The 57,671-nt window shown below is 38.8% G+C and carries 59 protein-coding genes (1 of these 59 only partly in view); 39 read left to right on the forward strand and 20 right to left on the reverse strand.

Features of this window, described 5'->3' with window-relative positions:
- Nucleotides 1-673: 673 nt before the first annotated feature.
- Nucleotides 674-1,732, reverse strand: a complete 1,059-nt coding sequence (locus NU887_RS07300; RefSeq protein WP_258422717.1) for an acyltransferase family protein — start codon at nucleotides 1,730-1,732, stop codon at nucleotides 674-676.
- Between the two features lie 381 nt (nucleotides 1,733-2,113).
- On the opposite strand from NU887_RS07300, the gene NU887_RS07305 reads away from it, so the two are divergent.
- The 15 genes from NU887_RS07305 (at nucleotide 2,114) to NU887_RS07375 (ending at nucleotide 17,478) form a co-directional block, all read left to right on the forward strand.
- A complete protein-coding gene (locus tag NU887_RS07305; RefSeq protein WP_258422718.1) occupies nucleotides 2,114-2,932 on the forward strand; it encodes an FkbM family methyltransferase in 819 nt (272 codons plus the stop codon).
- 99 nt (nucleotides 2,933-3,031) lie between these two features.
- Nucleotides 3,032-4,111: a DegT/DnrJ/EryC1/StrS family aminotransferase gene (locus NU887_RS07310; protein ID WP_258422719.1), complete on the forward strand. Its 1,080-nt coding sequence runs from the start codon at nucleotides 3,032-3,034 to the stop codon at nucleotides 4,109-4,111.
- Nucleotides 4,112-4,726, forward strand: a complete 615-nt coding sequence (locus NU887_RS07315; protein WP_258422720.1) for an acetyltransferase — start codon at nucleotides 4,112-4,114, stop codon at nucleotides 4,724-4,726. It abuts the gene before it with no gap.
- Nucleotides 4,727-4,811: 85 nt separating this feature from the next.
- A complete protein-coding gene (locus NU887_RS07320; protein WP_258422721.1) occupies nucleotides 4,812-5,465 on the forward strand; it encodes an acetyltransferase in 654 nt (217 codons plus the stop codon).
- 53 nt (nucleotides 5,466-5,518) lie between these two features.
- Nucleotides 5,519-7,306 (forward strand): ABC transporter ATP-binding protein, encoded by a 1,788-nt coding sequence (locus NU887_RS07325; RefSeq protein WP_258422722.1) that lies wholly within the window; start codon nucleotides 5,519-5,521, stop codon nucleotides 7,304-7,306.
- A 2-nt stretch (nucleotides 7,307-7,308) separates the two neighbouring features.
- Entirely contained in the window at nucleotides 7,309-8,067 is a 759-nt protein-coding gene (locus NU887_RS07330; protein WP_258422723.1) for a DUF616 domain-containing protein, read from the forward strand.
- A gap of 99 nt (nucleotides 8,068-8,166) precedes the next feature.
- The gene (locus tag NU887_RS07335) at nucleotides 8,167-9,273 is read left to right on the forward strand and encodes a TDP-N-acetylfucosamine:lipid II N-acetylfucosaminyltransferase family protein (protein WP_258422724.1); all 1,107 of its coding nucleotides are present in this window, start codon (nucleotides 8,167-8,169) and stop codon (nucleotides 9,271-9,273) included.
- Between the two features lie 7 nt (nucleotides 9,274-9,280).
- Entirely contained in the window at nucleotides 9,281-10,384 is a 1,104-nt protein-coding gene (locus tag NU887_RS07340; protein WP_258422725.1) for a TDP-N-acetylfucosamine:lipid II N-acetylfucosaminyltransferase family protein, read from the forward strand.
- Nucleotides 10,385-10,391: 7 nt separating this feature from the next.
- A complete protein-coding gene (locus NU887_RS07345; protein ID WP_258422726.1) occupies nucleotides 10,392-11,258 on the forward strand; it encodes a glycosyltransferase family 2 protein in 867 nt (288 codons plus the stop codon).
- Nucleotide 11,259: 1 nt separating this feature from the next.
- Entirely contained in the window at nucleotides 11,260-12,108 is an 849-nt protein-coding gene (locus NU887_RS07350) for a putative rhamnosyl transferase (protein WP_258422727.1), read from the forward strand.
- Nucleotides 12,101-12,985: a glycosyltransferase family 2 protein gene (locus NU887_RS07355; protein ID WP_258422728.1), complete on the forward strand. Its 885-nt coding sequence runs from the start codon at nucleotides 12,101-12,103 to the stop codon at nucleotides 12,983-12,985. Before NU887_RS07350 ends, NU887_RS07355 begins: the two co-directional genes overlap by 8 nt.
- Before the next feature lies 1 nt (nucleotide 12,986).
- Entirely contained in the window at nucleotides 12,987-13,880 is an 894-nt protein-coding gene (locus tag NU887_RS07360; RefSeq protein WP_258422729.1) for a glycosyltransferase family 2 protein, read from the forward strand.
- A complete protein-coding gene (locus NU887_RS07365) occupies nucleotides 13,877-14,992 on the forward strand; it encodes a glycosyltransferase (RefSeq protein WP_258422730.1) in 1,116 nt (371 codons plus the stop codon). The genes NU887_RS07360 and NU887_RS07365 overlap by 4 nt, the downstream gene beginning before the upstream one ends.
- A complete protein-coding gene (locus NU887_RS07370; RefSeq protein WP_258422731.1) occupies nucleotides 14,967-16,115 on the forward strand; it encodes a glycosyltransferase in 1,149 nt (382 codons plus the stop codon). The genes NU887_RS07365 and NU887_RS07370 overlap by 26 nt, the downstream gene beginning before the upstream one ends.
- A 190-nt stretch (nucleotides 16,116-16,305) precedes the next feature.
- Complete coding sequence (locus NU887_RS07375) at nucleotides 16,306-17,478, forward strand: hypothetical protein (RefSeq protein ID WP_258422732.1); 1,173 nt, start codon at nucleotides 16,306-16,308, stop codon at nucleotides 17,476-17,478.
- A gap of 121 nt (nucleotides 17,479-17,599) precedes the next feature.
- On the opposite strand, the gene NU887_RS07380 is transcribed toward NU887_RS07375, so the two are convergent.
- Nucleotides 17,600-17,824 (reverse strand): endonuclease domain-containing protein, encoded by a 225-nt coding sequence (locus NU887_RS07380; protein ID WP_258422805.1) that lies wholly within the window; start codon nucleotides 17,822-17,824, stop codon nucleotides 17,600-17,602.
- 364 nt (nucleotides 17,825-18,188) lie between these two features.
- Between NU887_RS07380 and NU887_RS07385 the strand changes: the two genes are divergently transcribed.
- From NU887_RS07385 to NU887_RS07410, 6 genes are all read left to right on the forward strand, one after another.
- The gene (locus NU887_RS07385) at nucleotides 18,189-19,256 is read left to right on the forward strand and encodes a glycosyltransferase family 4 protein (protein WP_258422733.1); all 1,068 of its coding nucleotides are present in this window, start codon (nucleotides 18,189-18,191) and stop codon (nucleotides 19,254-19,256) included.
- Between the two features lie 684 nt (nucleotides 19,257-19,940).
- Nucleotides 19,941-21,032 carry a glycosyltransferase family protein gene (locus NU887_RS07390; protein WP_258422734.1) on the forward strand — a complete coding sequence of 364 codons (1,092 nt, stop codon included), beginning with the start codon at nucleotides 19,941-19,943 and terminating at the stop codon, nucleotides 21,030-21,032.
- A gap of 171 nt (nucleotides 21,033-21,203) precedes the next feature.
- The gene (locus tag NU887_RS07395; RefSeq protein WP_258422735.1) at nucleotides 21,204-22,400 is read left to right on the forward strand and encodes a hypothetical protein; all 1,197 of its coding nucleotides are present in this window, start codon (nucleotides 21,204-21,206) and stop codon (nucleotides 22,398-22,400) included.
- A 33-nt stretch (nucleotides 22,401-22,433) separates the two neighbouring features.
- Nucleotides 22,434-23,402, forward strand: a complete 969-nt coding sequence (locus NU887_RS07400) for a polysaccharide deacetylase family protein (protein WP_258422736.1) — start codon at nucleotides 22,434-22,436, stop codon at nucleotides 23,400-23,402.
- A 1,277-nt stretch (nucleotides 23,403-24,679) separates the two neighbouring features.
- Nucleotides 24,680-25,495 (forward strand): polysaccharide biosynthesis/export family protein, encoded by an 816-nt coding sequence (locus tag NU887_RS07405; RefSeq protein WP_258422737.1) that lies wholly within the window; start codon nucleotides 24,680-24,682, stop codon nucleotides 25,493-25,495.
- On the forward strand, nucleotides 25,492-27,948 hold the full coding sequence (locus NU887_RS07410; protein WP_258422738.1) for a GumC family protein: 2,457 nt from the start codon (nucleotides 25,492-25,494) through the stop codon (nucleotides 27,946-27,948). Before NU887_RS07405 ends, NU887_RS07410 begins: the two co-directional genes overlap by 4 nt.
- A 531-nt stretch (nucleotides 27,949-28,479) precedes the next feature.
- Here NU887_RS07410 and NU887_RS07415 read toward each other — a convergent pair.
- Both NU887_RS07415 and NU887_RS07420 read right to left on the reverse strand, forming a co-directional pair.
- The gene (locus NU887_RS07415; protein WP_258422739.1) at nucleotides 28,480-28,872 is read right to left on the reverse strand and encodes a DUF302 domain-containing protein; all 393 of its coding nucleotides are present in this window, start codon (nucleotides 28,870-28,872) and stop codon (nucleotides 28,480-28,482) included.
- A gap of 103 nt (nucleotides 28,873-28,975) precedes the next feature.
- Nucleotides 28,976-29,161: a hypothetical protein gene (locus NU887_RS07420; RefSeq protein ID WP_258422740.1), complete on the reverse strand. Its 186-nt coding sequence runs from the start codon at nucleotides 29,159-29,161 to the stop codon at nucleotides 28,976-28,978.
- 321 nt (nucleotides 29,162-29,482) lie between these two features.
- Between NU887_RS07420 and NU887_RS07425 the strand changes: the two genes are divergently transcribed.
- The 7 genes from NU887_RS07425 to NU887_RS07455 all read left to right on the forward strand — a co-directional run bounded on the left by NU887_RS07425 (nucleotide 29,483) and on the right by NU887_RS07455 (nucleotide 34,649).
- Entirely contained in the window at nucleotides 29,483-30,025 is a 543-nt protein-coding gene (locus tag NU887_RS07425) for an RNA polymerase sigma factor (protein ID WP_258422741.1), read from the forward strand.
- Entirely contained in the window at nucleotides 30,012-30,683 is a 672-nt protein-coding gene (locus tag NU887_RS07430; protein WP_258422742.1) for a hypothetical protein, read from the forward strand. Before NU887_RS07425 ends, NU887_RS07430 begins: the two co-directional genes overlap by 14 nt.
- Before the next feature lie 17 nt (nucleotides 30,684-30,700).
- Nucleotides 30,701-31,675 (forward strand): hypothetical protein, encoded by a 975-nt coding sequence (locus tag NU887_RS07435; protein ID WP_258422743.1) that lies wholly within the window; start codon nucleotides 30,701-30,703, stop codon nucleotides 31,673-31,675.
- A gap of 141 nt (nucleotides 31,676-31,816) precedes the next feature.
- Nucleotides 31,817-32,323: an RNA polymerase sigma factor gene (locus tag NU887_RS07440; RefSeq protein ID WP_258422744.1), complete on the forward strand. Its 507-nt coding sequence runs from the start codon at nucleotides 31,817-31,819 to the stop codon at nucleotides 32,321-32,323.
- The gene (locus NU887_RS07445) at nucleotides 32,310-32,510 is read left to right on the forward strand and encodes a hypothetical protein (RefSeq protein ID WP_258422745.1); all 201 of its coding nucleotides are present in this window, start codon (nucleotides 32,310-32,312) and stop codon (nucleotides 32,508-32,510) included. The genes NU887_RS07440 and NU887_RS07445 overlap by 14 nt, the downstream gene beginning before the upstream one ends.
- 10 nt (nucleotides 32,511-32,520) lie before the next feature.
- Nucleotides 32,521-33,324, forward strand: a complete 804-nt coding sequence (gene lgt / locus NU887_RS07450; protein WP_258422746.1) for a prolipoprotein diacylglyceryl transferase — start codon at nucleotides 32,521-32,523, stop codon at nucleotides 33,322-33,324.
- A 128-nt stretch (nucleotides 33,325-33,452) separates the two neighbouring features.
- The gene (locus NU887_RS07455) at nucleotides 33,453-34,649 is read left to right on the forward strand and encodes an esterase (protein WP_258422747.1); all 1,197 of its coding nucleotides are present in this window, start codon (nucleotides 33,453-33,455) and stop codon (nucleotides 34,647-34,649) included.
- A 164-nt stretch (nucleotides 34,650-34,813) separates the two neighbouring features.
- Here NU887_RS07455 and NU887_RS07460 read toward each other — a convergent pair whose 3' ends face one another.
- From NU887_RS07460 to NU887_RS07490, 7 genes are all read right to left on the reverse strand, one after another.
- On the reverse strand, nucleotides 34,814-35,206 hold the full coding sequence (locus NU887_RS07460; RefSeq protein ID WP_258422748.1) for a DUF1801 domain-containing protein: 393 nt from the start codon (nucleotides 35,204-35,206) through the stop codon (nucleotides 34,814-34,816).
- Nucleotides 35,203-35,571: a nuclear transport factor 2 family protein gene (locus tag NU887_RS07465; protein WP_258422749.1), complete on the reverse strand. Its 369-nt coding sequence runs from the start codon at nucleotides 35,569-35,571 to the stop codon at nucleotides 35,203-35,205. The genes NU887_RS07460 and NU887_RS07465 overlap by 4 nt, the downstream gene beginning before the upstream one ends.
- A 17-nt stretch (nucleotides 35,572-35,588) precedes the next feature.
- Nucleotides 35,589-35,834, reverse strand: a complete 246-nt coding sequence (locus NU887_RS07470) for a hypothetical protein (RefSeq protein WP_258422750.1) — start codon at nucleotides 35,832-35,834, stop codon at nucleotides 35,589-35,591.
- Between the two features lie 7 nt (nucleotides 35,835-35,841).
- Nucleotides 35,842-36,294 carry an SRPBCC domain-containing protein gene (locus NU887_RS07475; RefSeq protein ID WP_258422751.1) on the reverse strand — a complete coding sequence of 151 codons (453 nt, stop codon included), beginning with the start codon at nucleotides 36,292-36,294 and terminating at the stop codon, nucleotides 35,842-35,844.
- Nucleotides 36,295-36,308: 14 nt separating this feature from the next.
- Nucleotides 36,309-36,584 (reverse strand): helix-hairpin-helix domain-containing protein, encoded by a 276-nt coding sequence (locus NU887_RS07480; protein ID WP_258422752.1) that lies wholly within the window; start codon nucleotides 36,582-36,584, stop codon nucleotides 36,309-36,311.
- A 71-nt stretch (nucleotides 36,585-36,655) separates the two neighbouring features.
- Entirely contained in the window at nucleotides 36,656-37,096 is a 441-nt protein-coding gene (locus NU887_RS07485; RefSeq protein WP_258422753.1) for a VOC family protein, read from the reverse strand.
- Nucleotides 37,097-37,119: 23 nt separating this feature from the next.
- The gene (locus NU887_RS07490; protein ID WP_258422754.1) at nucleotides 37,120-37,998 is read right to left on the reverse strand and encodes an SRPBCC domain-containing protein; all 879 of its coding nucleotides are present in this window, start codon (nucleotides 37,996-37,998) and stop codon (nucleotides 37,120-37,122) included.
- 123 nt (nucleotides 37,999-38,121) lie between these two features.
- On the opposite strand from NU887_RS07490, the gene NU887_RS07495 reads away from it, so the two are divergent.
- The gene (locus NU887_RS07495) at nucleotides 38,122-39,099 is read left to right on the forward strand and encodes a GlxA family transcriptional regulator (protein WP_258422755.1); all 978 of its coding nucleotides are present in this window, start codon (nucleotides 38,122-38,124) and stop codon (nucleotides 39,097-39,099) included.
- Nucleotides 39,100-39,184: 85 nt separating this feature from the next.
- On the opposite strand, the gene NU887_RS07500 is transcribed toward NU887_RS07495, so the two are convergent.
- Nucleotides 39,185-40,162: a peptidoglycan DD-metalloendopeptidase family protein gene (locus NU887_RS07500; protein ID WP_258422756.1), complete on the reverse strand. Its 978-nt coding sequence runs from the start codon at nucleotides 40,160-40,162 to the stop codon at nucleotides 39,185-39,187.
- A 118-nt stretch (nucleotides 40,163-40,280) separates the two neighbouring features.
- Between NU887_RS07500 and alaS the strand changes: the two genes are divergently transcribed.
- The 7 genes from alaS (at nucleotide 40,281) to NU887_RS07535 (ending at nucleotide 50,190) form a co-directional block, all read left to right on the forward strand.
- Nucleotides 40,281-42,911: an alanine--tRNA ligase gene (gene alaS / locus NU887_RS07505; protein WP_258422757.1), complete on the forward strand. Its 2,631-nt coding sequence runs from the start codon at nucleotides 40,281-40,283 to the stop codon at nucleotides 42,909-42,911.
- An 84-nt stretch (nucleotides 42,912-42,995) separates the two neighbouring features.
- Nucleotides 42,996-44,456, forward strand: a complete 1,461-nt coding sequence (gatB, locus tag NU887_RS07510) for an Asp-tRNA(Asn)/Glu-tRNA(Gln) amidotransferase subunit GatB (RefSeq protein ID WP_258422758.1) — start codon at nucleotides 42,996-42,998, stop codon at nucleotides 44,454-44,456.
- 1 nt (nucleotide 44,457) lies between these two features.
- Complete coding sequence (locus NU887_RS07515) at nucleotides 44,458-45,576, forward strand: peroxiredoxin family protein (RefSeq protein WP_258422759.1); 1,119 nt, start codon at nucleotides 44,458-44,460, stop codon at nucleotides 45,574-45,576.
- A 261-nt stretch (nucleotides 45,577-45,837) separates the two neighbouring features.
- Nucleotides 45,838-46,311, forward strand: coding sequence for a nucleoid-structuring protein H-NS (locus NU887_RS07520; protein WP_258422760.1), 474 nt, complete (start codon nucleotides 45,838-45,840; stop codon nucleotides 46,309-46,311).
- Between the two features lie 24 nt (nucleotides 46,312-46,335).
- Nucleotides 46,336-46,914 (forward strand): hypothetical protein, encoded by a 579-nt coding sequence (locus NU887_RS07525; protein WP_258422761.1) that lies wholly within the window; start codon nucleotides 46,336-46,338, stop codon nucleotides 46,912-46,914.
- The gene (locus NU887_RS07530) at nucleotides 46,911-47,750 is read left to right on the forward strand and encodes a hypothetical protein (RefSeq protein ID WP_258422762.1); all 840 of its coding nucleotides are present in this window, start codon (nucleotides 46,911-46,913) and stop codon (nucleotides 47,748-47,750) included. Before NU887_RS07525 ends, NU887_RS07530 begins: the two co-directional genes overlap by 4 nt.
- Nucleotides 47,737-50,190: a leucine-rich repeat domain-containing protein gene (locus NU887_RS07535; protein ID WP_258422763.1), complete on the forward strand. Its 2,454-nt coding sequence runs from the start codon at nucleotides 47,737-47,739 to the stop codon at nucleotides 50,188-50,190. Before NU887_RS07530 ends, NU887_RS07535 begins: the two co-directional genes overlap by 14 nt.
- Before the next feature lie 128 nt (nucleotides 50,191-50,318).
- Here NU887_RS07535 and NU887_RS07540 read toward each other — a convergent pair whose 3' ends face one another.
- From NU887_RS07540 to NU887_RS07560, 5 genes are all read right to left on the reverse strand, one after another.
- Nucleotides 50,319-51,341 (reverse strand): hypothetical protein, encoded by a 1,023-nt coding sequence (locus tag NU887_RS07540; protein ID WP_258422806.1) that lies wholly within the window; start codon nucleotides 51,339-51,341, stop codon nucleotides 50,319-50,321.
- Between the two features lie 11 nt (nucleotides 51,342-51,352).
- Nucleotides 51,353-51,676 carry a DUF3817 domain-containing protein gene (locus NU887_RS07545; protein WP_258422764.1) on the reverse strand — a complete coding sequence of 108 codons (324 nt, stop codon included), beginning with the start codon at nucleotides 51,674-51,676 and terminating at the stop codon, nucleotides 51,353-51,355.
- Nucleotides 51,677-51,678: 2 nt separating this feature from the next.
- On the reverse strand, nucleotides 51,679-52,218 hold the full coding sequence (locus tag NU887_RS07550; protein ID WP_258422765.1) for a hypothetical protein: 540 nt from the start codon (nucleotides 52,216-52,218) through the stop codon (nucleotides 51,679-51,681).
- Nucleotides 52,219-52,413: 195 nt separating this feature from the next.
- Nucleotides 52,414-52,944 carry an acyl-CoA thioesterase gene (locus tag NU887_RS07555; protein ID WP_258422766.1) on the reverse strand — a complete coding sequence of 177 codons (531 nt, stop codon included), beginning with the start codon at nucleotides 52,942-52,944 and terminating at the stop codon, nucleotides 52,414-52,416.
- 81 nt (nucleotides 52,945-53,025) lie between these two features.
- A complete protein-coding gene (locus NU887_RS07560) occupies nucleotides 53,026-53,682 on the reverse strand; it encodes a protein-L-isoaspartate(D-aspartate) O-methyltransferase (RefSeq protein WP_258422767.1) in 657 nt (218 codons plus the stop codon).
- A 123-nt stretch (nucleotides 53,683-53,805) separates the two neighbouring features.
- Here NU887_RS07560 and NU887_RS07565 point away from each other — a divergent pair, with 123 nt between their 5' ends.
- On the forward strand, nucleotides 53,806-54,399 hold the full coding sequence (locus NU887_RS07565; RefSeq protein WP_258422768.1) for a riboflavin synthase: 594 nt from the start codon (nucleotides 53,806-53,808) through the stop codon (nucleotides 54,397-54,399).
- Between the two features lies 1 nt (nucleotide 54,400).
- Here NU887_RS07565 and NU887_RS07570 read toward each other — a convergent pair whose 3' ends face one another.
- From NU887_RS07570 to NU887_RS07580, 3 genes are read right to left on the reverse strand one after another with little or no spacing between them, the layout of a single operon-like run.
- Entirely contained in the window at nucleotides 54,401-54,994 is a 594-nt protein-coding gene (locus tag NU887_RS07570) for a phosphatase PAP2 family protein (RefSeq protein WP_258422769.1), read from the reverse strand.
- Nucleotides 54,995-55,021: 27 nt separating this feature from the next.
- Nucleotides 55,022-55,921: an oxygen-dependent coproporphyrinogen oxidase gene (gene hemF, locus NU887_RS07575; RefSeq protein ID WP_258422770.1), complete on the reverse strand. Its 900-nt coding sequence runs from the start codon at nucleotides 55,919-55,921 to the stop codon at nucleotides 55,022-55,024.
- Between the two features lie 20 nt (nucleotides 55,922-55,941).
- Nucleotides 55,942-56,568: a beta/alpha barrel domain-containing protein gene (locus NU887_RS07580; protein ID WP_258422771.1), complete on the reverse strand. Its 627-nt coding sequence runs from the start codon at nucleotides 56,566-56,568 to the stop codon at nucleotides 55,942-55,944.
- Between the two features lie 82 nt (nucleotides 56,569-56,650).
- Here NU887_RS07580 and NU887_RS07585 point away from each other — a divergent pair, with 82 nt between their 5' ends.
- Together NU887_RS07585 and NU887_RS07590 are read left to right on the forward strand one after the other, a co-directional pair.
- Nucleotides 56,651-57,337, forward strand: coding sequence for a hypothetical protein (locus tag NU887_RS07585; RefSeq protein ID WP_258422772.1), 687 nt, complete (start codon nucleotides 56,651-56,653; stop codon nucleotides 57,335-57,337).
- Nucleotides 57,324-57,671 carry the start of a S8 family serine peptidase gene (locus NU887_RS07590; protein WP_258422773.1) on the forward strand. 1,299 nt of this gene lie beyond the right edge of the window, so 348 of the gene's 1,647 nt are visible here — the first part of the coding sequence; it begins with the start codon at nucleotides 57,324-57,326; its stop codon lies beyond the right edge, outside the window. The genes NU887_RS07585 and NU887_RS07590 overlap by 14 nt, the downstream gene beginning before the upstream one ends.

Raw genomic sequence — 57,671 nt, forward strand, 5'->3', positions numbered from 1 at the left:
CGACCTGCAAATAGGTTTCGTCTACTTTCCAATAAACAGACATTTCTTAAACGACAGGAAAAATTTTATTTGTATAAAACTTTTCAATTTGATGACCAATTACAGTGCCAAGTAATACTATTTTTTTCACTTTAAATAATGTAAATCAAGGGAAGGGCAGGGTTCAAGAAGAGGTTGAATTTTGGGTTTTATGGTTATTTTTTTTATTTATAATTCATTGAAAAATAATTGTTTATATAATAATTGATAAAAATCAATTTAAAGATTTGAAATGCATTTTAGATTTATCGACCCTCATTTTCTTCAGGACGAAGTTTTTGGAGAAAATTAAGGTTTTCTTTAAGTTTTTTTTCATTGGCGAAAATGTTTTTAGAAGGTTTGCAAATCCCGTCTGCCCGAGTAATTTTGTTACTCATGAGTAATTTTAGTACTCGGTTGGATGTCCCAGATGGGATTGAAGGGGCGAAGCTGTGGGTAAGGGGAATCCGTTTGGGGGTTGTAATTGTTCTAGTGGTTGTAATGGTTGTGGGGTTGTCTGCTTCGCGTTGTAGAGTTGTCTGCTGCGCGTTGTCGGGTTTGGCTTCGTCCTTGGTACATGATACTTGGTTCTAGAAGTTTTAAAGTTAACTAGATCTCCGTTCTCGCTTCTCGGCTCTCTCTTCTCGCATCTATACTAAAACCGACTTCTGAGATAATTCTTAACTGGTTGCTCAAAAAAGTAATAACCCAAGATGGCGAAAAGGTATAACAGCAATAGGTTAGTCAAGATAGAAAGGCCAAGTGATGCCAATGCCAATTGGAATATCCCGATGTGGATCAGGTAAAACACGTAACTGCTGTCTCCCAAGATCCTAAACAGGCGCGAGGAAAGGAGTTTTTTGAATACTGTTTCTTCATGCAACAATCCCCAAAAAAGCGGCAAGATACCAAAAAGGGGTAAAGCAAAATTGTTGACCAAAATACCCAAATGAAAATTGTCACCTGTTTTTTCCCCATTGCCGATCATAGCCAAAGCCACTATTGAAAGCAGTATCCCTGCTGCGCCAAACAGCGTCAGGTGTTTGAGTGGTAAGCGGCGCTGCATATGATAAGCCAATCCCATTCCCAACAGAAATTCAAAGCATCTTCCAAAAAATGTGAAATTGAACAGGAACTGAAGATCTCCAAAAAAGCCGAAGGGAAACAGGTCCTTAAAAAGATTTTGAATCAAAATCCCTGAACTGATAATGGTTAGCGGTAAAAGCAATAAAGGCAAACGCCACTTTTTCCAGGCCAAAGCCAAAAGCGGTGCTGACAGGTAAAAAGTTTCTTCAACAGTCAAAGTCCAAGCTTGGGCAATTCCCGAGAATAGAAATTCCTGAAAATAGCCTTTCAAAAGGAGAAGATTAAGTATAAGAGCAAGGATTTCTTTTTCTCCAAATTGACTGAAATAAATTGCCCTCGCGAGGAAAATCAACATAGTCAGTATAAAGAAAACCGGATAGATTTTGGTGAACCTGTTCCAAAAATAGACGGAAAGCGAAGGTGAGGGGTTAAGAAAGTATTTGTGGGTGATGATAAATCCACTCAGAACAAAAAACAAGGTCACTCCGGTGTGGAATTCTGCAAAGAATCTAAAAGCGAAACCTGATGTACCTGCAAAAGGATTGAAATGATGGAAGTATACCATCAGTACAGCGATCGCCCTGATGCCTGTCAGTGCAGGAAAATATGTTGGTGTTGAGGTGTTCAAGGTGCCAAATGTAATGCTTGGAAATGAAGAATTTTGAATGCTGAATTAGATGTTGGAAAAGTGATACGTTTTCTTGGAAATTGGTCAAAAGGTAACGAATGGGTAAGGAGGGTGTAACGGAAGGGTAAGGGAAGGGTAGGAGAAGGGTAAGGGAACATGCTCGAAAAGTGCCGATTTTGAAGGAAAAAATATGGTTATTTATAAAAAAATATGATTATTTAAATTTTAATAAAATGGTCATCAGTCCACCGTCCACCGTCCACAGCAATAGTGTACCAAACCTTTTACTAATTTGAAAAAAATAGAGGACAATTTATTTTCAAATAAGAAACCACCATTTCGTTTTGTGATTTGAAGTCATTGGTTAATTTTTTTTCGCTCTTGAAGGAGTTTTATTACCCTGCTGTCAGGCATGAATTTTATAACCAAAAAAACAGAAAGGTTCATTTGTTGGTCACTCTAAGCCTTCTTCTTTTCAGGGCAAAGTTCAGGAATGACAGGGATGTCACCGTCAGTCTTTTTGGATTTAGGATAATTGCAAATTCTCCGCAGGTCTTGTTGCGCTTGGTCAAAGAGATTTTTTTGGAGGAGGTATACAAGTTTGATCCGAAAAGCGCTACACCCAAAATCATCGATGGCGGGGCAAATATCGGGATCAGCGTTTTGTATTTTAAATCCTTGTATCCCCAAGCTCAAATCATTGCCATCGAACCCAATCCACAGGCTTTTTACTATCTGGAAAAGAATATTGCAGGCAATGGTTTGTCCCAAGTGGAAGCAATCAATGCCTGCCTGTCTGACCGGATGGGAAAAGAACGTTTTTATGTTTCTCCCACAGGTTCGATCATCAATGGTTCCCTGTTTCCTCAAATCGGAAAATCCTTTCTGAAAGAAATAGATGCTGTCCGCTTGTCGGACTTATTGAAAGAAGCTGAATTTGATCTCGTCAAGCTTGATGTGGAGGGTGCAGAAAGGCAGGTCTTTGAGGACTTGAAGGAAAGTGGAAGCATCAAGCGCTCCAAACAGTACATGCTGGAGTATCATTCAATCCCCGGGTTGGGAGATATCTTTGGCGATTTGGTTGAAGTTTTTGAGGAAAATGGATTCAAAACTCCTTCTATTGTCAATGCGCAGGAATTTTCTACCGGAGGGAACTCCATGATTCACTACATCCAATCCCAAAAGCCAGTTTTTGCTTGAGGATTTGTCATTACAGTTAGATGCTCAATTAATCAATTTTAAATTCCTATAAGAACAATATATTCCAATCATTTTTATTTTAAAAACCTATCTAGCAATTTGATACCTGTAACAAAACCATTTTTGCCTCCCAAAGAGGAATATCACCGCTACCTTGATGGAATCTGGGAGCGTAACTGGCTGACCAACAACGGACCTTTGGTAAATGAGCTTGAACTGAAGCTCAAAAGTCATTTGGATGTCAATCACCTCTTGTTTACAAACAACGGGACCATCGCCATACAAATCGCCATCAAAGCGCTTGGGTTGAGCGGAGAGATCATTACTACGCCTTTTTCCTATGTGGCCACCACTAGCAGTATTGTCTGGGAGGGTTGTACGCCTGTCTTTGTGGATATTGATCCCAAAACGCTGAATCTGGATCCTACCAAAATCGAAGAAGCCATCAGCCCGCAGACTTCAGCCATATTGGCAACTCATGTATATGGAGTTCCCTGTGATGTGGAGGCCATTGAAAAGATTGCCAAAAAGCATCAGCTGAAAGTTATCTATGATGGGGCACATGCCTTCGGTGTCAAAATCAAAGGACGATCCATTTTTGAATATGGGGATATCAGTACCTGTAGTTTTCATGCTACCAAGGTATTCCATACCATTGAAGGTGGAGGGGTATTTACCAAAGATCCCGAGTTGCTGAAAAGAATGTCATACCTCAGAAACTTTGGGCATGATGGTTTTTTGAAATTCAACGGTGTCGGTATCAATGGCAAAAACTCCGAATTCCATGCTGCCATGGGATTGGTCAATATGAACTATTTGGCTGATATCATTGCCGCCCGCAAGTTACAGTTTCACCATTATCTTGATTTGCTCAAAGGGTTAAAAGTGAAATTTTTGGACATTGTAGGGATCGAATCCTACAACTACGCCTATTTCCCCATCATTTTTGAAAATGAAGGACAACTCGAAAAAAGCATGGCGCTGCTTTCGGATCATGAGATCGGGTCAAGGAGGTATTTCTTTCCGGGGCTCAACCACCTGGATTATACTTCGGGTGACACGCCTGTTTCGGATAGCATCAGCAGCCGGGTCTTGTGCCTTCCTTTGTATCATGGGCTGAGCAAAGAGGAACAAAAAATGATTGCTAGGATTTTACTCCGTGTACAAAACAACTTATAGATGGTCATAGGAGGTGCTAGCGGCCATGCTTTGGAGTGTTTGGATATCCTTTCAAATCAACCCAGTCTTGAATTTATAGAATTTTATGATAATGGGATTGAAATGCCATTATTCCTTAATAAATATAAGGTCATCAAAGATCAAATCTGCCTTCAAAACCATTTCAAAGTAGATCCTCAATTTATCCTTGCCGTTGGCAATCCTAAATTTAGAAGCACCTTTTATGACAGATTTATCAAGGCCGGAGGAAAACTGGTTAACCTATTTGGATTTAACAATACTGTAAGTGGGTCGGCTGTTTACACAGGAGCCGATGTTTTCAACCATTGCTTTATCGGGTCAAAAGTTTTCATCGGCAAAGGGACCTTGGTCAATACCGGGGCGCAGGTTCATCATGAGGTGGAAGTGGGGGAATTCTGTGAAATCAGTCCAAGGGCGGTGATCCTTGGGGATGCTAAAATCGGCAACCATACCCGGATTGGGGCCAATGCCACGGTCCTACCTAAAATCAAAATCGGCAAAAATGTCATTATCGGGGCAGGGTCTGTGATTACCAAAGATGTTCCAGATAATGTTACGGTTGTGGGTGTGCCGGGTCGTATTATCAAATCATGAGAAACCTAAGTTTATTTAAAGAATAAATTTCAACACCCTAATAGCCATTGATACTGCATTATATTTAATACAAAAAAACACATTCATGACAAGAGATTTAGTTATTGTTGGAGCAAAAGGATTTGCAAAAGAAGTTTTAGAGATACTTTATCAAATGGAATTTAAAGAGAAAATTTTTTTCTTTGATGATGTCACTCCAGATCTGCCCAATGATTTATTTGGTTACCCTATTTTTAAAGGAATTGATGAGGTAAAAAAGTATTTTTTAGATGAAAGTTTTGATTTTTCAATCGGAATTGGAAATCCACATTTGAGGAAAAAAATATTTGAAAAATTTTCTAGTATTGGAGGAAAGTTTGAGTCCACTATTTCCCCATTTGCCCAAATTGGACATTTTGATAATTTTATTGGTGAAGGATGTAATGTTATGACAGGAACTGTAATTACAAATTCAATAAAACTTGGGAAGGGTTGTTTGATAAATCTCAACTGTACCATCGGACATGATTCTGTTCTGGGAGACTTCGTCGAACTTTCTCCTGGTACACATGTATCAGGAAATTGTGAAATTGGAGAATTAACCCAAATCGGTACCAATGTAACAATTTTACCAAAAATTAAGGTTGGAAAAAATGCAATTATCGGCGCAGGGTCGGTAATTACTAAAGATATACCTGATAATGTTTTGGTGGTTGGGGTTCCAGGAAAAATCATCAAAACTTTTGATTCTGAATTTTAATCTGGACTATAATTGTACCTTCTCAAAAACACTTTATTTCTTTTTGACAATTAATGATCAAATCAATAATTAAAAATTATCTTCAACATTTCACTTATTTCTATTCTTACTTAGGTAATAGAATATTCATTTCATTTGGATTAAGCATAGGAGTTGCCCTATTGGATGGATTAGGATTAGCAATGTTTCTCCCATTATTAGAGATGATGGGTGGGGGAGAGCAATCAATAGAGTCTTTAGGCAACCTAAGATTTTTAATTGATGGGTTTAATTCCTTGAATATTTCCTTGACAATGACCTCCGTATTGGTGGTTATGTTGTTATTTTTTGTTTTGAAGGGAATTGTAAGGTTTATTGAAAGTTATTATAAAGTAATCCTTCAGCGTTATTTTATCCAGAAAATCAGATTTTCTCAAATTGACCTTTTGACAGAATACAATTACAAATCCTTTGTCATGTCTGACTCGGGAAGAATCCAAAACACTGTATCAGGGGAAGTCAATAAAGTATTAGGGGCTTATAATGGTTATTTTTTTGCAATGCAAGGACTAATAATGGTCATGGTGTACACGGGTTTGGCATTCACAGTCAATCCACAGTTTACCATATTGGTCATCATTGGTGGCAGCATGAGTAATCTCTTGTATTCATGGATATTCAAAAAAACCAAAGCTATCTCGAGAAAGCTGACTGACAGCAACCATGATTTTCAGGGCTTATTGATACAAAAAGTAGCATTCTTTAAATATCTTAAAGCTACAGGTCAACTAAAGGACTTTAGCAACAAACTCAAAGAAAAAGTTACTGAAATAGAGAATTACCTTAAAAGAATAGGATTCCTAAATGCGTTTATAAATGGCATAAGAGAACCTTTGGTAATTACGGTGGTTGTTGGTGTTATTATATTGGAAATCAATGCTTTAGACGGTAGTATCAATTTGATTTTATTGAGTCTCCTATTTTTTTACAGGGCATTAACCTACTTGATGAATTTGCAAAATTATTGGAATGCATTTTTGGCCAACCACGGGTCATTGGAAAATATGCAAGAGTTTTTGACTGAACTTGAATTTGGTAAAGAGGAAAATGGAAAGATAGAGTTTGAAGGATTTGAAAAAGAAATTAAATTTCAAGGAGTTGGATTTCAATACAGAGATGAAGTTATTTTAACCGATCTCAATTTTTCCATCAAAAAAAACCAAACTGTAGCCTTGGTTGGAGAGAGTGGGTCAGGTAAAACTACCCTCATGAACCTTCTATCAGGTTTGGTTTTGCCTGACCGAGGAACTATCACTGTTGATGGTAAGTCAATTTTAGATTTAGAAAGAGGTACCTATCAAAAGAAAATAGGCTACATTACTCAAGACCCTGTTATTTTTGATGATACGGTTTTTAACAATGTGACTTTTTGGGCGGAACCCAATGAAGCCAATAAACGAAAATTTTGGAAAGCTTTGGAACAGGCATCAATTGGGGACTTTGTGAAAGGATTGCCAGAATTGGAAAATACCCGTTTGGGGAATAATGGGATCATGGTTTCTGGAGGACAAAAGCAAAGGTTTTCCATTGCAAGAGAATTATTTAAAGATGTTGATTTTTTGATGATGGACGAGGCCACTTCTGCCTTAGATTCTGAAACAGAACAACTGATCAAACAAAATATGGAACTCCTTAAAGGTAAAGTGACAATCATAATGATTGCTCATAGATTATCCACAGTCAAGCATGCAGATCAAATTATTCTATTGAATAAAGGTCAAATTAAGGAAATTGATAATTTTGAAGGGTTGGCTTCAAATTCCGAAAGTTTTAGAAGAATGGTGGAGGCTCAAGAATTTTAGTTGTGAAAATTGCCGTATACACAGCTATTTTTGGAAAAAAAGATAAACTAAGGGAGCCTTTGTTTTATCAAAGAGATACCAAAATCGATTATTATCTGTTTACGGATAATTTAGAAGCAACTTCAAATATTTATCAAGTTTTATATGTCTCGTCAAGATTTAAAGATATTACAAAAAATGCAAGGTTTTATAAAATCTTAGGTGCGCCTGAATTGGATAGTTATGATTTATTGATATGGCATGACGGTAACCTTCAATTAATACATAATTCAATCGCTGAACTAGCGAATTTCATCACTATTGGCTTGATGGCATCATTTCAGCATCCTATAAGGACATGCATTTATGAAGAATCCATTACATGTATTAGAAGGGGGAAAGATCATCCCCGTAAGATATTTAAACAGATTTATGGGTATTTTAAAAATGGAATGCCGGTTCAAAATGGATTGTTTGAAACCTCAATTTTAGTTAAAACCAATAATGGTTCTCTCAAACATTTTTTAAGTTCATGGTGGACCGAAATAGAAAACAAAAGTCGGAGAGATCAAATTTCATTAGCATATCTACTTTGGAAGTTTAACTTACCAATTGAAATAATTCCTGGCAGTAGGGAGGAAAATAACTTCTCAAAATTTCAATCACATTTATACCAAGGATATACAGTCGATGGGCTAATCCAGAGAAAGCATTCAAGATTAAATAAGTTAGCTTTTATTTTTCTAATAAAAATTTTGAAATTTTTTCGACAAATAAATTAAGTCTCTAAATATGGCTTATTGATTTAATTTTTAAAGTAACAATTGTTTTTGTAGTAGTCCGAGATTAAAAAAGACAAGCCCAAAAATTAAACGGTATTTATGAAAAGAAAATTACATATAATAAGGGATCATATATTTTTTGACTCTGTTATCAGAATATTTGAAAGCATAGAACCGGACCTTCACGAATATTATATTTTATCATCAAGAAAAGAACTGAAATATATAAAATCAAAAAAAGTGAAATTCATAAGACCGGCTGTTTTATATTATTCTTTTTTTATTTTAAAATTTAGATTTGATTCAGTTATCATCCATGGTCTTAACAGTAAATTCTTAGGGCATTTTTTAATAAATAAATGTAAAAATATTAAGGTTTTATGGATAGGATGGGGATTTGATTATTATGATCTCATTGGAGAGGACCTGTTGAAGGAAAAAACAAAAAAAATGATTGGTAATGAGCAATATAACTTTGATTTAAAAGTGGAAAACAGATTTTTGAGATTTGTCAATATTCCTGTTGATAAAAAAAAGCTTTTTATGACAGTTGATTATTTCGCTCCTGTACTTGAATCGGAATACTATTTGATTAAGGAAAAAACTTTCTATAAAGACTTACCATTATTTCTTGATTGGAATTACCTAACTCTTGAAGACGACCTTATCAAAGGTTTTGAAGACTTAACAATACAGGGAAACAATATTCTTGTTGGGAATAATGCCAATCCCTTTAACAATCATTTAGATGCATTTACAGATATTCAAGGATTTTCATTCAGTTTTGAAAACGTTATTTGCCCTTTGAGTTATGGTGACAAATCAAAAAATGAAATTATAATTTCTGAAGGGAAAAGAGTTTTTAAGGAAAGGTTTTATCCAATAACTGATTTTTTAAAATATGAAGAATATATTAAAAACATAATAAGTTGTAAATTTGTGTTTATCAACAGTATAAAGCAAAATGCTTTAGGTAATATTGTAGTGATGCTATATTTGGGAGCATATGTAATTTTAGACGAAAGGAATCCTGTTTATGTTTTTTTTAAAAAGTTGGGAATTCAAATTTATTCAATTGAAGAAGCCAAAACTGGGTTATTTGAAGTCATAAATCTTAAGAGAACGCGTTTAGTCCTAAAGGATATTTGGGGGAGAGATAGTATCCAAATAAAAAGTAAAGCATTAATTCAAACTTTAAACAATTAATTGCCGATTGAAAAAGGTACTTCATCTTGTAAGGGATGAAAAATTCTTTGATTCCGCGTATCGGGTCTTTGAGGAAGCTTTTCCTGATAAAAACGAGTTTATCATTTTAGGTAAAAATCATAAACTATTTTACATTAAAACTGCAAAAGTCAGATTTATAAGACCGACGATTTTTTTCTTATTTAGGTCTTATTTTTTCAAAAAGTATAATGGGATTATTATTCATGGAATACACAGTGAGTTTATCAAATTATTGATAACTAAGGTTCCATCAAATATAAAAGTGGTTTGGATAGGATGGGGATTTGATTATTTTAGGTTTTGGGACTTGAAAGATTATAAACCAATCACACAGAAGTTAGTTGGTGATCCAGTGAGAACAATATTAATCAAAAAGAGAAATATTTTTTTAAAAGAACTTGAGATTCCGGTACCAGATGAAAAGTTTTTAAGTAGAGTAGATTATTTCAGTCCTGTATTGGATGTAGAATTCCATATTTTCAAAAAGTTTTTTCCAAATCTGAAATTTGAGTTTTTGGATTGGAATTATTTGACATTAGAGGATGATATAATAAAAGGTTTTGAAGAAAAATTTGTAAATGGAAATAACTTATTGTTTGGAAATAGTGCTCTTCCATTAAATAATCACCTTGATGGGATAGATTTAATCATCAATTTTAACTTAGATTATGACCAAATCCTTTGTCCGCTTAGCTATGGAGATAAGACAAATAGGAAGGAAACAATAATTAAAGGAAATAAAATTTTTGGAAACAATTTTATCCCGATTACTGATTTTTTAGATTATAATGAATATGTAAATAATTTGATTTCCTGTAAATACTTTTTTGTTAACAGTTTACGACAAGTGGCAATGGGAAATATTGTATTAATGTTGTATTTGGGTTCAAAAGTAATATTAGATAAATCAAATCCTGTATATGAGTTTTTTATCACAAGAGGAGTTCAAGTTTTTTCAATTGAAGAAGCAAATACGGGCCAACTTCCTTCTATTGACTTAGAAAACACGAGAAGTAAGTTAAAAGAAATATGGGGAAGAACCGCAATTTTGGAAAAAACGAAAAGCCTATTGGAAGCCATAAGTAAATAAATTAGTAATGGATTTTAAGGTTTCTATCATAATTCCAGTCTTCAATGTTGAGTTGTTTTTAGAAGAAGCGGTTACCTCTGCAATTAATATTAAAGAGGTTGGAGAAGTATTGCTTGTAGAGGATGGTTCAAGTGACAATTCCTTGGCGTTATGTGAGAAATTGGCAAAAGAATTCCCAAAAGTCAGGCTTATTGTCCATGAAAATAACGTGAATAGAGGAGTTTCGATTAGTAGGAATTTAGGAGTGGCGAATGCCACTTTTGATTATGTGGCTTTTTTGGATGCTGATGATTGGTATTTACCTCAGAGGTTTGAGATTGAAAAACAAGTTTTTGAATCAAATCCAGATGTCGATGGGGTATATGGTGGCACTGGCTTTTTTTTTGAAAACACAGGAACTTTGGATCCTCTGCAACTGACAACTGTAAATAAAATTACAGCACCTGAAGATTTGATTTTTACACTATTGGATGGAAAGGGTGATCGGTTTACAACTGATGCCATTACTTTTAAAAGGTCTTTTTTTATAGGATTGGGTGGATTTGACCAAATGCTGAAATTGGCAGAGGATACGGACTTATGGATGAGGGCTTCTGTAAAAGGAAAATTGTTTCCAGGACAAATAGATTCACCAATTGCCATTAGAAGAGTTCATGACAATAATAGTTTTAAGAAAATAAATCAGGAGACCACAAAAGCACTTTATGAAAAATTGTTTAGATATTTTTTGCTTGAAGGGGATATACCAAAAAAAGCTTTTGCAATAATTTTCAAAAGATACATTGGAACGAGGACAAACTCGATTTCTGGACGCTATTTCAATGCGATTATTGAAATAATGAAAAATCCAAAATGTATTCGAAAACTGATATAAAATGAAAGAAGAATTTAGACATTTTGTGTTTACAAGAGTAAATTTGGGATATAAAGACCGGATTGGAAAGATAAAAAAAGATTTATTTAATGAGGAATCTTGGCTTGAATACAGATTTGATATTTTTTACAATACCTGCCTTCCTGCCATGATGAATCAAACAAACCAAAAATTCGCCTGGTTTATTTATTTGGATATTGAAACGCCGCAAAAATTTATCGATGCTGTCAATAACAAAATTGAAGGGAAAAGCAATATGAAGGTACTCCTAAAAGCAGGTAGCTTTGGGAGTGTATTGCAACATGCTAAGGATTCCATCATGGAGTATGGCGGAGAAAATTCTGATTATCTAATTACTACAAGAATTGATAGCGATGATATGGTCCATTTCGATTATGTCAATGAAATTCAGAAAAGGTTTAAAAATCAAAATTATACTTCGATTAACTTCAATAAGGGGTTGGTATATGACCTGAGGTTAAAAATACTGGGAACTGCCATTAATAAATCCAATCCATTCATCAGTGTTATTGAAAAGTTTGATTCCTTTGAATCAATTAAAACCGTCTTTCATATCGAGCACAGTAAATTTATTTTTGAAAAAGAGCGAATTGAAATCAAATCCGGGGAAAGAATGTGGGCTATGACAATCCATGATCTGAATATAGATACCAATTTTTACGGAAATCCAAAACTCTTTTCTTTTTCAGAAAAAATCAATGGATTTCATTTTAGTTTTTTAAATAGAGCTCCCCTTAGTACAAAATTTAACTATAAGAGGGTGTTTTACAAAAAGCAATTAAAAAAAGTGATTCCTTATGTGCTGAAAAAATTGAAATTGAATGGATGATTTATATTTTTCTGTGATTATCCCAGCTTATAAAGACAATGATAGGTTAAAATCTTGCCTAGCTGCTTTGGTTAGTCAAACCTTTGATGCAAATAAATTTGAGGTAATTGTGGTAAACAATGATCCTAACGGAAGTGTAGAATTTGATAAACAATTCTTTGATCAATTGAATTTAAAGGTTTTGGATGAAAAAATTCCTGGCTCTTATGCAGCGAGGAATTTGGGAATTAAACAGGCATCTGCAAAAATATTAGCCTTGACGGATTCAGATTGCATACCGGAACCCGATTGGCTACAAAATGCAAAGAAATATTTTGAAGCTGATGCTGACCATTCTTTGGGGATTATAGCAGGAGATGTTCCATTATTCTTTAAGAATCCTAATAAACTAACCCATGCGGAAGTGTATGAAAAATATACAGGATTTGACTTTAAGGCTTATGTGAAAGAAGGGACCTGTGGTGCAGGTAATTGGTTTTCTTACAAGAAAGTTATGGATGAATTTGGTGGTTTTAATCCTCAATTGAAGTCCAATGGGGATACAGCTCTTTCAAGTAGAATTTCTAAAAAATACAAGATCGTATTTGCTTCCGATGTCATCGTCCGGCATCCATCAAGATACCATGTAAGTGAATTGGTTTACAAGTATAGAAGACTTTTGGGAGGGACCTATCACAGGAAGTTTGAAAACCAACCTGTTAAATTTTTGAACCATGTTATTAATTTCAGCTTTAGAAGGCTGAGATTTTCTGCCAAGAAATTTTTCACTGTTCCATTACATGAGTCCTGGTCTATTTTCATCGTCTGTTCGGCCGTTACTATAGGGGCTTGGAAAGAGTATTTTATATTGATTAAAGGTGGCGAAACCAAGAGGTAACATGTCTGCAAATATTTATTGTGTTATAGTGACCTATAACGGTATGACTTGGTTGCCGAAAACTCTTTCTAGTATCAGAGAATCACATTATCCATTAAAAACCATTATAGTCGATAATGGTTCTACGGATGTGACTTGTGATTTTATTTCTGAAGCTTTTCCTGAAATGCACCTGATCCAAAACAAAACAAACCTTGGTTTTGGAAAGGCCAATAATTTGGGTGCGAAATTTGCGATGGAAGAGGGGGCTGAATATATATTTTTACTTAACCAAGATGCCTATTTAGATGAAAACACGATTTCGCGTTGCCTTGCAGGTTTTGGCTTCGGTTCAAAGATAGGGTTGGTTTCGCCTGTTCATCTCAATGGCAAAGGGGAAGGATTGGATTTTGGGTTTCAAAGTTGTCTGACAGAAGGCCTTTGCCCGGGATTTGTTTCTGACATGACCTTAAAAAAGACAAAACCTTTTTATCCGATTTATTCGGTGAATGCCGCGGCATGGCTATTAGATGCGTCGATAATTAAAGAGATTGGTCTTTTTTCAGAATCTTTTTTCCATTATGGAGAGGATATTAATTTTCAACAGCGATTGCGGTATTTCGGGTATCAAGCTGTTTTGGTTCCAGGTTCGTATATCCGACATGATAGAGACCAACGGAAAGGAGAAAAAACCAAGATCGGCAAGGTTTATGAGATCAAGACCAATCAAATGACCATTTTATTGAATGTGAATGAACCTTTTGATAAGGCAATAAAAAAGGTATTTAAATATGCAGGATTATTGTTTTTTGAAGGAAAGCTTAATCAGTCGGTTAAAGTTTTAATTGATACCTTATGGAATCAAAATATATACAAAAAACAAAGGAATGAACTAATGAGAGGGATTCCTTTATGAAAGTTTGCAGGATAATTCCCGCTTTGGATTTTGGAGGAGTAGAACAGAGAATCAAATTGACTGCCTTTGGATTCAAAGATCATCCTGAAATCCAATTACAAATTGTTGTTTTGGGAAAAGGGGGCAGGATATCCACCGAATTGGAGGGATTGGGTTTTGAAGTTCATACTTTTTGTGAAAACTTCAGAATTCCTAATTTAAGACTTTTATATAGACTCCTTGATTTTTTGAAAAATCAAAAACCTGATATAGTCCATACATCGGGTAGCGAAGCAAATTTTCATGGATTATTGGCTGCGAAAGTCGCAAAAATACCTGTCAGAATCGGTGAAGAAATTGGCTTCCCAAATCATGGTATACTCTGGAAAATGATTTTCAACCTTACCTACAGGACTGCTCATTCTGTGGTTGGAATTTCAAAGGCAGTTGTGGATAAACTAGTTTCTCTTAGAGAAATCCCTGCCAAAAAAGCTTATGTAGTATATAATCCAGTGGCTATTCCTGAATACTCCGAGATTTCTTCCATATTGAAAATCGATAAAGAGGATAATTTTGTTTTTATGGTCACTTGTCGGCTGGTTCCTATAAAAAATATTGACTTGTTGATAAGGGCATTCAGTGAACTGATCAATGAAAGCAAAAATACCAAGATAATGCTTTGGATCATCGGATCCGGACCTGAACATAAAAACCTTGAAGATCTATGCAAAGCACTTGATTTAGAAAAGCATATTCAATTTTTTGGGTTTCAAAAAGACGTTTTTCCCTTCCTTAAACAAGCTGATGCCTTTGTATTACCCTCTTTATCAGAGGGCTTTTCAATTTCATTGGTCGAAGCAATGTTAATGGGATTACCTTCGATAGCAACAAAAGTGGGAGGTCCTTCAGAAATTATAGAGGATGGAAAAAATGGATTTTTAATTGATCCGGGTGACAAGGAAGATTTGAAAAGTAGGATGAAGATAACTTTGTTAATGAATTCAAATGAAAGAAATAGAATGAAAGAAAAGGCTGTCAAAAGAGGACAGTTTTTTTCGTTAAATAGCTATGTGGGCAACTTGTCTGACCTGTATACTGGGTTGATAAATGACAAAAGAGTTGGAAAGAAATAGCCATTCAAAAATCAGGGTTCTGCATTGTATTGAAACCATTTCTTCGGGTGGCGTAGAGAAAGTGAGGTTAGGGTTTGCACAGTATCTTAACAAGGAAAAATTTGATTTAAGGATAATTTGCACCAATTCCAAAGGCCCTATCAAAATGGCATTGGAAAAGGAAGGGGTTCAAATTTATGATGTGGGTCCTTTTAATAGCCCATTCGAATGGGGAAAATACCGTAAAGTTCTTTCAATTATCAGTACTTATAAGCCTCAAATCATTCATGGGGCTGTATACGAAGGAATGAGTATGGCTGCGGTTGGGGGCTTTTTGGGAAGGGTTCCCATAATTATTTTAGAAGAAACTTCCGATCCTCAAAACAGGTCTAAAAAAGCGATTTGGCTTCAAAAACAATTTAGTAAAGTAGCTGATAAAGTTATAGGTATTTCACCATCGGTTGTTAATTTTCTTTTAGATAAGGCAAGAATTCCAAAAGAGAAAGTTTTATTAGTAAATAATGGTGTGTCGATACCTTTATTGCCGGATAAAATGGAAAGTGACCTATTAAAGAGAAAATTGGGCATAGAAAATGGTGATATTATAATTGGTTCTGTAGGAAGAGTTTATAATGAAGTTAAGAGGTTTTCAGATCTTTTAGAAGCAATTAAAGGGCTTAAGAATCCGAAAGTAAAATTTTTATTGGTTGGGCAAGGTCCAGACTTAGAAAAATTAAAATCAAGGGCTTCTGAACTTGGATTAGAAGGGCAGTTTATTTCGGTTGGATACCAAGAAAATACTTCAACATTTTATTCCGTTATGGATATCTTTTCACTGCCATCGGCAAATGAGGGTTTTGGTCTTGTTGCAGCAGAAGCAATGCTTCATAGTCTACCTATTGTAGCAACTGCTGTTGGGGGATTGAGGGATGTTGTAATTGATGGTACAACGGGGTTTCATGTACCTCCATTTTCACCGAATGACCTTGGGGAAAAACTTCAGATATTGATAGATAATCAAGAACTTAGAGCGCAAATGGGAAAAGCAGGATTTGAAAGGGCTAAGAAAAATTATACTTCAGAATTGTATTGTCAAAACATAGAACAGCTATATATTAACCTCTTAAATGAGATTATTGGATAAGAAAGAATTCAAAATGAACTTAGAATATCGATTTAAGGATCATAAACATTTGAAACTTTTAATAAAAATCTTGAAATGAGAAATTTTAAATAACTTTTACAATAGAGACATTTTGCTAGATTTCGTTATAATAGTTATTTGCTTATTTGCTTTGGTTAATACTAATGCTAGCATTTCAAGGAGGTTTAAATTGCCTCCAAAATATGAGCTCCACCTGAACTATTTATTATTTTACCATTTATTTTTCAGCTTTTTCTTCACTTATTATATACTTAATTTTGGGGGAGATTCGCAGGGATATTGGAGGTTTACGATGCAGCAGGTGATGATTCGGGGAGAGGTAACTTGGTATTCATATTTTGGCGACGGTACAACTTTTATCCTTTGGCTTTGCTATATCCCAAGTCAAATAATGGGTTTGTCCTACCTTACAGGAAATATTTTATTTGGTTTTTTGGGTTTTATTGGGATCAGGTACATTTTTGTGATGGTAGCAGATTATTTCCCGTCAAACCATTCAGTCTTGAATGTACCATTGTTTCCAACGATATTTTATTTTCTCAATCTTCATTTTTGGTCAGCAGGGGTTGGGAAAGATTCCATCTGTTTTTGGGGGATAGCTTGGTTTCTTTTTGCTCTGCAACAATATAAGAGCCGTTGGTGGCAGGCCGTATTCGCATTGTTTTTTGTTTATATGGCAAGGCCTCATGTTGGTTTTGCCTTATTGGCTGGTTCTGGAATTGCAATTTTGTTGGGTTCTGAAATTAAACCTACAGTTAAGTTGTTATTAAGTTCTGCTATACTAGGAGGGGTGGTATACTTAAGCTCAAGTACCTTGGAAGCGTTACGAATCGAAGAATTTTCATTTGAAACACTGGGGGAATTGGCAGGTCAAAAAGTCGGGTACCTGAATAACTCTAGCGTTGGGTCAGGTGTAAATTTAGCTTCCTATTCCTGGCCTATGAAGCTGTTTACTTATATGTTTCGGCCTTTATTTATTGATGCCCATAATATTGTTTCGTTTTTCAGTAGTTTTGAAAACCTTCTTTACTTGTGGCTGAGTTTGTTTATTTACAGGAATTGGACTCCTGAGGCGATCCGGGATATGCCCTTGTTTATCAAGGCGGGAATGATCACTTTTATTCCTGTGACTTTGGCATTTATGAACTCGCTTAGTAACCTTGGAATCGTCATGCGGATGAAGAACATGACGATGATTTATTTTTTGTTGTTTTGTTTCTTTCTGATTGCATATAACAAGCATTTAAGGATGTTGAAGGTGCAGGAGAAGATGAAGTATTTTCAAAGGCGGGAAGAGATTATTAAGAAGAAGACTGCTACCCAACCCCCTGTGTCCCCCTGAAGGGGGATTTGGCGGTATTTTAAAGGATGGGTTTAAGAGGAAAATTCTATTTCCAATTTTAGAAGAATCATCATAGCTTAAGATTCTCCCTCCCACTTGGGGGAGGGTCGGGGTGGGGATGTTATCCGCCTGAAGGGTGAGGTTTGATCCTAGAGATTTTATCAAGGATCTTGAAGGAGACAGCATCCATATCAGCCCATAGTTCTTCATTGGTAATTCTCATTACTTCGATTCCAAGTTGGTTGAGTTCCAAAGTTCTGCCAAGGTCGTATTCTGCCTGATCCCGATTGAGGTGGATGCCTCCGTCAAGTTCAATAATCAGTCGGAGTTCATGGCAATTGAGGATTCATGGACAGATACAAACCTTTATGATGTTTTATTGGCTAATAGAAATAGATATGTCATTTTCTTCTGTCACTTTTTTGCTTGACCAAAAAAGTAACCAAAAAAGTCAAGAAATTTTAATCCTTCTGCCCGCTAGGCCGACGCCGGCCCTGTCCGCCGCGGCGGATCCTCCTCCCCGCAGCGTTACTGTATAAGTTTGCTTTAAAAACAAGATTCTCAGAAGATCTATCCCAGGCTAAGTTATTACAATTGTAACCTTCGCCTTCATTGCCCTGCGCCATAAACAAATAGCTTTAGTTTAATAGCGAATCTTTAGTAAAACCTGTTTTTAGGCTTTATGCAAAAAACTTATTCTAAATAACTTAGTGTCTAAAAAAATCCTTTTTCTTCCCAAGTATCCCAGGATGGGGGCGAGTAGCCGGCTGCGGACTTATCAATTTTTACCATTATGGGAAAAAGCAGGTTTTGAGGTCAAAGTTTCGCCTTTTTTCAATGAATTTTACCTTAAAGAAAAATACAAAGGACAAGGGGTTACCAAAAGCAATGTGTTGGCAAGCTATCTGAACAGGTTTTGGATATTATTGGGTTTTTGGAAGTATGATTTGATTTGGGTTGAAAAAGAGATGTTTCCCTTTTTTCCTGCATGGGCAGAGTGGGTATTATCAAAATTGGGCAAAGGTTATGTGGTGGATTATGATGATGCGGTGTTTCACCGTTATGACATGGCAAGGCGTCCGGTAGTGAGGAAATGGTTGGGGAAAAAAATAGATGGGGTTATGCGCCATGCCAATATAGTTTGGGCAGGGAATTCTTATTTGGGAAATTGGGCGACAAAGGCAGGGGCAAAAAGAGTAATGATTTTACCTACTGTCATAGATCCTGAAAGGTATTCCATTAAGGAATACGCTTCTTCAAATCAAGTTGTGGTAGGATGGATTGGTTCGCCAACCACACTGAAGTATCTCAATGAGATCATGCCTGTCTTAGAGAAATTAAGCAAAGAATTGGGTGTGGTGATTCAGGTGGTGGGGGGAAATAGTGATTGGAAGTTTGATGGGAGTCTGAAATTGATCCAATGGACAGAAGAAGGGGAGGTATCTGCTATCCAAGGGATGGATATTGGTGTGATGCCTTTACCGGATGATCCATGGGAGAAAGGGAAATGTGCTTATAAGCTGATCCAATATATGGCTTGTGGCTTGCCTGTTGTGGCATCCCCGGTTGGAATGAATGCGGATGTAGTTTTTCATGGTGAAAATGGATTTTTGGCCAAGTCACAGGAGGAGTGGTATGGCTATCTCAAAATGTTAATTTTGGATAGGGAGTTGAGAAGAGAAATGGGAGGGAAGGGGTTTGAGTTGGTCAAGGAGCATTATACTATAGAGCGGAATTTTGAAGTAATGGTTAGGGAATTAAGAATGCTGAATTATTAATGAAGAATTAAAGAGAAACGAGAAACGAGATACGAGAAACGACAAAAAGAGTCCGCAGTCTCAGGTAATAGTAGTACCAAATATTATGTACCAAGTACCAAGAAAAAGAGTTGGCAGTCTCAGTATGCAGGTAATAGTCCTAACAACCACTAGAACAATTACAACCACTGGAAAGAGACCCTTCGTTCCTTAGGGTGACGTTCGACAACCTGACAACGCACAGCAGACAACCTGACAACAATTAGTATCAAGTATCATGTACCAAGTACCAAGAAAAAGAATTGGCAGTCTCAGTATGCAGTTAATAGTTCCAACAACAACTAGAACAATTACAACCTGTTGTCGAGATTCTTCGCTACACTCAGAATGACGGTTCCCCGACAACAATTAGTACTAAGTATTATGTACCAAGTCCCCAACCCGACAACGCGAAGCAGATAACCACTAGAACAATTACAACCTGTTGTCGAGATTCTTCGCTACAATCAGAATGACGGGTCCCCGACAACAATGACAACGCGAAGCAAATAACAATTACAACCACTAGAACAATTACAACCCCTGAATAAGACAAAGAACCTTCTTTTTGTAACCTGGGAATCGGAAAGTACGAATTATCTGGAGTCCCTGTTCTTTCCGATTTTTAAGGGATTACAGGAACAAGGGGAAATTCGGGTTCATGTCATGCAATTCTCTTGGGCAGACCCAAAGGAAGTACAGCGGATTTCCGCTTTGGCAGATTCTTTCGATATCTCTTATGTTCAATATCCTATCCACAGGAAACCCATTGCTGCCATCGGGGCAATATGGTCTGTTTATCAAGGAGTTTTTTATTTGAAAAAGTACATCCAAGAGCATCAGATACAAATTTTGATGCCTAGGTCTACCATGCCGGCCATGATGGTCAACAGGCTTTGGGGTTGGCTGAGAAAGCAGTCGGTTTCTGTGGTATTTGATGCTGATGGATTGCCTTTGGAGGAGCGGGTGGATTATGCCGGTCTTGATCCTTCGGGAAGACAATACCTGCTCTTGAAAAAAGAGGAGGAAAAGATATTGAGAAAGGCAGACAAGGTGATAACCAGGAGTCAAAAATCCATTGCTATCCATTTGGAGAAAATCGGAATGGCACATCAAAGAAAATTCTTCAAAGTGGGCAATGGGCGGGATACCCGGTTTTTCAAACCTGATTCTGAAAGCAGGGAAAGAATCCGCAAAGGATTTGGGCTTTCGGATGAAGATATGCTTTGGGTATATACAGGAACCGTCGGTCCGCAATATATGGTGGAGGAAATGTTAGGGTTGTTTGAAAGATTTCACCAAAATAGCCCCAAGTCAAAGTTTTTGATCCTGACCAGAAATACCGATTTCCTAAAAGGAAAGATCCCCGGGATTCTCAGCGATTCTGTGATTGTCCAAAATGGGTCATACAAGGAAATCCCATATTACCTTTCAGCGGCAGACCTTGGTTTGAGTTTGAGAAAAGCCGCAATCAGCTTGGCAGGGATTGCCCCCATCAAGTTGGGGGAATACTTGTTGTGTGGTTTGCCTGTTATCGCCTCTTCGGGCGTAGGTGATACGGAAGAAATGTTAAAGGACAAGGATTTTTGTTTTCTTATAGGGTCAGTCGGGGATGGACTGATTACCCCGCAATTCCAAGAATGGATTGGTGGGTTGGCCAAATTGGATAGGGGAAAAATCAGAGAATTTGGATTGGAGAATTTCAGTCTTGAGCAGAGTGTGGGGAGTTATTTGAGAATGTTGAATGAAGAATTATGAATGAAGAATTTTGAATGAAGAATGAGGAATGGAGAATGGAGAATGAGGAATGAATAATGATGAATTATGAATGGAGAATGAGGAATTGAGAATTGAGAATTGGGAATTGAGAATTGGGAATGGAGAATGGGGAATGGAGAATGAATAATGAGGAATGAAGAATGAGGAATAATGGGAATTGAGGAAATGGGGGTAGAGGTGGTATTGATTTTTGGGTTAGTGGTTTTGCTGGTTTGGTCGAATGTGACCGTGGCAAAGAGCACAGGTATGTCGAAGATTCAGGCTTGGGGGTTACAGTTTATTTGGGTCTATCATTTCCTGTTTTCTTTTGTTTTTTACTATTACCTTCAAAAAAACGGAGGCGATGCGATCCGTTATTGGGATTTGACTGCGGACCTTTCCCAAGGAGCTTCTACTTGGTGGGAACATTGGGGAAGGGGGACTTTCTTTTTGCAGTGGTTCAATTTTGTGCCTTCCAAGGTTTTTGGTCTGGATTTTTTGTTTGGGAATGTGTTGTATGCCTGTATTTCTTTTTTGGGGATCCGGGAGATTTATTTGGTCGGCGTGAAGTATTGGCCTGAAGCTTCTCCCAAATGGATGGAATGGGGCTGGATGGGTTTGTTTTTCCTCCCGAACCTTCATTTTTGGTCTTCGGGGGTAGGCAAAGAAGCCTTTTTGATTTTGGGATTGGGTTGGGCAGTACGGGGCTTGGCAGATTTTCCGCGACATTGGATACTGATGGTATTTGGGGTATTGCTTTCTTTTTGGGTACGTCCCATTTCAGGTCTGGTATTGGGTTTGGTGGTATGGCTTGGTTTGTTGTCTGAGAAGCGGATTTCTGTTCTTTACAAGACAGGTTTTAGTTTAGTGATTTTGTTCGCTGTTGCCTATGCTGTTGAAAGGATTTTTGTGGCGATGCATTTGGAGGAGATTTCCTTGTCAGCCTTGAGGCAGTTCAGTGCTGGGCAAATGGAGTTTTTACGGGGATTTGGCGCTGCTTCAGAAGTTCCTATGGAGGAATATTCCTGGGCTGCCAAACTATGGACTGTGTTATTCATGCCAATTTGGACAGACATCCGGGATTTTTGGGATTTGGCGGCAGTTATGGAAAACATTTTGGCTTTCCTTCTCCTGTTGGGTCTGGTATTTGGTTTGGCTTACTGGTGGTTTACAAAAATCAACATGGATATTCCTGGGGTTTTGAAATTGGGTCTTGTCATGGCAATTTTGATGGGAATTGTATTTTCTCTGACATTAAATAATCTGGGAATCATGATGCGGATGAAAAGTACTTATATGTTGCTCTGTTATTTGGCAGCTTGGAGGGTTATTTATTCGGCGAATAAGTCATATTATTGTATCTCCTGAAATTTTTGGTTAGAATATAAAATTTTATTTCGTTTGGAAAGGCCCATTTTTACTATATCCTTAGACTTCGAGCTTCATTGGGGCAGGTTTGACAAATACCCCGTGGACAAATGTTTAACCTATTATTCAGAAACAAGGAAAGCCATTCCAAAGATGCTAGCCATGTTTGAATCCTATGGTGTGCATGCCACATGGGCTGCTGTTGGGGGATTGATGGCAGATAATCTCGAGGAGTGGCGGTCCTACTCACCTGATTTGAAGCCCACCTATGTTCAAAAGGATTTTTCGGCATATCATTGGGTGGAAAGACAGCAGCAGCTTTATCCTGAAACACTTTTTGCCCCTAAATTGGTAAGGGAGATCATCCAATCCAAGGGTCAGGAGTTTGGCTGTCATACCTATTCCCATTATTATACCTGTGAAAAGGGACAGCAATTGGAGCAGTTCAGGGCGGATTTGAAATCCTGTCAGCGGCTGGCATTGGAGAAGTTTGACATGAAGGTGGAGACTTTGGTATTTCCAAGAAATCAATATGACCATGAATCGATCCTTGTGGCTTCAGAAGAAGGGTTTGGTACGGTGCGTTCCAATCCGGAGGATTGGTTTTGGCGGCATACTGAGAGAAGGAGTTTAGTAAAGAAGCTTTTTCGGACCGGCGATACTTTGATTTCAATGGGGAAAGACAGTTTTTATCCATTGTCTGCTGTAGAACATAGTAATAATCCGGTGCTTTTGCCGACTTCCAGGTTGTTACGACCATTTGTAGGTAATAAGATGACTCATCAGCGCAGGATATCAAGGATCAAATCAGAGATGCAGCGGTCCGCAGAAAAGGGTATGGTGTACCACCTGTGGTGGCATCCACATAATTTTGGACATTTTACGCAGGAAAACCTACATTACCTCCAAGAACTTTTGGCATTTTTTCAACAGCTTAGGGATGCCTATGGGATGGTTTCTCTGAACATGAAGGAAACAGCAGGTTTGGTCAGGGGGAAGTGAGTTTAGTTTTAATGGTCAACAGGAAATAGTCCACGGTCCATAGTCCATAGTCAACGGTCCACTTACCACAGTCCACCGAAATATCAATTGTAATTCATACCAGGTAGTAATTGGATTGGGGTAATTGAGGAAGTTCTGATATTTTGTATACTGGGTTTGTATCTGGACTTTACTTGGAAGAAACATAGGTTATATTCCAACTCTTGGGTAATTTTTAAATGAAATTCTATAAAAAAGGAGCTTTTGCTTCAATATTTGTTTTGAATCAAGACTCTAAGATTTTTATAAACTTAATAATGGATATTTAAAGATAGATTGTGGGTTTGGTTCGAATAATTAAAATGCATATTGTTATTTTCATATATTCAACACTAATAGTTTAAAATAAAGAAAATAATTAACGGAATTAATAAAAAATACCCTGATCAGGGTATTTTTTTTTGCTAGGTCTTTTTATACTTTTGATACGGGTGATTAAGCGACTTTTCGCATTGATTTTTTATCGAAAGATTTCTAAACTAGGTAGGGATTGTCTAAAGAAAATTTTTTAACCCTACTTTTTTTGTTTTAGGTTTATTCACCGCAAAGGATTCAATGGTTTCGGAAAGGGTGGATGGAAGGTTTTTCTTTTTTACCACATAGATCACAAAGACCACATGGTTTTTTATTTTTTACCATATAGACCACATAGTTTTTTCTTTTTTACCACAAAGACCACAAAGACCACAAAGACCACATGGGTTTTTCTTTTTTACCATATAGACCACAAAGACCACATGGTTTTTCTTTTTTACCACAAAGACCACAAAGACCACAAAGACCACATGGGTTTTTCTTTTTTACCATATAGACCACATAGATCACATAGACCACATGGTTTTTTCTTTTTTACCGCATAGACCACATAAACCACATTGTTTTTTCTTTTTTACCATATAGACCACATAGACCACATAGTTTTTTCTTTTTACCACAAAGACCACAAAGACCACATGGTTTTTTCTTTTTTACCACAAAGACCACAAAGACCACAAAGACCACATGGTTTTTTCTTTTTTACTATATAGATCACATCGGCCGCATAGGCCACGTAGTTTTTTTCCTGTGGTTCTGCGTAGGAATTAAATTTAGGTTTACCTGATTCCTGTGGGTTGTTTTAGCATGAAGAGCAGGAGAAAACTTTCACCCGTGGGTAGGTAAATTCAAAATGGGGAATTTATTACCATATTTACTTTATTTATTTATATTTGAAGACTTATCGACCCCGCTTATCATCTATGAAGCAGCTTCTCATTTGGATTGTTTTCTTATTTTTAGCAGTTTCCTGTATCAGCAATAAGAGGATTACTTACCTTCAAAATCTTCCGGAAAATGAACCGATCGAATTGGATCAGTTTATTCCCTTTGCTGAGGTAGAATATCGGTATATCCTTCAACCCTTTGATATCGTGGATATTGATTTTGCCTCTTCTAATGAGGAATTGACCAAGGCATTTGAGTTTCAGGGTTCAAGGTCTGCAAGAGGCGGTGGTGGCGGTGGTGGAGGTGGTGCCGGCGATATCTTTTACTTTACAGGTTATTCTTTAGACCAAGAAGGTTATATCCTGTTGCCAAAGATCGGTAGGTTGAAAATTTCCGGTCTCAGTGAAGAAGAGGCGAGGGTTAAGGTACAAGAAGAAATCAGGGCTTATTTCAAAGAAGAGGTTTTTGTCAAGTTGCGGATTGGCGGGATCCGGTTTACAGCTATGGGAGAATTCAGCAGTGGAGGACCTATGGTGATTATGAAAAACAGGGCAACCATCTTTGATGCCATCTCTTTGGCGGGAGAGACAAATATTTTGGCAAGAAAGAACAAGCTGTTTTTGATTCGTCAATATGATGGGGGGACAAAAATCCACCAAATCAATCTGAACGACAGGGCTTTGTTGGCTTCTCCATACTATTTTATCCAACCCAATGATATTTTATATTTGGAACCAATGAGAATCAGGCAGATAGGCAATGCGGATAATTTTTCACAATCTTTGGGATTGATCGTCTCCGTCACTACTTCTCTTTTGTTGATTTTTGCGCTAATCAGGGGTAATTTATGATAGACGGGAAGATTGACATATCGAAGTTTGAGCAGGAAGCTAAGCCTATTGACATCAAGTATTACCTGATCAAGTATTCGCGTTATTGGCCTTTATACGCCACCTGTATATTCATTGCGATGGTTTTGGTTTTTTTGTTTCACCGCTATTCGGTAGAAGAATACCAAGTGCAGGGCAGTGTGCTGATCAAGCCAAAAAATTCTCCTGAGGTGCGAATTCTGGACAGATCCAACATTTTTTCCGGAAGTAATAACCTTGAAAATGACATCCTGTTGTTTACATCTAAAAACCTGGCAGAGGAAGCATTGAAAAAATTGCACTTTGATGTCAGCTATTATGCCTCGACCAATATCAAAGAAGTAGAGTTGTATGACAAGTCACCGATCAAAGTATTGGTAGATTGGGATGTACATCAGACTGAAGGAGGGACAGTCCATTTTACCATGGTTTCTGATACCGAGTTTACCTTGACCAAGGAGGATAAGGCCTTTTTTGATTTTTTCAATTCAAAGAATAATAGGCCTTTGGATGAAGCGATTTTGAATAAAACCTACAAGTTTGGCGAGGTGATCCAATCGGATCTTTCCAAGTTTGTCATCCACCAAAACAGGGACATGGAGGAGGGAGACAAGCTTTATTTTATAATCCATAACCCTGTGGATGTATTGGACAATTATTCAAGGGCGGTAACAGTTAGGCCGATCAATAGCTTGGGAACTGTCTTGCAGGTATCGATGGTGTCTCAGGTGGTAGAAAAGGGAAGGGATTATGTGAATGCCCTGATGGATTCCTTTATAGATTATGACCTCAAGGAAAAGAACAGGATTTCAGAAAACACCCTGCGGTTTATCAGTGATCAGATGCATATTCTGGAAGATACTTTGAAGATGGTCGAAAGTTCTATGCTGAACTTCAAGGTAGACAATAAGCTGATGGATGTGAACTCTGAATTCGGCGGGGTTTTGGGCAATATCCAAAATCTTGAAGACCTGATTCAGGACATTGAGTTTGAATTGAGTTATTACAAGTCCCTGCAGACCTACCTCGGTAACAAGACCAAAGATTATTCCGATATCATTGCTCCATCCATAGTAGGCTTGAGTGACGGGTTTTTGAATGGATTGATTCAAAGTCTGGTTGGGGTATCTATGGAGAGAAGGAAGTTGTTGGCAGTGGTCAATGAAAACCATCCCAATGTGGTGCAATTGGATGAACAGATCAGCAAGCTTAGGGAGAATATTTTTGAAAATATCAACAACTTGGTTTCGAATACGGAGCGCAGGAAGGCAGAAGCCCAAAAAAGACTCAAAGAGTTGGATGGAGAGTTTGCCAAATTGCCCCAGACAGAATCCGATTACACCAAGATTTTGAGGCAGTTTAAGTTGAGGGAAAACCTTTATAATTATCTTTTGGAGAAAAGGGCAGAGGCAGGCATTGCGAAAGCTTCAAATATTCCGGACAATTCGGTATTGGATTATGCCCGAAGGGGAAGTTTGATATTTCCAAAGAAGGCTCAAAACTATGGTTTGGCATTGGGACTTGGATTTTTTATCCCCTTGTTGTTTTTGTTGGCTTTTCATTATCTCAACAACAGGATCATGGATCAAATCCAATTGAAGAATGCAATTAGGATACCTTTGTTGGGCACCATCGGTTTGAGTAATAAGGATACCAATATGATCGTAGCCGAATTTCCAAAAGCCATGGTTTCGGAATCCTTCAGGTCATTGAGGTCAGCCTTGTTTTATATTGCAAGTGAGAAAAAGTGTAAAAAAATTCTGGTCACTTCTTCGGTATCCGGAGAAGGAAAGACTTTTATCAGTCTTAACCTGGCAGCCGCAATGGCACTGAGTGGCAAGAAGACGGTTTTGATAGGGTTGGATTTGAGGAAACCGAAAATCGCAGATTATGTGGGCGTAGGCAATAAGGTAGGACTTTCCTCCTATTTGGTAGACCGGTCAACCAAGGAGGAAATTGTCATTCCTACCAAATATGAGAACCTGTATATAGTCCCTTCCGGACCTATTCCGCCCAATCCTGCTGAATTGTTGCTTAAAGACAAGATGACTGAGTTTCTGACTTACCTGGAAGGTGAATTTGATGTAGTGGTGATGGATACTCCTCCTATAGGTTTGGTGTCGGAAACAATGGATTTGTTACGTTTCTCGGACGTAAACCTGTATATCATCCGCCAAGACTATACCCACAAAAAGTACCTGCTGATGATCAATGACCTTTATGCCAATGATCAGATTAGGGATTTTTATGCTGTTTTCAATGGCATGCGGGCAGGAGGAGATATTTATGACTTTGGAGGTTATAATTATGGCTACGGCTATAATTATTCCTATATGAGGAAAAACAAATATACCGGCAACTATTACGAAGACGATGATTCCAAGAAGAAACCGTCCCAATGGCTCGATAAACTTATAGGGAAGTTTAGGGTGTAAGGTAGTGTCATGCTGCGTGTAGCAAGGCATCTCAGGGGAAGACTTAATTGTTGTCTGCTACGCGTTGTTAGATGGGGTTAATTGGTTATTTGGTTAGTGGTTATTTGGTTAATTGATGTCAGGTTGTCTGTTTCGCGTTGTCGGGTTTTTGAAAGGGGTTGATTGGTTATTTGGTTATTGGTTAATAGTTAATAAGTTACGTTTATAAGAGTGGTTACCCTAGGGGGGAATCAAAGAAAAAGCCCTTGAGACTTAGTCCCAAGGGCTTTTTCTATTGCCTGAATTGATTGACTCATTTCGGTCAATCATTTTTCTTACCGTCTTTTTTGGCTTTCTTTTCAGCCCTTTTTTCTTTTAGGTTTTTACCAGGCTTCTTTTTCTCTTCCTTTTTTACAGTTTTTTCTTTTGACATGGCTAGTAAATTTTATAAAAGTTAGCTGTTAATCCGCAATTCTCCAATGAAGCAGTTAAGGATTATTTTTAATGACTACATCAAATGAGAAGAACCCTGTTTTAATCGGTTGAAAGTCTTTAGACTACCTTGTCAATTACCCTTTCCAATTTTTGTTGGACATCCAATGCTAATGGTCCGATGCTGCTGTCTCCCATGCTTCCCATGGCTGCCACCGGATCTACGGCAGATATTTCGATGTCCCCATTTGAAAGTTCCCGCAAGGTGACATTACAGGGTAAAAGGACACTCATGTGTGGGTCTATGGTCAGCACTTTGTCGGCATAGACAGGATTACAGGCACCTAAAATCAGGAAAGGCTTGTAGTCTTTGTCCAGTTTCTTTTTCATGGTGGCCTGAATGTCTATTTCTGTCAGGACGCCGAAGCCTTCGGATTTCAACGCTTCGGTGATTTTTTCTTTGACAGCGAGGAAGTCCTGTTTTGGGAGTGTTTTTGAGATATGGAAAGTCATGGATCTGTAAAGTTGATTTGGTTAAAGTTAGGGATATATACCTTTTAAAAAGGTGATAATTGTTACTTGGGGAAGGGTTATATGAATGAGTTGATGGATTTTATCAATCTTTCGGAGCCGCATCCTCTTCAATCACATCCTGCTCTACAGTAAATACAATGTCGTCTTTTGATTTGGTTTCACCCGTGTAAAAATTATGGACGCCCAACATAAAAGCCACAATCAAAGCCCAAGCAAGGTTGCGGATGGATTTCCAAACGGGTTTTAAGAATTTAGCCACTAGGTTCATCGGATTCGAATTTAGGTAATTTCCAAAGCTAATTATCATTTAAAAAAATATACCACTGTTTTTTCTGCCAAAAAGGCTTACAATCCATGTTTTTAAGTCAGGAAAAGATCTTTTCCTCATTGACATCTGAATCCTTGCATGGGGTTTTTCCAAATCCTTTTTTTGCTAAAATTATTTGGTTAGGGACATAATTTTTCACCGAATTCATAAGGGAGCAGGAATAGTAAACAGCACTTAACATTCTTTCACACTTTATAATTTTTAGCCAGGCAACGTCTGAGTAAATTTTCAGGTTCCGATTTTTGAAAACCACACAAACTCTTGGAAGAATCTGAAATCATAGCAGGTTGCATCAGGAATCAGCCTCATGCACAACGGTGTCTCTTTGACAGGCATTATAAGCGGACCTTCCATGTGGCGATGCGGTACCTAGCCAACTACCATGATACCGAAGATGTCCTATCGGTTTCCTACACGAGGATTTTCAAAAATATAAGTCATTTTGAAAATAGGGGAGAAGGGAGTTTTCAAAAATGGATCAACACCATCGTCATCAATGAAGCGATCAGGTTTTTGAAAAGCAAAAAAGCACTTCTTTTCCAAGAAGATGAAGACCTGCTGACATTGAATGTCAGCTTTCCGGATAGCAGCGATTTGCTCGATGCAGAGGAGGTATCGCAAGTAGTGGAATCGATGCCCAAAGGTTACAGGACTGTTTTCAATTTATTTGCCATCGAAGGATATTCGCACAAAGAAATAGCTGAAATGCTGCAGATCAATGAGAATACCTCCAAATCCCAACTCAGCAAAGCAAGAAATTATATGATTCTCAAATTAAAAAAATCAAGCCATGCACTTAAATGAGATAGATGAAATCATCAAAAGGAGTTTGCAGGATTCCGAAAGGAAGTCTGACGATTTTGCAATGGAAGCCAAACTCAGGATCTGGGAAGCCATCGAAAAGCCCAAGAAAAAATCCGGTTTGTATTGGGGACTTGTACTGGCAATGGCGGCAGCGGTGTCCTTTTTTCTTATCTCTACTTTCCTGTTCCTGAAATTACAATCCAAGCAGGAGGAACTTGTAGCGTTGAGAACAAATACATCCACCGAAACTCAACCGGATATAAAAACCAGTGAAAGCCTTCCAATAGATGAAACAACCAAATCAGAAACTCAGACCATAGTCATGAATGAACCGGTTCCTGATTTGAAAAGGGAGAAAAGTAATTCCCAGCAAAAGACTCCAGTCAAAAAGCAAGTCAAAGAAGATGCAGCAGAAGCAACAGTTCCGGAAATTGCAATCCCGCACGATTCAGTCACCGAAATGCCCACATCTGATATAGAAATTCCGGAAGTAGAAATTGCTGAACTTAAAGCTGAATTGATTTCATCGGATGAAACCAAAGAAGAAAATCAAGCCATTCCAAAAACCAAAACTCCTTCAAAAATTCGGTTTAGGTTTGGAAACAGTGAACCATCCTATAATTCCAATAATTCGCTCGCACTCACCATCAAATTTTAAACTAAACCAACTATTTTATGAAACCTTCCTTACGATTACTGACTTTGCTATGCCTTATGAGTTTCCAGTCCGTTTTTGCCCAAAGACCTGGAGGTCCACAGGATACCATCTATTATCATGGAAATGAGAATCTGAACATCTACATCCTGTCTTCCGATTACCACAAGCTGACCAAGGATGACCAACTTCAAAACATCCTGCTTGACTTCCAAAACAAGTTAAAGGAGATCAAAAACATGGTTCCTTCGTCCTCATCATATAAAATCGAATACCAATACAATAGCAAAATTGAAATCCTGAAGAGCGACAGAATTGCAAGTTTTACCATTTCAGAGGGTAAAAGCCTCAAGCAAGATTTTCAGAACCAAGCACTCATCACAGATCCGGGGAGCAGGTACCATGTGAATATTGGCTTTGATGGCTTGGAAACTTTGGTCAATGCGGATTTTACTCAAATCATTGGAGAAATCATCGCTGAACTTCCCGAAAAAGACAGGTACCTGAGGTATCTCGAATACCAACCTGAGGCAACAACAAACAAAGCCAAATTGATCCAAAACAGGCCTTCAGGGTATCTTGACATGCTGAGTTTGCAGGCCGGGGTCGGTGCCAATGTCTACAGAAGTAAATTTTTGACAGATATTACCGGGGAATTAAGTCTGCAACTTAACCAAAAAGGCATTTTGAGAAATCAGATTTATGTGTCCAATAACCTGATGTTTTCATTCGATGAGTCAAATTCGGCGGTGATCAACAATTTTACCAATATTGGATACAGAAGAAATTTTTCCAATCAAAGAGATAAGCCTAATTGGCTGGGAGTAGAATTCGGCACACTTACGAAAAGGAGCGGGGATATTTTTCAACCCAATACCATGCGGTTTGGATTTAACTGGAAAGCCGCAAAGCACATCACAGTTGCACCGCAGATGTATTTTGATGGATTTTTCAAAAATGTCAGTCCGGGATTCAGGATAGGAATTGGGCTATAAGAATTGCCTTTGTTTTTTGTAAAATGGGATTTTTACCAATTCCAACCTAAAGGAGAAAATGATGTTTTCTCCTTTATTTTTTACCATACTGTGATAATTTTCCGATTCCTGCGTCTAATACTTTTAAATACCAAATTCATCATGGAGTCAGATTCCAAAAAATCATTTGTTTCATTGATCCAACAAAACCAAGGGATTGTAAACAGCCTTTGCAGGCTGTATGCAACTTCCAATGAAGAAATGAAGGACTATCGGCAGGATGTGATGCTATCCCTTTGGAAAGGATTCCCTAAGTACAGAGAGGAATCAAAAGTCAGCACCTGGATTTACAGAGTTGCCCTCAATACACTGATATCCATCTACCGGAAAAAGAAGCAGGTTTTAATTACTGAGCCATTTTCAGAATCCATTGAATCCATCCATTTTCAGAATAGCGGTTCAGATGATGACCTATTGGTCTTGCAGCAGGCAATCGGTTTTCTCAAACCATTAGAAAAGGCTTTGGTCATCCTCTATCTGGAAGGATACGACAATAAGGAAATTGGAAAAATTCTTTCCATAAGTGAATCCAATGTCAGTACCAAGTTGAACAGGATCAAAACCCAACTCAAAAAAACAGTAAAAACCTTACAAAATGAATCTAGATAAGCTAAAACCAACCTGGGAACAATTCAAAGTCATCCATGCAATGGATGAAATGGATGAGTCCGACATTCTTTCCTGCCTTGAACCCAAAAAACAGGAAACCCATTTCAGGATTTCCAAAAGGATTGCCCAGAATGCATTGGTTTTTTCATTCCTAATCATGACACTCAGTGGAGGTTGTTCCATCTAAAATTAACCTGATGCTCCATTACATTCATTGGAGCCACGATGGCAGCATTATCGATCTGGGGTTTTATGATTTGAGAGTTTACTCTATGCTTTTTGCAGTGGGTTTTCTGATCGGATTTGTCCTGTTGCAAAAGCAATTCAAAGAGGCCTCCGTACCGCAAGAAAAACTCGATAAATTGTTTGTTTTCGCCATTATCGGCACCGTAGTGGGAGCTAGGCTAGGGCATTGTCTTTTTTATGAATTTGAGTATTATTCCAAAAATCCATTGGAAATATTTCTTCCCGTCCGGTTTTATCCGGAATTTGAATTCACAGGATTTTATGGACTGGCAAGTCATGGAGGCGCTATCGGGATATTGATCGCTGTATGGATTTATAGCAGGAAAGAAGAAATTAACATTTATTGGATTTTGGATAAAATAGCTTTGGTAATTCCATTGGCCTGCGGTTTTATCAGATTGGGGAACCTGTTCAACTCCGAGATGATCGGCAATCCTACCACTGTACCTTGGGCTTTTGTATTCCAAAGGATTGATGACATACCAAGACATCCGGGACAACTGTATGAAGCAATGGCATATTTTACCATCTTTATACTTTTGAATTTTTATTCCAAAAAAGTCAAAAAAGGAGATGGGTACCTGTTTGGTCTTTGTGTGGTGCTTTTATTTTCAGCGAGGTTTTTCCTGGAGTTTTTGAAAATCGATCAAGTAGGTTTCGAAGCTGAAATGTTCATCAATATGGGTCAGGTACTGAGTCTTCCTTTTATAGCCGCAGGTGTGTTATTGATGAAAATAAAAACAGTAAAATTATAAGCTAGGCGAATAGATATGATAGTAAGAAAATTTTTCATCGGTAAGATTTTAACCCATCGAATATTCTTTAATAGGATATAAATGTTGTTTTTTCTATTTTCACATTTTGAGACAATAGAAAAACAAATATGAAAAAACACAACCTGATTAACCTCTTATTGCTGTTCCTGATTGCATTTTCGGCGCAGGCACAGGAAGCACTGTTTCGTGCCCAACAGATCGTTTCCCCCGAAATCCACGATGACCAATCGGTGACTTTCCGGGTGTTTGCTCCGGATGCCAAATCTGTTCAGATCACAGGAGATTTTCTTCCCACTGTAAAAATGGAAACCCAATTCGGACCAATGGATGGACCAGGAAAAGCTGATCTTGTCAAAGGTGAAAACGGCGTTTGGGAATACAAATCTGCTCCTTTGAGTCCGGAATTGTATGGGTATTCCATCATTGTCGATGGCTTTACCACTACCGATCCCAACAACCCTTTTCTGATCAGGGATGTGGCATCAGTGACCAATATCCTTATCGTAGGCGCAGGTCAGGCAGATTATTACAGGGTGAAGGATGTTCCCCACGGTACAGTTGCACGCAGGTGGTATGATTCTCCGGGACTTGGGATGGACCGTAGGCTGACTGTCTATACACCTCCGGGGTATGAAACTTCAAATGAAAAATATCCTGTTCTTTATTTGCTACACGGTGCCGGTGGTGACGAGGAAGCTTGGATTGCATTGGGCAGGACAGCCCAGATTTTGGACAATCTGATTGCCCAAGGAAAAGCCAAGCCGATGATTGTTGTGATGCCAAACGGTAACGTCATTCAGGATGCAGCGCCAGGTGAAGGAAAAGATGGTTTTTACAAGCCGGTGTTTATGGCGCCAAGAACGATGGACGGAGGCTATGAAGCTGCTTTTATGGACATCATCAAGTTTGTGGAAAGCAGCTATCGCGTCAAAGCTGATAAATCCAACCGTGCAATCGCAGGCTTGTCCATGGGAGGATTCCATACCTTGCATATTTCAAGGTATTTCCCAAATACTTTTGATTATATGGGTTTGTTTTCAGCGGCCATCATGCCGCGTGAAGATGCCACCGGGAAAGTTTACAGCGATTTTGACAATACATTGACTGCCCAAATGAAAAACGGATATAAGTTGTATTGGATTGCCATCGGCAAAACTGATTTCCTATATAAAGCCAATGTTGAGTACAGAGAAAAGTTGGATAAGATGGGAATGAAGTATGATTATGTCGAATCTGAAGGTGGTCATACCTGGAGAAACTGGAGGGTTTACCTGACCCAATTTGCTCCGCAGCTATTTAAATAATTGTCGATTTTTGAAATTAGAACGCAGCCGGTAAGGCTGCGTTTTTTTTTGTCCTTTTGTTTCTTGTTTCGCCCTTTCAGGCCTGAAATGTTAAAAGTATTAATTTAAAGAAAACAGTGGGATGGAATGATTTAAAGAAATGTTCTCTTTTAAAAAATTGCTATTTAAGCAACTTCCAGCCATTTTTGGATGATTTCTTGGATTTTGGTTTCATCTTCCAGAATTTCTTGCATGGATGTAAATCTGATTACTGCCCGGTCGTTTGCAGCCCATTTTAGCAAACCGGAATCTTCATTGATCAGCTTTTCTTTTGGCAAATCTCTTTTCTTTGCACCCCGATGCAGGACCAGTTGAATACTGTCTTTTTTGGGAGAAAGGTTATATGTGATCTTGTCTTCGCCTTCCAGACAAAAACTCGGTGCATTCCATTTGATATGTTCGGTGAGATCGGGATTTGCGCTGAAAATGATTTCCCTGATTTTGAGGATTTCAGGTTTTAGGGGATGGTCTAATTGATCCAAGTAAATCAGGACCGGATTGGAAGACTCGGTTTTCATGGGTTTTTGGTTTTGAATACCTCAATGCAATAAGAGGATATTGAGCTGATTTTATTTTCCGAATCAAATTGATAGACATCGCAGGCGGAGATTTTGGAGACCGTTTTGCCTTCCCGGATAAATTCACCGAGACCAATGATTGCTACTTTTCCATTTTCTTCAATGGTTTGGTGGATTTTGAAATCCGTGCTCACAGATTGGAAATAGGTGGCGATATTTTGGCAATGGGTTTTTACCATTTCCTTCCCTTCGAGGGTTTGTTCTCCGATGATTTCCCATCGGATATTGTCTGCCATATATTCAAATACTTCAGCAAAATTTCCTAGAGAAAAGTCCGAAGCAATCTGTTTTTGAGTTTGATTCATAGTCTCCTATTTTATTTTCAATCAGGTAAAGTTTCACACTGAAATCCATGTTGAATAAATAGGGCAGGAATATGTTTGATATCTTCCCAACTTCCTTTGACCCTCAAAACCTTATCGCAATCGACCAAGTCGAAGTTTGCCATGATATCAATATAGCTGTTGTGGACCAATGCCAACAATTCTTCTGCCTCAGCTTCTGTTTGAACATTGGTTTTAAACACTTCTATGATTTTCAAGTTCCTAAAAATTTTGGTCAATGTCATTTTCCTTTTATTTTCTCAAAAAATCAAATGCTCCTTTTCTGAGGTTGATGCCATATTCGAGGTAGGCTTTGAGACAGCATAGGAAATTAGTCCAGCCTTCTGTATTTCCCATCAGCCATTTGATGCCGGATGGATTAGTGGGTCTTTCCTTTTCTTTGATTGTCACAAGGGTATCATTGTCTTTTCTGGATTCCAGAATTATCTCCACCAAATGGTCAAATGTCTCAATTTTCCAACTGAAAATGATCAATTTATCTGTTTCGATTTTCTTGACCTGGATAGGATCAGTACCTTCAAATTCCGGAAAACTCCAAAAGACAGTTTTTCCTTCCACCATTCTTCCGGAGCTTTCAGAGATAAAATATTGGGTCATATGTTTGGGATCCACAATGGCTTCAAAAACCTCAGAAACAGGTTTTTGAATCTGTAAAGCGACTTTAATGCTCAGTGTATTTTCCATACCACTCGGTTGGTTTAGGTATTAAAATTCAATCCCTCATCCGATAATGCCTGCCTCAGTATTGGAATCGAGGAAGGCCCGATTCCGTGGAGTTTCAGAATCTCGGATTCCTTGTATTTTGCCAAAATTGAAAGTTCTGAGATTCCTTGATTTTCCAGAGCCCTTCTGGCCGGAGCTGCCAATTTTGATATCCAGCCCGACGGTTGTTTCTTGGTTTTTTCACATTCTGGGCAAACCGGACAATCACTGGTTTTATAAAATCTATGGCCTTTTGGACATGTTTTGAACATGGATTTTTTGGTAATTTTCAAACAAATCTGGCTTACTTGGCTAAAGCTATTAGAGGCGCCAAAAGGAAAAATTAACTGGCTGGTTCAGTGCAGGCAAACATCCAATTCACGCCGAATTTGTCCACGCAGCTTCCAAAATAATCTCCCCAAAATGCATCCTCCAATTCCATGGTGACCACACCACCGGCCGAAAGTGCTTTAAACAGTCTCTCTGTTTCAGACCTTGTGTCCGGTTGTAGGTTGATATGGACATTGTTACCCATTTCGACCTTGAATCCCATGAATGCAGGTGAGTCCGAGCCCATCAATAGATGACCTCCGGTTATTTCCAAAGCGACATGCATGACCAGGTATTTGTCTGCCTCGGGTAATGGCGGCATGTTTTCCATTGGGGGCATATCTCCAAAGCGGGAAATACCTCCGATAAATTCTCCACCAAAGATTGATTGGTAAAAATTGAATGCTTCCTCCGTTTTGTCAGGAAAGTTGAGATAAGTGCCTACGCTTGCCATAGTTGTGGGGGTTTAGGGTTTATTTATGATTCACATATTGATTTGAGTTTTTCCAATGCCTTAGGATAAGTTTCCTCAAAGTAGGATTTGAATTCTTCATTGGAATCCAGGTCCACAGTTAGCAAGGTTTTCCCATTTTTCGCCTCATATGTATAATTTTCCAATGCTCCTGCCCATCCCTCGATTTCCGGTCCGGAGGTAATTTCCTCTCCATTATTCAGAATTCCAAGATGTTCGATTGAGACAAATTGGTTTTTGATGTTTTCTTTGATCCTGCTGACCATACCGCCTTCTTTTCCATCTTGGTCGGTGCCAACAAATACTATTTTGGAACCTTTGTCCCAAGAACCTTCAAAACGGGAAGTCGGATTGAACACTGCTGTCCATTCCGAATAGGATTTGTCTCCAAGCATGGTATTGTAAACCTTATCAACTGGTGCGTCTATTTCAATTTTGAAATTGAGCCTTTGTGGACCGGATTGGGATTCTGCGTGTTTTTTGAAATTGTTTAAAATGGTCTGCCAGCCTTCTTTTTGGAGCTCGATGGAGTTGGTATTTTCAGCTTCAAAATCTTCCTTGACCATTGTCCCTTCGCCCTGGGATTCAAAAATGACCGACATTTTTCTGCCGTCTTCAAGGATGGAGGATATTTTTTTGAATTCTTCCACTTCGGTATGGTTACCCCCAAAGTCAAATCCAAAACTTCCATCTTTTGCCTCCATTCTGGAAGAAAACTTACCTCCCGCTTGAAGGTCATTTTCAGCACGTGGACATTGCCAATCTTCAGATGCAAAGTTCCATTGGGTAATATGTTCGGGTGCCGTCCACATGTGCCAAACTTGCTGGACCGGGGCATTTACATAAGTTTCAATTGAAATAACGGTTTTTGGTAAGGAGTTCATAGTTTGTGGTTTCAGGGATTTTAGTATGAATAAAGATGTAAAGTTAGTGCTTGAGGTTAAAAAAAACATGTATAAAAACGACAATCAAGGGGTGATTTGCGACAGGTTTTCTATATTTAAATCATGATAAAAGTTTCTATTCTCGTTCCTGAAAATTCGGTTTTGCAGGCCATTGCTGACCCTCAGTACTGTTTCAGTGCTGTCAATCAGTTTTTATCCCTTTCGGGAAAAGAGCCATTATTTGAGGTAAGTCTGGTCGGAGCAAAAAAGGAAATTAAGCTCAACGGAGGAAGTTTTTCAGTTTTTCCTGATACCCTGATCGATCAGGTCAGGAAGACTGATTTGGTAATTATTCCGGCACTCTTTGGAGATATGAAAGCTGCTCTGGAATCCAATAGGGAATTGATTCCATGGATAAGCGAACAGTATAATAAAGGTTCTGAAGTTGCTTCATTGTGTGTAGGTGCATTTTTGCTTGCTTCGACAGGATTGTTGGATGGCAAAAAATGTTCAACCCACTGGGGTTTTGCCAATGAATTCCATGAAATGTTTCCTGAGGTGGAGGTTCAGGATGGCAGCATCGTCAGCGAAGAAGGGGGGATATATTCAAGTGGGGGAGCTAATTCCTATTGGAATCTTTTGCTTCATCTCGTAGAAAAATATTCTGATAGAGAAACAGCTATCCTAGCTGCAAAATATTTTGCTATCGATATTGACAGGAACAATCAATCTGCCTTTTCAATGTTCAAAGGACAAAAGGACCATAAAGATGACTTGATCATTAAAGCTCAGGATTACATAGAATCCGTGATAGATGAGCGGATCAGTGTCGATGAACTTGCTGCAAGGGTAGCATTGGGAAGGAGAAGCTTTGAACGGAGGTTCAAACAGGCTACGAGAAATTCAGTCTTGGAATATATTCAAAGGGTGAAAATGGAAGCTGCCAAGAGGAGTTTTGAGGGGAGTAGAAAAAATATCAATGAGGTAATGTTTGAAGTAGGTTATACAGACAATAAGGCCTTTCGATCCACTTTTAAAAAAATAACCGGATTGACCCCGCTGGAGTATCGAAACAAATACAACAAGCTTTCCTTGGCGTAGCTTGGTTTTAATTTTTGGTAATTCAATAAAAAATCCCGGTCAAAAAAGCTGACCGGGATTTTTATTTCATATTGAATTTAGAAGTTTAACTCAAAGACTGATTTTCTCTGCCTGACAGTTCGAGAATCTTATCAAACTCTTCCGGTGTAAGGTCTTTGAAGAAATAGTTGACGGGGTTTACAAACCTGCCGTCTTTCATGATTTCATAATGGACGTGTGGTGCTGTAGATGAACCGGTATTTCCCACTGTTCCAATTAAATCACCTCTTTTTATTTTTTGGCCTTTTCTGACTTTGAATTCATTCATGTGCGCATATCGGGTGACAAAACCGAACCCATGGTCGATTTCAATGTGCTTTCCATATCCACCAAAAACTGTTTTCACCGCTACCACCACACCGTCGCCTGTAGCATATATGGGAGTTCCTTTTGGTGCTGCAAAATCGACACCTTTATGCATTTTCCTCACTTTAAGGATAGGGTGGATTCTCATGCCATAACCTGAGGCAAGCATGTTTAGATTTTCATTTAAAATAGGTTGGATCGCCGGTACAGAAGCCCAATATTCTTCTTTTTTGTATGCCATGTCGGTCACTTCATCATAGCTGATGGATTGGACGTACATTTTTCTTTTCAGGGCATCCACTTTTTGGGAAAGTGAGACAACAAGGTCTTCCTGTTTGAGTCCTTTTTCTTTGATTTCCTTGTATCTGTCAGAACCGCCGACACCTGCATTCCTCATTTCATCGGGAATCGGTTCTGATTCAAAAATGATCCTGTACAGGTTGTCATCTCTTTGCTGAAGGTCACCCATCATGTGGTTGAGTTTGTTGACTTCCCCTTCAAGCAATTGGTAATAAAGGGTAAGTTCTTGATTTTCTTTCTTCAACATCAGCTCTTTTGGGCTTTCAAAAAAATAGTTGAAGGAAATCAACATGACAACGGCAATTACTGAAGCGAGTGAAAAGAATCCAAGGGAATTGAGGGCAATATCCCACTTGCTTCGCTGGTAGCGCTCGTATTTGCAGGTTTTGGGGTCGTAGTAATATTTTATTCTACTCATTACGGATTGCGAGGTAAATATTCTAATTTTGTGCCCCTGTGGCAGTTGGGTGATAGCGTGTTGGGGACCACAAATATAGTAAATAAAATAGATAATCCGAAAATAGTCAATAGGTTAGATGAAAGCCAAAGAAATCCGAAATTTATTTATTCAATTTTTTGAGTCCAAAAAGCACCATTATGTGCCCTCCTCACCGATTGTGGTCAAAAACGACCCAACACTTATGTTTACCAATGCCGGCATGAATCAGTTCAAGGATTATTTTTTGGGAAATGAAGATCCCAAATTCTTGAGAGTGGCCAACAGCCAAAAATGTCTACGTGTCTCTGGCAAGCACAATGACTTGGAGGAAGTGGGTGTGGACACCTACCACCATACCATGTTTGAGATGTTGGGCAACTGGTCATTCGGAGATTATTTCAAAAAAGAAGCAATTGAGTGGGCCTGGGAATTATTGACTGAAGTCTATCAATTACCAAAAGACCGGCTTTATGTTTCTGTTTTTGGAGGAGATGCGGGTGACAACTTGGAAAGGGATATAGAGGCTTTTCAGATTTGGAGCAAAATCCTTCCTGAAAGCAGGATTATTTTTGGTAGCAAAAAAGACAATTTTTGGGAAATGGGAGATACGGGACCTTGTGGACCATGCTCCGAAATCCACGTTGACCTCAGGTCAGATGAAGAAAGACAGAAAATTGACGGATTTGATTTGGTCAACAATGACCACCCTCAGGTAATCGAGATTTGGAACCTTGTTTTTATGCAGTTCAACAGGGTTGCTGATGGGAGCCTTAAAGAACTTCCTGCCAAACATGTAGACACAGGAATGGGGTTTGAAAGGCTTGTGAGAGCAATCCAAAACAAATCTTCCAATTATGATACCGATGTCTTTACACCTTTTATTCAGGCAGTAGCTGCCAAATCCGGGAAGGAATATGGAAAGGATGAAAAAATAGACATTGCTATGCGGGTGATCGTAGATCACATCCGGGCGATATCATTTACCATTGCTGACGGTCAGCTGCCTTCCAATAACAAAGCCGGATATGTCATCCGAAGGATTTTGAGAAGGGCAGTAAGGTATGGATATACTTTTCTGGGTTTCCAGAAACCGTTTTTATATGAATTACTTCCTTTGCTTACAGAGACTTTTGGGGATATTTTCCCTGAAGTAGCCGCTCAACAGGATTTTATTGCCAAAGTGATTATGGAGGAGGAAAACTCCTTTTTGAGAACCTTGGATAATGGATTGAAAAAACTTGATCAGATCAAAGAAGAAATGGCTGCTTCAGGTCAGGCTGTAATAGAAGGAAAAGTCGCTTTCGAACTGTATGATACTTTTGGATTTCCGCTTGACCTGACTTCTTTGATTGCTCGGGAAAATGGTCTGTCAGTAGATGAGAAGGGTTTTGCTATTGAGATGGAAAAGCAAAAAACCAGGTCTAGAGCTGCTGCAGAGCAGGAAACCGGCGATTGGGTTATGGTTGGAGAAGACGAGGGCGTGGAATTTATAGGTTATGATTATCTCGAATCCCAAAGCAGGATAATCAAATACAGACAGATCAAGGATAAAAAAGGAGACAGGTTTCAATTGGTGTTGGACAGGACACCGTTCTATGCCGAAAGCGGCGGACAGGTCGGAGATCAGGGTATATTGCAATCTGAAATTGAGAATATCAAAGTCCTAGATACCAAAAAGGAGAATGACCTCATTGTTCATTTTGTGGATAGGTTGCCTGTCAAACCTGAGGCTTTATTTGTTTCCAAAGTGAATGGAGAAAAGCGGAAGCTGAGCATGAACAACCATACTGCGACTCACTTACTCCATGCCGCATTGAAGCAAGTATTGGGAGACCATGTTCAACAAAAAGGATCTTTGGTCAATGAGGAAATCCTACGGTTCGACTTTTCCCATTTTGCGAAGCTAACTGAGGAAGAAATCGCTCAGGTAGAAAGTATAGTCAATACCAAAATCAGGGAGAACATTTCTTTGAATGAGCAAAGAAATGTCCCTATCGCTGAAGCCAAAAACCAAGGCGCAACTGCCTTGTTTGGAGAGAAATATGGAGATTTTGTAAGGGTAATCACTTTTGACAGGAATTTTTCAGTTGAACTCTGTGGCGGTACACACGTATCTTCCACAGGCGTGATCGGTTTGTTCAAGATTGTTTCCGAAGGGTCAATTTCAGCTGGAGTCAGAAGGATAGAGGCGATTACAGCTGACGCAGCTGAAGCTTATGTCAATGACCAGTTTCAATTGGTGAAAGAAATTCAGGAATTGTTGAAAAATCCCCGGGATGTCAAAAAATCCATTGAAGCCCTTATTCAGGAACGTAATGAATTAAAAAAGGAACTTGAATCTCTTCATACTCAACAGGCTGGAGCCCTCAAAGAAGAATTGATCCGTGGTATTGTGCAAGTGAATGGGACCAATCAGGTGGTTGCAAAAATATCCTTGCCTTCAGCAGACGCTTTGAAAAAACTGGCATTTGAGCTTAAAAACGAGGTAGACAATGTTATTGCTGTTTTGGCAGCAGAGATTGATGGAAAACCACAGTTGGCGGTTTTGATCAGTGAAAATCTGGTCGCAGAAAAGTCGTTGAATGCAGGGTTATTGGTGAGGGAATTGGCAAAAGAGATTGATGGTGGGGGAGGTGGACAGCCTTTCTTTGCCACTGCAGGAGGAAAAAACCTTGCAGGGTTACCTGGAGTCCTTGTCAAGGCAAAGTCACTTTTGGCAGGAATTTAAGAGAAATAGGAGGTTCCTAATTTGGTTTTGGTCTATTTTGAATCCAATTTTAGGGCGATTGTAATACAGAATAAAAGAGAAAAGATGCTTTCAGCAGAAGTCAAAAATAAATATGAATTGGTCATTGGACTGGAAGTACATGCCCAGTTGCTAACCCAAAGTAAGATGTACACTTCTGATTCTACGGAATTTGGAAATCTACCCAATACACATATTTCAGTCATTACCCTTGGCCATCCCGGTACACTTCCCAAAGTAAACCGAAAAGCAGTGGAGTTTGCCATTAAGATGGGTTTGGCATGTGATTGCGAAATTACAAGGCATAATATTTTTGCAAGGAAAAATTATTTCTATCCTGATCTTCCAAAAGGATATCAAATCACTCAGGATAAAAACCCTATCTGTGTAGGAGGAAATGTACCCATCACCCTGCCTGATGGGAGCAAGAAAACTGTGGCACTGACGAGGATTCACATGGAAGAAGATGCGGGAAAGTCAATGCACCTTGCAGGTGAAGTAGATACCTTGGTTGATTTTAACAGAGCAGGGGTTCCTCTAATCGAAATCGTATCTGAACCAGATATGCGCTCTTCCGACGAAGCCTATGCTTACCTTGCCGAAATCAAAAAACTCGTCAAATATCTTGATATCTGCGATGGCAATATGGAAGAAGGCTCACTCCGATGTGACGCCAACGTCTCCGTGAGATTAAGGGGTGCTGCCGAATATGGAAAAAAAGTGGAAGTCAAAAATATGAATTCCTTCAGGAATGTGGTGAGGGCGATTGAACACGAATTTGAGCGTCAGGTGGAAATGGTGGAAGCCAATATTGAGATCATTTCTGAGACGAGGACTTTTGACGCATCCACAGGATTGACTGCAAGTATGAGGACCAAGGAAGACCTGAATGATTACAGGTATTTTCCTGAACCGGATTTGAGCCCTGTGATTGTATCAGAGGAATGGTTGGAAAGTGTAAAAGAATCCATGCCGGCTTTGCCACGAGAATTACACTACAAGTTTATAAACCAATACGGCTTATCAGAGTATGATGCCGGAGTGTTGACTGACAACAAAGAAATAGCACTCTATTACGAGGAAGTTTGTCTAAACACCAAAAATTATAAAGGAGCAGCCAATTGGGTGATGGGTCCTGTGAAATCCTACCTGAATGAGCTTACCCTGCATATTTCTGATTTTCCGATTTCTGCCAAAAGCCTTGCGGAGCTGATTGCCATCATTGACGAAGGGAAAATCAATTTCTCTGTGGCTTCACAAAAAGTATATCCTGAAATGTTGCTCCACAAGACAAAACGCCCGATAGAAATCGCTCAGGATTTAAATCTTATTCAAGAAAGTGATGAAGGTTCTCTGATGCCGATTATAGAAACGGTATTGTCCGAAAATGCTTTGAAAGTGGAAGAATACCGTTCCGGGAAAAAAGGATTGATGGCCATGTTTATGGGGCAGGTGATGAAAAAATCCCAAGGTAAGGCAGACCCAAAAGTTGCCACAAAATTACTGACTGAAATACTTGAAAATTGATATGAAAAATCCATTTGTTGCTTCCTTATCTTTCCTGTTTTTGCTTTTGGTGATGGCCTGTGGTCAAGAAAGCGAACAGGAATTTGATGGTTCTGTAAAGGTTTCAGGAGTGGTTAAAAACGCTCCCGAAGGAAGGATAGAGTTGTATAAGTTTGTGAATGAAAGCACAGAAATCATCGGAGAAATACCAATGGGGTCAGGAGGGGATTTTGAGTATGAACTCAGCCTTGAGGGTCCTGCATTTTTTGAATTACACTTTATGAACCAAAAGATTGTCAAACTGGCTCTATTTGCTGAGGATGTGGAGGTTTTTTATGATTTCAATGATGAAGCAAGCCTTAAGGTAGAAGGGTCGGAAGATTCTCAAAATCTCCAAAAAATTGAGGCGTTGACTGCTGAATACCAAAAGACCTTCAATGAATTGAATACTGCCTATTTTGAAGCCATGAGCAAAAGGGATCAGGAAGCGATCAAATCCATTCAGACCACTGCCATGAACCTTGAAGTGACCCAAGGCCAAAAGGTGAAAGAAGTTCTTACCGGTATGGAGGGGAGTTTTGCCACGATGGCTGGGATTTCCATGCTCAATATCAAAAATGATTTTCAGTACATTGATGAGTTGGTGGCCGGATTGAATGAAAAATATCCCAATACCAAGATGATTCAATCACTGATGAACCAGTTAGACGATATGCGGGCATTGTCTATCGGTCAGGTAGCACCTGAGATTTCTTTGCCCAATCCTAATGGAGAACTTATTAAACTGTCTGATTTAAGGGGAAAGTATGTTTTGATTGATTTTTGGGCAGCTTGGTGCAGGCCCTGCAGGGAAGAAAACCCCAATGTGGTAAGGTTATACAACCAGTATAAAGATCAAGGTTTTGAAGTATTCGGTGTGTCATTGGACAGAACCAAAGAAGCCTGGGTCAAAGCAATTGCCGATGATAACCTTACATGGACGCATGTATCAGACCTAAAGTATTTCAATTCAGAAGCAGCTGCCATCTATCAGATCAATGCAATTCCTGCCACTTATATGCTTGACCCGGAGGGTAAAATTATCGGGAAAGATTTGAGAGGAGCGAGTTTAGAAAATAAGCTGAAAGAGATATTTGAATAAAGCCGGTGATTAATCCGAAAGGAAGGTTTGATAATTGACTTCTCTTCGGAATTAATTGATATTTTTTACCGACTATACGATCTAACTTGATAAAAAAAGGAAATTTCAATTAGATTTGTACAGGCTTAAAAAACGCGATTTTTACAAGCAATTGCAAAACAAGCCATTCAAAAATCAAAAAATCTATTTTGAAATTTGAACGAAACCTGATCATAATTACCCAAATTCTAACAGTCTATTAAACTAATCAATTAACTAAACATGAAAAAAAGAACCGCCAAATCAACGTTAAGCAGGGTGCTGACAATTGCCTTGTTTGGTTTGCTTGCTCTTGGAGCTTGCAAAGGTAAAAAGAAAGTCGTGGCTGCTCCCGAGCCTGCGCCTGTAGAAGAGGTAAAACCAACGCCGCCACCGCCGCCACCTGCAGGGCCTTCTGCTGAAGAAGTAGCTGTTGGAAAACTTGAAAATTACTTTAACAGCATTGCCGGATCTTCAAATGTAGATGCTGCCAACAGGACAATTCAGGAGGCAAAAGGTATGTTCTCCAATGGATCTACCCCCGTTTTGATTGTGATTCACGAAGCCAATGGCATTAAAGATTACGATGAGCCTACCACGATAGAAAATTACCTTAACTATCTGAAGGACACCAAGAAAAACCTAAACTTCATTTCTGATATCAGACTTGACGGAAACGGTAAAGTTTCAGAATTGGAATTGCGTCGTAAAAAATAATATCCACCGAAAAATCACGAGATAATGAAAAAATATATTCCTCTTTTCCTGTTGCTCTTTTTTGCTTCAGCGACCATTACGTTGGCACAAACTGACAACATCAGTCCTGCAAGAAAGCAGGCCATTGATTCCCTTGCTTTGGAAAAAGTAAAAGACTTAAGTAAATACATCAGCATTATCGGAAGCAAAGAAACACAATTCTCAGAAGCCAATCGCGTTATGGATAGGGCTGAGGAGTTGTTTGCTCCAGATGCAGAGATGGGGGTTTCTTCCTTGAGCCGCAAAGAGATAGCCTACTACAAAGTGAGAAATTACTTTGAAAGACTGATGGCATTGAACTATGACAAAGTCAACATCACTTGGTATGACATCCATTATATCAGTGATCTAGAAAGACAGCCTGATGGTCGCTATGTAGGTGTCATCACTGTTTATCAAAGATTTGAAGGTACTTCAATCGAATCAGGTCTTAACTACCGAGACACGACCAAAAAGGATATCACGATCTATGTGGAGAAAAAGCAAACTCAGATCGCAGGTAGAACAATCGAGTTTTGGGATGTGATGCTTGGAGATATCCGCGTGACAGAAACCGCTGCATGAGAAAAGTAATTATTGCAATAACATTATTCATTACTTCCTTTGGAATGGCACCGGGGCAGGGCTTGTTCAGCCCCGGTTCCCCCAAGGATGACGGCAAGTTTGCCGCTTCGACCAAACAGGTCAATCAATTTTTTAGACGATTCAATGCCGAAGAAAGTCAAGACGGCATGAAAAGATATTATTCGGGAGATGCCCTTTTCAGGGACAGGGAATTGAGGGGAAAATTTATCAGTATACTTTTTGACAATGAGACTTCCGGCATTTCAGGAGAATTGAAGACTGAGTTTATGCGTGATGTGTTGTCCGAAACACAACCACAGTTTTTGAATTTCCATGAAGGGGAATGGTTTGCCGAAGTGGTGTCCGTTTTCCAATACAAGGGCAGAAGCGAAAATGTGACCTTATTTTTAAAAATCCAACCTGAAGGATTGGGATATGAGTGGGTCATTGATAAAGTAGTCTTCCAACCCTTTAAAGATATTTTCAACAAACCAATCGGGACTGATAAAAGCTTTATCCATCCTCTGAGTCACGAACTCGGTTTTATGAATCTCCGCAAGGCATTCGAAAATTCCAATTCACCGGAATCTTATACCGCAAAGGAGTATGTTCCTGATTACCTTACCTTGTTTTTATACGAGTTAAAAAAAGGTAGCATCAAATTTGAAACAATATCTGATGTCAAGTTTCATTTTTTCCAAATCAACAATTGGTATTTCGAATTGGACCAGTTTAACAGGCCTGGATTCAATACAGGATGGTTGATAGGGGATTTGGTGAAACTGAAGCCGGGAGATAAAGAAACTATATTAGAATTCATATATGACCAGAAATAGACAATCCATTCTATTTGTTTTGCTTTTTTTTGGCATCCATTTCTCAGGATATTCACAGGATTTGGGTGATTATTCAAAAGCAGATCTGAAAGACCTTACCCAAAAAGTAGAGGATCAGGTTCAGTTTTTGGAGTTTTTTTTGAATACTTTGGGAAGTAAAGATACTCCTGCACGGGATAAGGACGTGATTATCAGGGAGAGCTATAAAAAGATTTTCAGAGACGGTAAAGTTCAAGTCGAAGATGACCTTCTATTGGATAGAAAAGTCATCACCAATAAAGATGTGACTGCATACCTGAAAGACATTGAGTTTTTTTTCGATGAAGCTAGCTTCAAATTTAAAGTAAGAGAAACAAAACCATTTCTTAGGGAAAATGGGGAGTTGTCTTTTTTGGTTTCAATGGACAGGACTTTAACAGCCACCGGATTAAATAAGGAAAAAATCACCAATACCAAGGCGAGATTTATTGAGGTCAATGTAGATAAGAAAACCAATGAACTCAAAATCGCCAGCGTTTATACAACCAAACTCAGCAGGGACAAGGAATTAGAAGAATGGTGGGCTACACTGTCCTACACTTGGACATCTTATTTTAGAAATAAGATTGGCATTGGTGAAGAAGATACTGTTACAGTTGACCATTTATATAAAATCAGCGCCATTGATTCCGTGGATTTTTCAGGAAATGAATACCTGATTGAGCTTTGCCCGCTTGAAGCTTTGAGAGACTTAAAATACATAGATATCAGTAATACCAAGGTGGTGGAATTGAATCCTATCAGCAATGTGACTTTCCTCAGCCATCTCAATATTTCAAATACACCAACGACAGATATTCAGTTTATAAAGTATTCTGATAAACTGCAGTACCTGGACATTTCGAATACTTCGATCGAGGACATCAGCGAATTGGGTAACCTTAAGAGCCTTCAAACCTTGCGGGCCGTCAACACCAAGATTATTTCTTACAGCGTGCTGAATTCCATGCAAGCCCTTAATTGGCTGGATTTGAATAACAGCAGCTTTACAAGTATTGAGGATATCCAAGAACTCAAAGGCTTGAAATACCTGGATGTCAGCGGAAACAGTTTGTCTAACATCGACCTTTTGGCAGGCTTGGAAAGTCTTACTGAAGTCAATCTGAGTCAGACCAACATTATTGATTTGACTCCTTTGGCGGCAATTTCTGCCCTGAAAATCATCAATGTCAACAACACCTCTGTTTCTAACATTACACCATTGAATAATAGGCCAAATCTGAGAATGCTTTATGCAGACCTTACTGAAGTCTCAGAATCCAGTGCCGAACAATATGCAAGAAATAACAGGAATGTTCTTTTGATCCATCATGTGGAGACTTTACAATCTTGGTGGGCAGGATTGTCTCAAGAATGGAAACAGGCATTGATAGCTGTTAATCCCCGACTTGGGATTCCTTCACCAACTATTGAAGATCTTACTGGTACATTGGGAATCGATTCATTGGATATATCCGGTACAGGGGTCAATAACCTGAACCCTGTATTGAAATTTAAGAACCTCAATTACTTGGCCTTTGATGATAATGAAATCATCGACCTACTTCCATTGGCTGAAATGAAAACCCTTGAAATCATTTCAGGAAAAAACACCAAGATTAAAGACTTGGAGCCTTTGGTGGGGATGACAGATCTTACCAACATCGACTTTAGGGATAGTCCCGTGACAGGTTTTATCATGTTGAAAAGTTTGCCAAAGCTTTCTTACCTGAACCTTGACAATTCAGAAATCGACCCTGCAAGTATTCCTGAATTTCTTTTATCCAATCCCAAAATCAACATAATCTATCGATCAGCACTGTTGGAGCAATGGTGGGCTGCTATAGAAGACTCTTGGAAAACCGCTTTTAAGAAAGCCTATGGGAATGGGGATGCAGTTCCGGACCTTGAGACACTTCACCGTTGGACTGCAATGCCGTCTCTGAAAGTTGAAAATTCGGATATTTCAAATTTACAGGCCTTGGCTGTTTTTGTCAATTTGAGGTCTCTGTCTGTTTCCCATATCCCGATGACTGATATTTCAGGGCTGAGTGAATTGAAATTATTGGAGGAATTGAAAATTACAAATGCTCCGGTATCTGATTTAACTGTCCTCCCAATCTTATGGAATCTCAAATCCCTTGACTTGTCGTATACTGCGATTGAGGACTTGAGGCCTTTAGGCCAATTGAATGAGCTCAAAAGTATGGTCCTGACAGGGACCAACATCACTGTTTTGAGGGGATTGGAGACGCTTACAGGATTGGAAAAACTGGACATCGGCGGTACCAACGTCAAATCTCTAAAACCTGTTCAGGGGCTGAATTTGAAAGAATTAAACTGCTTCAATACCAGACTGAATCAAAGGGCGGTCGATGCCTTTAAAAAATTGAATCCTGAATGTGAGGTACGGTTTTATTGAGTAGGTGGGCAATTAGCATCAATAAGAAAACAGACTTCTGAAGTAATGTTCAAGAAGTGAAAATTTCGAAAGGTATAAGGCTTTTTTAAAGGGAAGGAATTTCGCTATTAAAGTTTATTAGGTGAGGTTTATTTTTTCCTTACTTGATCTAAGCTTAGTCTCAGGATATTTCCCATGTTTTTACATTCAAGGAATCGGTCATTTTTATAATGTTTTGCGAGATCCTGCTTGAGGTTTTCTGTATTTTCCTGGGTAGAAATGGTATCAGATTCCATGGTTTCCAAGAGGTCCTCAATTTCTATTTGAGAACTTTTGAGCCTGTTGGCAATCAGGGCCCGTTCTTCCCTTTGGTATTGGGCCATTGACTCTGGGGTAATGTGCTTGAAGCCCATTTGGATCAAGGTGTTGTTCTGCTTGAAATACTGGGGTAAGTAGATTGATTTTTTTCCTTCGTAGGACTGCTGGTCAAAATCTATGGCCCTGATTCTGTAATGGGTTTCTTCAAAATCAGGTGTGACGTCGACCACAAAATTGGAGGAATGCATATCTCCAAGAAGCCTGACAAAACACCTTTCGTTGAATTTGACAAATTCTTTGGCCAATCGGATTGGGTTTTGTAATCCGTCATTGATATATAGCCGCATAAATTGCTCTCCAGGAATGCCTGCGATATGTTCTTCAATAAGTGTGTTTTGGTGAACTAGGTAATTGATTCGGTTGGGGGATAGGAGGTGTTCAAGTTCCAAGCCATAAATCCTTGATGCGTCGGCCATCTTTACGTAGAAATAGTCGAAGTTGTCATTGATTCTGTTGACTATCCTGACTCTAAATGGTTTGGTGTTCCCATACACGCAAAGGTCCACCCGGTCCACGTACAGGTGTTCCATGACGGTCATATCCCCTTGGGCTTTGAGAAGAGAATAGATTTTCTTCACATTGTAATGAATTTCCTCTCTATCTGATTCAGCAAAAAATACCGTCTCCCAAAGGGTGTCGTTTCCTTTGGAGTCATACAGTGCGATGGAGGTACTGTATCTCAGAAGGTCATTGTATTGAATGGGAAAATCGACTTCGCGGCCATATTTGTTGAGGAATTCCCTCAATTTTGGGCTTATGGGATAGATGATTTTCTTTTTGCTGATCAAGGCCATAAGGCAGTTTGTCAAGATTTGACCATTTCTTTTTCTTCTTTGGTCATGTTTTTGTCAAAAATAAAAGGGCCAAATGGAAGTATGGAAACTGCCAAAGCAAAGAATGTTTTTCCGAATTTCCATTCCATTTTGTGCGCTGTAGGAAATACAGCATAGATATATAGGATAAAGAGCAGCCCATGTGCCCAACCCACATAGGTGACGGCCAAGGGAAGGTCCATCATGTATTTCAAAGGCATGGCAATGAAAAGGAGAATCAAGAAGGAAAAACCTTCCAAGATGCTGATTAACCTAAACCGCTTCAACCATTTGGTTTTTTCTTCTATCGTTCTCATTTCTATTTTTTTGTTATGTTGAACAAGACCTGCAGTTCTTTCCAAAGTGCTTTTCGTAGGTCTAGGCTTTCAGAAATCTGCTTTAGATCGTCTGCAAAAAGGTACTCGATTTCATCTTCCTGATGAACCTCATATGTTTTTTTGACCGACATCATGATTTCGTGCCTTACTTTGCCAAACACGATAATCCGGTTGGGATTAAGTGCTGAAATGGATGCCATACTAGTTTTTTCTGTATTTTCAGAGCTAGCCAATGCAATGTCTTTGAGAGAACAGGATACAGCACCTAAAATCTTGAACAAATAATCAGAAAGGTTGCTTTCCAAAGACTTTCCTTCATAGATTACCAAAATGCCTTTTTCGAATCCTCCTTCATATTCCAAAGCCACAGCCTCTTCTTCAAATTCCTCTTGTTGGGCAATTGGATTTTCCTCCAAAAGTACATTTTGTCTTTTTGCCAAAAGTAGTTCGGTTTCTTCAGGCAGAAGATAAATTTCATTGTCTAAAATCAATCCCAAATCGTGGATACTCAAATTTTCCATGTGCCTAAATTGATTAAAAATTTATCTGAAAGCAAGGATTTGGGAGCGAGAAACGAGAAACTGGAAATAAGAACGTTGAGGATAGATGCAGGCGCAGAAATGAAGGTTAATGGTTCGAATTACCCGAAAATTTCATCCCAAAATTATACTAAGCTATCATCAAGGAATCAGAAACAAAGAAACAAATTCCTTTTTTTATGCCTTATTTTCTTCAAATCCAAAGATAGATTTCAATTCCACTGCATCTTTGGGATCCATTCTTTTTGCTAGGACCAACCTGAGTTGTCTTCTCCTAAGTGCACCTTCATACAATTCGATTTCTTCGGCAGTTTCCGCAATGGCTTCAGGGACTTCAATCGGCCTACCGTTTTGGTCTACTGCTACGAATGTAAAAAATGCCCTATGAGTAAGGATTTTTTTATTTGCAGGGATATCCTCTGCCCATACCTCGATAAAAACTTCGATGGAGGAATTAAATGCCCTGGTTACTTTTGCTTTGAGTGTAACCACATTACCGAGAGCGATCGGATGTTTGAAAGAAATGCTGTCAGCAGAGGCCGTGACCACGATCCTGTTGGAGTGTTTTTGTGCTGCTATGGCTGCGACTATGTCCATCCAATGCATCAATTTTCCACCCATAAGATTATGTAAGGTATTGGTATCGTTGGGTAAAACCATTTCTGTCATGATTACTTCTGACAGCTTTACGGGTTTCTGTTTTGGCATAAAAGTTAATTTTTTTGTAAAAATACAAAACCTTTTTCGTTCAGTGAAAAATTGAAGGGGTGAATTCAGTATAAAATTTGGTTATTTCCATCCCTCCATTCCCAAAAGGGGTACAAAGGCAAAGTTATCAAACTCTTCCTGTTCAATTTTAGTTTCGGTGATTTTGGTCAGCTTCATCATTTTTTGTGTTTTGCGGTCTCCAACCGGAATCACCAAAATCCCGCCAACTTTCAATTGTTTCAGCAAAGAATTTGGTACTACAGGTGCGCCTGCAGTCACAAGGATTTTGTCAAAAGGGGCATGTTCAGGCATTCCTTTGGATCCGTCTCCAAAATAAAAATGAAGCTGTATGCCCAATTTGGACATGAATTTCTTTGTCTTTTCGTAGAGATTTTTTTGGTATTCGATGGTGTATACCTCAGCTCCCAGCAAATGTAAGATGGCGCCCTGATATCCTGATCCGGTCCCGATTTCCAAAACCTTGTCACCAGGTTTTATATTTAACAACTCCGTCTGAAAGGCGACAGTATAAGGTTGGGAAATAGTCTGACCTTCGCCGATTGGGAAGGCTTTGTCCTCATAAGCATGGGAGTCAAGGGCCGAATCAAAGAAAAAATGTCTTGGCAGCGTGTTGATGGCATTCAATACCGCTTCATTTTTGATCCCTTTTTGCCGGATGATTTTGACCAATTCTTTTCGCTGACCTTTGTGGCGGTAGCTGTCCTCTAATTTCAACATGGGTGTTTTGTGATGGGAAACTTTTGTAAACGATGCTAAGTTAAGGGATAAATTGGCTTAATTTGAAGCCAGAATAAAGCTTTGAAGCTTATTGTCTGAAATATTGAACTTTAGATTAAAAATATGTTTACAGGAATCATAGAAACTTTGGGAACAGTCAGCGGCATGACCAAAGAAGGTACCAATGTCCGGTTTGAAATATCCTCACCGATTACCTCCGAACTCAAAGTTGACCAATCTGTTTCCCATAATGGGGTTTGTCTTACAGTAGTAGCGGTTGAAGGAAATACCTATTCTGTAACAGCCATTGATGAGACATTGAAAAAAACCAATCTGAAATCCTGGGCAATCGGCAAAAAAGTTAACCTTGAGCGCTGCATGCCTGCAAACGGCAGGTTTGACGGACATATCGTACAGGGACATGTTGATCAAGTCGGTAAAATTGAGAAGATTTCCGAACAGGATGGTTCTTGGATTTTTGATTTTTCTTATGACCCAAACATAGGAAACGTGACTGTTGAAAAGGGTTCCATTGCGGTAAATGGCACAAGCCTGACTTGTTTCAACTCAAAAAACGGGAGGTTTTCTGTGGCGATCATTCCCTATACCTATGAAAATACCAATTTCCATGCATTACAGATGGGAGATGAGGTAAACCTGGAATTTGATATTATCGGCAAATACATCCAAAGAATCATCCGAGGATATACAGATTAAACTAGTCAGTTTTGATCTTGTTTATTCCACTTTTCATCCTGATGAGATTGTAAATGAAACGGAATATGTGGAAAGCGGCCAATCCGCTGATCAATCCTACAAAAGCACCTACCAAAATGTCTCCGGGATAGTGTACCCCTAGGTATATTCTGGTATAAGAAAAAAATATAGCCCATAGAAACAGCCATTTCACTGCCGGATATTTAAAGGAAAGGCCTAGATACATGGATGTCGCAATGGCAAAACTGTTTGCCGCATGGGAGGAAGCAAAACCGTATTTGCCTCCGCAATTGCCGTAATTGTGCACCATTCCGTTCAACAGCACCTCATGACATGGTCTTAACCTCTCAAAAAACGGTTTCATCAGTCCTGAGGTGATTTGGTCAGCAAATAAGATGGAAAGCAGAACTCCCAAGATTACCCACCCACCCTGTTTGCCATAGGCTTTCCAGACCAGAAAAATCAAAAAAACATAAAGTGGAATCCAAGGAAAAGTACGGGTAGAGTAGTACATGATTGGATCCATAAAATCCGAGTGGTGTTGGTTTAACCACAAAAAAAGAGCCTCATCCCATTCACTGATTTTTTCCAGCATATTTCTTAAATATTCTTTTATGGGAAATTAAATATTAACCCAATCAATTTCTTTTTTTAGGTGGTCAAGGGTGAATGCTTCTTTTGACCCGGCTTGCGGCTGATTCATGTATTCCCAATTGGCTACAGGTGGCATACTCATCAGGATGCTTTCCGTTCTGCCGTTGGTATCCAAGCCGAATTTGGTGCCTGCATCCCAAACAAGGTTAAATTCCACATACCTTCCCCTTCGGAGGGCCTGCCATTTTTTTTCATTTTCTCCGTAGGGCAGATTTTTGTTTTTTGCCATGAAGTGCCGGTAGACTTTTGGGAATAAGTAACCTATTGATTTGACAAAATCAAAAATAGAACCCATTTCTTCTTGATCATTTGCTGTAAGTCTGTCAAAGAAAATCCCTCCAATTCCCCTTGTTTCATTTCTGTGTTTGATGAAAAAATAATCATCAGCCCATTTTTTGAATTTGGGATAAAATTCGGTATTGGAAAGGTCACAGGTTTCTTTCACTTGTTGGTGAAAATATTTGGCATCTGCGATATCTACATAGTGAGGAGTAAGATCGATCCCGCCGCCAAACCACCTGACGCCATTACTCATTTCAAAATACCGGATGTTCATGTGGATAATCGGCACCATTGGACTTTCAGGATGGATGACTATCGACACCCCTGTTGCGTAAAAATCAGCTTTTTCGAGATTGAGTTTCTGGAGGATTTTTTCCGGTGTGGGTCCTTCTACTGCTGAAAATGCCACGCCGCCTTTTGCTATGATGTTGCCGTTTTGAAGAATCCGGGTACGTCCGCCACCGCCTTCAGTCCTCGTCCATTTGTCCTCTTGGAATTTTCCTTTGCCATCTTCTATTTCCAGTTCCTTACAGATATGGTCCTGAATGTCCATAAAGTCACTGGTGATTTTTTCTTTTTCTAGCATTTTTTTATTCCAAATCAGTTTTAATCTTCTACTTCCAATACTTCCAAGATTTCTGCCAGCTGGTCAAAATCTTTCAGTCCCGGCTTGATTTCGTCACCCCCTTCAAGGGCAATTCCTTTTACTCCGGTCTGCTCCAACAAGTTTCTGACCGTTTCCGGTTCTATTCCAAATCCTAACAGAACTTCTACTTTGGAAGCCAAGGTGTGAAGCTTTTGGATGATGCCGGCATCTATTTCCAAGCTTTCGGAAACAAGGTGAAGCATTATATTAAAATCCTGAAAAAATTTGGCTTTTGCGATCAATTCATCCAAATCATCCTCTGAAGTCAATTCTTTTTTAAAAATTATGCCATACGAAGAATTGACCAACATCCTCAGATATATTTCCTCCCTGATTTCTATAAAGTTGATTCCTTTATATTCATTGAGGTTGCCGAGGATTTTTTCCGGATGGGTACTTTCAAATTCCGCCACGAAATCCACTCCAGAAAGCCATCCTGTAATTTCATTGTATTTCTGTGGAGAAGTGAAGTTTTTGCTGCTTTCTTCCAGGTCAAAACCTATCATGTTGACATACATTCCGGCGCAATACCTGGCGTCGGTGAGGTTGGTGACTGCACTGATTTTAACAAACGAATGAAGTGCCATACTGCTGTTTTGATGATTTTTGGATGCTAAGGTAGAAATTTCATCTTAAAATTGTATTTTTGTAAACGTCTAGAACTCGCTTATGCTTAAGATTCACCCACTTTACTTTCTTAGCTTAATTGCTTTTTTATTTTCCTGTGCAGATACTGAGAAGCCAAATGAAGATTTTGGCTTGGACTATCAACCTTTGGAAGTGGACCTTTTTTGGGAATATGAAGTCAGTGAAACAATAGTTTTTGGTGAAAATGATGAAGAAAGCAGCGATTACTTTTTGAGGGACAAGGTTGATTATACCTTCTTGAATGCGGAAAATGAATTGGTTTATGTCGTTGTCAGAGAGAAATCTCTGGACAGATCCAACTGGTCTGTAATTGGAAGCTACTCTTTGCATTATCGAAATCTTGCCTTGGTCAGGACTTTTGAGAACAAAAAGACAGTCAATTTGGTTTTTCCTCCTAAGTTACAGAAAACATGGGATGCCCAAGTTTTCAATTCCGAAGATCCCGATGAATATGAAATTTCATTTGTTGGTAAAATCGATGTCGGGCAACAGTCATTTTCCAAATCATTGAAGGTCCTACAAGAGGAAGATGATGATGAAATTACCTTTAGGGACAACAGGTACGAAGTATTTGCAAAAGGAATAGGATTGGTAGAACAATATTATGAGGTCTTGACTTATTGCTCAAGAAATGATTGTCTGGGACAAATGTTAGTCGATTCAGGGAGACGGACCCATTTGAAAATTATAGGATATGGTAAACTTTAACAGGTTTTTGCTTTCTGTTTTTTGTTTTTTGCTGGCGTCAGTTTCTTACGGCCAAAACAGATATGCTGTACATTTTAAATTCAAGCCCCAAGATACCTATTCCTTAAGCAGGCCGGCGGAATTTTTGTCAGCTGCGGCTTTAGAAAGAAGAGCAAAGTTTCAGATTCCAGTTGATAGCTTGGATTTACCGCTTTCAGCAAAATATGTTTCCGAGGTAGCTTCTAAATCAGGCAAAGTCCTTTACGAGATCACATGGCTAAATGCCACTTTAGTGGAAGCAAGTCCTGAGCAAATCATTGCTATCAGTGCGCTTCCATTTGTTGACAAAGTGGTT

Source organism: Aquiflexum gelatinilyticum (genome assembly GCF_024741135.1).
Classification (GTDB): Bacteria; Bacteroidota; Bacteroidia; order Cytophagales; family Cyclobacteriaceae; genus Cognataquiflexum; species Cognataquiflexum gelatinilyticum.

Coding starts and splice junctions, on each gene's coding strand:
- NU887_RS07315 (WP_258422720.1), top strand. CDS start 4,112: ATGGTCATAGGAGGTGCTAGCGGCCATGCTTTGGAGTGTTTGGATATC.
- NU887_RS07320 (WP_258422721.1), top strand. CDS start 4,812: ATGACAAGAGATTTAGTTATTGTTGGAGCAAAAGGATTTGCAAAAGAA.
- NU887_RS07325 (WP_258422722.1), top strand. CDS start 5,519: ATGATCAAATCAATAATTAAAAATTATCTTCAACATTTCACTTATTTC.
- NU887_RS07335 (WP_258422724.1), top strand. CDS start 8,167: ATGAAAAGAAAATTACATATAATAAGGGATCATATATTTTTTGACTCT.
- NU887_RS07345 (WP_258422726.1), top strand. CDS start 10,392: ATGGATTTTAAGGTTTCTATCATAATTCCAGTCTTCAATGTTGAGTTG.
- NU887_RS07350 (WP_258422727.1), top strand. CDS start 11,260: ATGAAAGAAGAATTTAGACATTTTGTGTTTACAAGAGTAAATTTGGGA.
- NU887_RS07355 (WP_258422728.1), top strand. CDS start 12,101: ATGGATGATTTATATTTTTCTGTGATTATCCCAGCTTATAAAGACAAT.
- NU887_RS07360 (WP_258422729.1), top strand. CDS start 12,987: ATGTCTGCAAATATTTATTGTGTTATAGTGACCTATAACGGTATGACT.
- NU887_RS07365 (WP_258422730.1), top strand. CDS start 13,877: ATGAAAGTTTGCAGGATAATTCCCGCTTTGGATTTTGGAGGAGTAGAA.
- NU887_RS07370 (WP_258422731.1), top strand. CDS start 14,967: ATGACAAAAGAGTTGGAAAGAAATAGCCATTCAAAAATCAGGGTTCTG.
- NU887_RS07390 (WP_258422734.1), top strand. CDS start 19,941: ATGCAATTCTCTTGGGCAGACCCAAAGGAAGTACAGCGGATTTCCGCT.
- NU887_RS07395 (WP_258422735.1), top strand. CDS start 21,204: ATGGGAATTGAGGAAATGGGGGTAGAGGTGGTATTGATTTTTGGGTTA.
- NU887_RS07405 (WP_258422737.1), top strand. CDS start 24,680: ATGAAGCAGCTTCTCATTTGGATTGTTTTCTTATTTTTAGCAGTTTCC.
- NU887_RS07410 (WP_258422738.1), top strand. CDS start 25,492: ATGATAGACGGGAAGATTGACATATCGAAGTTTGAGCAGGAAGCTAAG.
- NU887_RS07415 (WP_258422739.1), bottom strand. CDS start 28,872: ATGACTTTCCATATCTCAAAAACACTCCCAAAACAGGACTTCCTCGCT.
- NU887_RS07420 (WP_258422740.1), bottom strand. CDS start 29,161: ATGAACCTAGTGGCTAAATTCTTAAAACCCGTTTGGAAATCCATCCGC.
- NU887_RS07430 (WP_258422742.1), top strand. CDS start 30,012: ATGCACTTAAATGAGATAGATGAAATCATCAAAAGGAGTTTGCAGGAT.
- NU887_RS07435 (WP_258422743.1), top strand. CDS start 30,701: ATGAAACCTTCCTTACGATTACTGACTTTGCTATGCCTTATGAGTTTC.
- NU887_RS07440 (WP_258422744.1), top strand. CDS start 31,817: ATGGAGTCAGATTCCAAAAAATCATTTGTTTCATTGATCCAACAAAAC.
- NU887_RS07445 (WP_258422745.1), top strand. CDS start 32,310: ATGAATCTAGATAAGCTAAAACCAACCTGGGAACAATTCAAAGTCATC.
- lgt (WP_258422746.1), top strand. CDS start 32,521: ATGCTCCATTACATTCATTGGAGCCACGATGGCAGCATTATCGATCTG.
- NU887_RS07455 (WP_258422747.1), top strand. CDS start 33,453: ATGAAAAAACACAACCTGATTAACCTCTTATTGCTGTTCCTGATTGCA.
- NU887_RS07460 (WP_258422748.1), bottom strand. CDS start 35,206: ATGAAAACCGAGTCTTCCAATCCGGTCCTGATTTACTTGGATCAATTA.
- NU887_RS07465 (WP_258422749.1), bottom strand. CDS start 35,571: ATGAATCAAACTCAAAAACAGATTGCTTCGGACTTTTCTCTAGGAAAT.
- NU887_RS07470 (WP_258422750.1), bottom strand. CDS start 35,834: ATGACATTGACCAAAATTTTTAGGAACTTGAAAATCATAGAAGTGTTT.
- NU887_RS07475 (WP_258422751.1), bottom strand. CDS start 36,294: ATGGAAAATACACTGAGCATTAAAGTCGCTTTACAGATTCAAAAACCT.
- NU887_RS07480 (WP_258422752.1), bottom strand. CDS start 36,584: ATGTTCAAAACATGTCCAAAAGGCCATAGATTTTATAAAACCAGTGAT.
- NU887_RS07485 (WP_258422753.1), bottom strand. CDS start 37,096: ATGGCAAGCGTAGGCACTTATCTCAACTTTCCTGACAAAACGGAGGAA.
- NU887_RS07490 (WP_258422754.1), bottom strand. CDS start 37,998: ATGAACTCCTTACCAAAAACCGTTATTTCAATTGAAACTTATGTAAAT.
- NU887_RS07495 (WP_258422755.1), top strand. CDS start 38,122: ATGATAAAAGTTTCTATTCTCGTTCCTGAAAATTCGGTTTTGCAGGCC.
- NU887_RS07500 (WP_258422756.1), bottom strand. CDS start 40,162: ATGAGTAGAATAAAATATTACTACGACCCCAAAACCTGCAAATACGAG.
- alaS (WP_258422757.1), top strand. CDS start 40,281: ATGAAAGCCAAAGAAATCCGAAATTTATTTATTCAATTTTTTGAGTCC.
- gatB (WP_258422758.1), top strand. CDS start 42,996: ATGCTTTCAGCAGAAGTCAAAAATAAATATGAATTGGTCATTGGACTG.
- NU887_RS07515 (WP_258422759.1), top strand. CDS start 44,458: ATGAAAAATCCATTTGTTGCTTCCTTATCTTTCCTGTTTTTGCTTTTG.
- NU887_RS07520 (WP_258422760.1), top strand. CDS start 45,838: ATGAAAAAAAGAACCGCCAAATCAACGTTAAGCAGGGTGCTGACAATT.
- NU887_RS07525 (WP_258422761.1), top strand. CDS start 46,336: ATGAAAAAATATATTCCTCTTTTCCTGTTGCTCTTTTTTGCTTCAGCG.
- NU887_RS07530 (WP_258422762.1), top strand. CDS start 46,911: ATGAGAAAAGTAATTATTGCAATAACATTATTCATTACTTCCTTTGGA.
- NU887_RS07535 (WP_258422763.1), top strand. CDS start 47,737: ATGACCAGAAATAGACAATCCATTCTATTTGTTTTGCTTTTTTTTGGC.
- NU887_RS07540 (WP_258422806.1), bottom strand. CDS start 51,341: ATGGCCTTGATCAGCAAAAAGAAAATCATCTATCCCATAAGCCCAAAA.
- NU887_RS07545 (WP_258422764.1), bottom strand. CDS start 51,676: ATGAGAACGATAGAAGAAAAAACCAAATGGTTGAAGCGGTTTAGGTTA.
- NU887_RS07550 (WP_258422765.1), bottom strand. CDS start 52,218: ATGGAAAATTTGAGTATCCACGATTTGGGATTGATTTTAGACAATGAA.
- NU887_RS07555 (WP_258422766.1), bottom strand. CDS start 52,944: ATGCCAAAACAGAAACCCGTAAAGCTGTCAGAAGTAATCATGACAGAA.
- NU887_RS07560 (WP_258422767.1), bottom strand. CDS start 53,682: ATGTTGAAATTAGAGGACAGCTACCGCCACAAAGGTCAGCGAAAAGAA.
- NU887_RS07565 (WP_258422768.1), top strand. CDS start 53,806: ATGTTTACAGGAATCATAGAAACTTTGGGAACAGTCAGCGGCATGACC.
- NU887_RS07570 (WP_258422769.1), bottom strand. CDS start 54,994: ATGCTGGAAAAAATCAGTGAATGGGATGAGGCTCTTTTTTTGTGGTTA.
- hemF (WP_258422770.1), bottom strand. CDS start 55,921: ATGCTAGAAAAAGAAAAAATCACCAGTGACTTTATGGACATTCAGGAC.
- NU887_RS07580 (WP_258422771.1), bottom strand. CDS start 56,568: ATGGCACTTCATTCGTTTGTTAAAATCAGTGCAGTCACCAACCTCACC.
- NU887_RS07585 (WP_258422772.1), top strand. CDS start 56,651: ATGCTTAAGATTCACCCACTTTACTTTCTTAGCTTAATTGCTTTTTTA.